The following is a 57,671-nucleotide window of genomic DNA, read 5'->3' as shown; positions in this document are numbered from 1 at the left end:
AAGAAATGAATATGAATGCAGAAGAAATTTAGTTTACTCTGCTCTTTCAAATATGGAAGGAGTTATATGTGAAAAACCAACAGGTGCTTTTTATGTTATAGCTAAGCTTCCTATTAATGATTCAGAAGACTTTATCAAATGGCTTCTTACAGACTACTCTATTAATGGAGAAACAGTAATGCTAGCTCCTGCTGCAGGATTTTATGCAACTGATGGTCTTGGAAAAGATGAAGTTAGAATATCTTATTGCATAAACTGTGAAAATTTAAAAAAAGCTATGACTATACTGGAAAATGGATTAAAAGAATATATAAAAATAAAGCTTTAAAGTATAATACTTTAAAGCTTTATTTTTACAGTATTTTTTATTTCTATAAACCCTTGGGACCTATATAAGTTAATAGCTGGATAATTATGATTGTCCACTGTAAGCTCCAGATTTTCTATTCCTTTTTTATACCCCATAAGCATTATATATGTTAAAAAGTTTCTCGCATATCCCTTTTTACGGGCACTAGGTATAATTCCAAAATTAACAAGATAATATACATCATTTAAGTTTATTATTTGACCATATCCTATAGGCTCACCTTTTTCCTCTAATATAAAGCATAAGTCATCTATAAACTTTGGGCTATATTCCTCCATAATGACATCTTTAAGAGTTAATTCTGTTCTTCCCTTTACATTGCTGAATATTTGATTTTGCAGTCCTACACGAATCTCCTCATCCTTTTTGACAGTATATTTTCTGATAGATAACCCCTTATTGTCTATAGTTTTATCCTTAAGTTCTATTGCAAATTCTTTAAGATTGCAAAACATAAACTTTATACTACTTATAGTGTCATACTCATCTTCAGATTCTTTAAGGTACTCAATATTCTTGCAATTAAAGCTAAATGTATATCCACTAAGTTCAAACCTTTCATCTAAAGAATTAATGAATTCTAAAAAACCTATAGCCTCTGACACTGGATACACTGGATAAAAGTAAAATTCTCTTAGATTGCTATCTATTATAAGGACTCCAACCTCCCTATCATCCTTTGTAGCAATATAAACCCCCTTAATTATTGTAAAGTAAGTTATACTTTTTTTATTTTGACTGTAAAAAGGACTTAAACATGCCTTTTTATCAAACATTATATTTTTTACTGATTGAATGTCTTTAAACTTTAATGTACTAAATTCTAACATTTCTACCCCTAGTTTTTTATTATTATATATTTATATTATACTTTACATATCCTTTAAGTTGAAGCACTTATTACTTTTTTCCAAATATCCTTGAAAAAAAACCTTGTTTCTTATTAGATTCATATTTTAACTTCTCTTTAAGTTGAATTATTTCATAAGCTTTTTGCTTATTCTCCATCTTAAGCTTCATATTTTCACTTATAATTAAGTCTCTTTCCTTAGAACTTACATTTTCACTTAATTCGCAAAGGGACTTATTTATTTCTTGAAGTTTTTCCTCAAGTCCCTTTACGAAATCAACTTCAAGTGAACCTGTAGTAGCTGCAATCTCTTCCCTAACCTCTTCATTTTCCATCAATTTTTTTATTTGAGTATTAGAATATCCCTTTTCCTGAAGGTCTTTTATGAAAAAAAGTGTATCCAATTCCTTTTTAGTAAAAACCCTTCTTGAGTTATTATCCCTTGGAATATTAAGATAAAACTCCTTTTCATAATATCTTATAGCTGACGCTTTATACCCTGTTTTATTACAAGCTTCCTTAAAAGAGTAAATATTTTTTTCCATAATATATCACCTCATGATATACTATTCTATACCCTTTAATCATTTCCCTTGATAAAAATTGTCGTTTAATTTAAGTTTAATTCGTGAGTAAAATCACTTTTTCGAATTTTTCAACCTTTTTTACAGCTTATATTCCTCAAAGATACTAGGCTTAACAATATCTGCAGATGTCACTTGTTTAATTTCACGTGAAAGATTATCTATTGCATCAACATCTCCATGTGTTAGAAATATTTTTCCTCTTACGCCATCTTTTATACTTTTAATCCAATGTATTAAACCATCCATATCAGCGTGTCCTGAAAGCCCAGGGAACTCATGAATCTTTGCCTTAACATTAAGACTTTCACCAAATATTTTAACCCTTTTTTCTCCATCTAAAATTCTTCTTCCAAGTGTTCCACTAGCTTGATATCCTACAAAAACAATGCTACTATTTTCATCCTCAATGTTACTCTTTAAGTGATGCTTAATTCTACCAGCATCACACATCCCACTTGAAGATATAATAACCACACCCTTTTTATAAGCTAGTCTTATAGAAGCTTCCTTAGAAGATGTAAAGGTTAAGTTATTAAAATCAAGAGGGAAATTATCTATGTCTAATTTTTTAAGAGTTTCTTCATCAAAACACTCCATATGTTCTCTAAATATCTCTGTTGCAGCTGTGGCTAAAGGACTATCTACATATATATCTACATCCTGAAGTCTACTTCTTTTCTCAATATCTATATAATTATTAAGTATATATAATAGTTCCTGTGTTCTACCAACAGCAAAAGATGGAATTATTACATTTCCTCCTCTTTGTATTGTATCTACAATTATGTTATATAAAGAGTTACTTTCTTCAATTGGTTTGTGTAGTCTATTTCCATAGGTAGATTCTACAATCAAATAGTCTGCTTCATTTATATATTCATGATCCTTTATTATAGGTATGTTAAGATTACCAAGATCCCCAGTAAATACTACCTTCTTGTTTACTTTTCTATCATGTACAAAAAGTTCAACTATGCTAGAACCTAAAAGATGTCCTGCATCCTTAAGATTAATATGTATATTACTATCAATTTTAAAAATATAATTATATGGAATTGTATGAACATTCTCTAGTGCTAATTCAACATCATCAAAATCATAAAGCGGCTCAACTAAGTCTAGCTTCTTTTGTTGCCTTTTTTTATTTTCCCATTCTGTTTCTGAAATCTGAATATGTGCACTATCCCTAAGCATTATCTTAATTAAATCACCTGTAGCTTGAGTACAGTATATTGTCCCTTTAAAGCCTCTTTTATAAAGAAGCGGAATTCTTCCTGAATGATCAATATGTGCATGGGTTAATATTACAAAGTCAAGCTCATTTGGGTTAAAAGGAAATCTTTCTTTATTTTTTTCTTCTTCTTCACCATGAAAGAGACCACAGTCTATAAGAAACTTTCTTCCCATAGCCTCTATATAATAGCATGATCCTGTAACCATTTTAGATGCTCCACAAAACTTTAATTTCATTAAGTTAAACCACCTTTAAAAAATATTTATATTTGTTGTTGACATATTTCGATTTTTTTGGTAAACTAATATTCGTAGCAAGGGCATGGCCCCTTGGTCAAGCGGTTAAGACACCACCCTTTCACGGTGGTAACAGGGGTTCGATTCCCCTAGGGGTCACCATATAAGGCCAAATAGCTCAGTCGGTAGAGCAGGGGACTGAAAATCCCCGTGTCGCTGGTTCGATTCCGGCTTTGGCCACCAAGAAGAGTAATAGTTTACTCTTCTTTTTTCTTTTTTGACCATTTATTATATATATTAGCTTACAAGTAACATAATTCTATTTAAATAAGTAAAAACCCTTCAAAGTTGTTATTTTGTGTAACTTCAATATTTATTATTCAACATTATAGATTAAAAACTCTATGAAGTGTTTACTGAAAAGTAAAATTCTATACTAAATATATTAAATATTAGTATAGAATTTTAAATAAAAACTACCCTTTAATTACATATTAACTTTTAGAAGCTCTACTGCACACATAGCTTGTACAGCTGCACCATAAATTAAACACTCCTCATCAATGTCAAAATAACTTCCATGTGCAGGATGTATAATACCCTTATCTTCACTTCTACACCCTAACCTATAATATAGTGATGGAACCTTTTGAGAGTAATATGCAAAATCCTCAACACCCATGCTAGGCTTATTAAGTTCTACATATTTTACTTCATCACTATTATTTAAGCTAGATGATAAAAAGTAGAATAAATTATCATCATTATCATAGGATGGATAACCTTCTTCTATTAGAACTTCTACAGTAGCTCCATACATTTTAGCGGTAAATTCAGCAACTTCTTTAACTCTTCTTACTGTTTTTTGTCTTAAATCATTTCCAAGAGTTCTAATAATACCTTCAATCTCAACTTTACTTGCAACAGCATTAGGTGCTGTTCCACCTTTAATCTTTCCAACAGTTATAACCGCACTATCTGTTGCAGATGTTTCCCTTGAAACTAATACTTGAAGATTTTCTACTACCTTACACGCTATAACTATAGCATCTATTCCATTTGCAGGACTAGCCCCATGGGATCCTTTACCATTTACTATTATTTTAAATGGGTTAGAAGCTGCTGCTACTACCCCCTTTTTAATTCCAATATTTCCAGTATTCATTGCCTCACATACATGAAGACCTATTACAGCATTAACATCCTCAAGAGCCCCATATTCAATCATATCCTTAGCTCCACCATCTGTTTCTTCAGCAGGCTGAAATATTAATCTAACAGACCCTTTAAGGTCTTCTTGAAGTTCTTTTAAAATAGCAGCTGCACCTAATTGAATAGCTGTGTGAGCATCATGTCCACATGCGTGCATTATTCCATTTTTCTGAGATTTATAATCAACATTCTTAAGATCTACGACCTCTAGAGCATCCATGTCAGCTCTTAAGGCTATAATATTATCATTTCTTGATCCTATCTGTCCAATTATACCTGAGTTTTCAAATGTTTTGTAATTGATGTCTAAACTGTTTAGTTCATCTTTAACAAGTGAACAAGTATATGGTAAATCCCTATCTATTTCAGGATTACTATGAAGACATCTTCTTATTTTCTTCATCTTTTCAAAGTGTTTTCTAGATAAATCTAAATACTCCTTCATTACTTAACTCCCCCTTCAGTCAATATAAGCTTAGAGCCTATAATTTTACAGCTAGCACCTAAAGGAATAGTAATTTTACTTTCATCATGTCCTATGTTAAGCCCCTTATAGCAAGGTATAGAATACTTCTTAAAAAAGCCCTCAAGTACATATTCTAAAGAATAACTTCTCTCCTTATCATAGGAATTACATGATGTAAACTGCCCTAAAATTACCCCTTTTACTTTTTCAAAAGCCCCAGATAAATATAATTGATAAAGCATTCTATCTACCTTATAGGGTTCTTCATTAATTTCTTCCAAAAATAGTACTATGTCCTTATAGTTTACTTGATATTTAGAACCTAGTAAAGACGTTAAGATAGTAAGATTCCCACCAAAGATTTTACCACTTACATCACCTTCTACGACTGCTTCAAGATCATACTTCGGAGTATATTTTATGTCCATAACATTGTGCAAAAAAGAAGATAAGGTTTCTTTATCCATTCTATAAAAGTCTGAATATATCATAGGACCATGGAAGGTTACTAAATTAGAATACTTATTTATTGCACTATGAATTGCAGTTATATCACTATAGCCAACAAATATTTTAGGATTCTTCCTAATGGATTTGTAATCTATCTTGTCAAGTATTCTCATAGCTCCATATCCACCTCTTAGAGCTACTATAGCTTTAATATTTGATGAGTCAAAAAATATATTTATATCCTTCGCTCTTACATCATCTCCACCAGCTAAAAACCCATCTTTTGCATAACAACTTCGACCTAAAATTGGTTTAAAACCTATCTTTTTAATTTTATCTATACTTTTTTCAAGTTGATCTGAATTAAAAAAAGGACCCGATGGAGCTATAATTCCTATTTCATCATTAAAACTTAAAGCTTTAGGCTTTATCATATTTCACCACTTAATAATTGATTATACTATAATAGTATATGAAATATATATATTTTATTACTTTATATATCCATTAGAGAAAAGGTTCTTCTCTATTTCTATAAGCTTATTAAGTTTTTCCTTATCATCCTTTAAAGACGCCTGACCATACCTTATTGTTCTATAAGCTTCTTTGCTACTATTATCTTTAAGATATAAATTACAAAGGTTTGTATATGCATTAAAGAACTTAGGGTCTTTTTTTATAGTCTCTATTAATTCTTTCTTAGCTAAATCATTTTTATTAAGTTTAACATAGCAAATAGATATATTATATGAAAGAAGATGACTTTTTATATCATTTTTTCTAGCAGTTCTTAGACATACTAAAGCTGACATATAATCTTCCTTCTTTAAATTAATTAAACCTAAATAATAATAAAATAATCCCGGATTATCCTTAAAATATTTTATAACCATTTTCTGAGCTTCGAATACCTTATTTTCTTTAATATATGATAAAATTTTTTCTACTTTTTGCATAATAACCTCCAAATTTTCCTTTATTATAATTCTTGACAAGTAGAAAACTTTTATTCAGTTTTAATAGTTTATTTTTATTATCAATTATGATAAAGTTATTTATGATAATAATCTAAAATAAAAAGTACATATGTTGATTTTTTGTTTTAAAATCAACATATGTACTTACACATACTATATTAAAATTTATGTAAATATTAAAAGTATATTCTAACTTTTAACTATTATTTGCTTTTTAAGTTATTAATAAGTTGCCACATTTCATCTGCAGCCTTTATACTTCTAGAATTAAATTCATATGATCTTTGTGTAGTGATCATATTTGTAAGTTCTTCTACCATATCAACGTTTGATCCTTCAACATAACCTTGAATCATTTTTCCTTCTGGTGCCTTTGGTCTCTCCCCTGAAGTAAATGTATTATCACCTTGAGATAACATATCATTTTTATATGAAAAGTCATACAAATTAATTTTACCTACCTGAAGTCCATCAGATGTAATATTACCATCTGGGGAAATTGAAACAGGCTGCTTTAGATTTTCTTTTTTATAGTTTTGAATTTCAAGCTTCATACCTGAAGCACTATGTACAAAGTTGCCTAATACATCTATGGAAAAACTTCCATCTCTAGTATAATAGGCATTCCCGCTATTATCTAGAACCTTAAAATACCCTTGTCCACTTATAGCTATATCAGTATCTCTTCCTGTATCAATAAATGTACCTTCTTTAGAATTTCTAAATGGTTTAGATACCTTAGTTCCTGTCCCTTGCGCCATATTATCACTATTCGTAAAGGGAACACCATTTCTTTGACGAATGTTTTCCTTTAGGGTTTCACTAAATGAAACATCTATTTTTTTGTATCCTATTGTGTTTGAATTTGCAACATTATTAGAAACTGTATCCATTTTAGCCTGTTGAGAAATAAGTCCACTTCTTCCTGTCCAAATACTTGATAACATATTTATCCCACCTTAATTATACTTATAAAATACTATCGAACTACACCAACTTCATTAACTACTTTACCTAAAATCTCATCCATTTGTTGAAAAACTCTTTGACTAGACTCATAGTTTCTTGAAACAGTTATAAGATCCGTCATTACCTCTGCAACATCTATATTTGCATTTTCAATGTATCCTTGCTTTACTAACTTTAAATCTCCACCTTGTCTGATAGTAGCACCATTATCTGTATTTATTTCAGTTAACATAAACCCTACTCTTCCTACTGAATTGTCTATAATTCCATTTTCATCTAAAGTAGGATGATTATTTGTAAGCATTATCGGACTTCCATTACTACCTATTACTTTACGTCCCTGGGAATCTACAAGAAATCCTTCTCCTGAAACCTGAAATCTTCCATCCCTTGTTAAAGTAGTTTCTCCACTATTGTTAACTACGCTAAACATATACTTATTATCATTAATTGCAAAATCTAACTTCCTATCAGTGTTAGTAATTATACCTTGAGAATAGTCGGTTTTTATACCGTCAACTCCTACTCCAGAGTTCATACTACCAATTACCTTACTAGTATTAATCCTATCTGCATATGATTCTCTACGATTAATTAACACATCATCAAATGTTTTTAATAGTACATTTGTTTTCTTATATCCTGGAGTATTTAAATTAGAAATATTATTACTTAGGTTCTCTTGCTGTACTTGTCTAGTTATTAAGGAAGTAGCTGCATTATAAAGTCCTCTAATCACTTTTCTTCTCTCCTTTTATGCTTTCATCATTTTTAAAAAATGCCTTTATTTCATCTGGATACTTCATACCCATATCCCTTGCTCTTTTTTCTACTTTTACATCAGAAATTGTTGATTTAGGAAATAGTGATATAATCATAGTAGCAACAACAAGTCCAACTCCAAGACCTAATATAAATTTCTTATCAAGTATATTAACCAATACTATTTTTCTCTCTTTTGTAATCCAATTCTTAATAAAACCTCACCCTTTCCTATTCTTAAAGTAGAAGCAATTTCTTCTATACTTCTTCCTTCATTATATAGTAAAAGTATTTCTTTATTCTTTATAGTATTCTGAGCATCCACTTGACTTTCATTTTTATGCACACTTACTTCATCATCACTACCTAATACACTATATTCTTCACTATTAATAGTCATATTAATATCTTTTTGACTTTCTACAACACCTAACTCTTCAACAAATTTTAGTTCATTTAGGTTATAAAGTTTTGTCCCTTTTTTAAAGTTTTCGTAGATAATCTCATATTCTTTATCTTTAATGTGAATTTCTTCCTCCAAAGACTCTATCCTTTGTTCAAGTTTTATAACTTTATCTTCAATCTCAATATATGCTTTTAAAATTTCCTTTTCATAAAAGTTACTTGAATTATTATCTACTAGACTATCAAAGGTGTCACCTGATGTAATATTGCCAATTTTCATACTATTAATCGAAAAACAAATCAATGCTAGCCCAATTATTAAAATAACGTATATCATGAATTTTTACCTTTTTATATATATTTTAGTTTCTTCATATTTTCTCTAACTCTGATTATTGCTCTGCTGTGTAGCTGAGACACTCTTGACTCTGATATTTCTAGTATCTTACCTATCTCTTTTAAGGTTAGCTTTTCATAGTAATATAAGTTTAATACAAGCTTATCCTTATCATTAAGCATATTAATAGCCTCTTTCAAAATATCAATTTGTTCATTTTCCTCAAGTATCTTTTGAGGTTGAGGACTTTTCTCGTCCTCAAGCATATTTTTAAACTGTATATCGTCGTCATCAAGCTTAAAAATAACCTCGTCTAATGAAACAGTAGAAACATAATTTACATAGGTTTGAATATTTCGAACTTCCTCCACTGTGATACTCATAAATTCTGCAATTTCCTTATCATTAGGCTCTCTATTAAGTTGATTTTCAAGATTTTCCCTTGCCTGATTTAATTGTGATAGCTTGGAAAATGCACTTTTAGATATCCAGCTAATTTTTCTAAGTTCATCTATAATAGCCCCTCTTATTCTAAGAGTTGCGTATGTTTCAAACTTTAACCCTTTTGAAACATCAAACTTTTCTATAGCATCTATTAAACCTATTATACCAAAGCTCACTAAATCCTCCTGTTCTACCCCAGGTGGCTTCCCACAAATAAGCCTTGAAGCAATATATTTAACATAAGGAATATACTTTACAATCATGTCTTCTCTTTCATTAACATTTGTATAACACTTCACCATACTACCTCCTAAATCACCTTTTCATTAACTCTCTAGATTTTTCAAATATAAACCTTACTATCTTTTCTTTATCTAATTTATCTAAATTCTCAAATCTACAACCCATTTTGTAAATTTTCATATCCAAATCTTTTTCGACCCTTATAACCTTACACACTGTAGAGATATCTTCAATAAAGTTAGATTTTATTCTAGTTATTATGTATGTTCCTGCTTCAATTTCCTCAGTTGTAATCAATTTTATACCGCCTGCACTTATATCTATACTTTTAGCAGATTTAAATTTATCCTCTAGAAGTTCTATTATCTTTTTGGATATCCCCTTTTCAACTACTTCCTTTTTAACTGGAAGATATGAAACATCTAAAGATATAGGTATTCTATAATCTTCTCTTCTTTGAATTTTCCCCTTATATTCTAGTTCATCTATAATTAAAAGTCTTAAGTTTCCATCAATAATTCTATTAACTATTTTACCCTTGTAGTTATGATATTCATTTTTTAAAAATACAAAGAATTCAACACTTGCCCTTATATGTGGAAGATGACTTTTCGCTCCATTTACTGGAACACTTATAGCTATAGAATTTTCAGATATAATGTCCTGTATTGTACTTTTATATATTTCATCCTCTACAACAAATTCTACTCTTTCGTTAATTCTTAACTTGTTTTTATTTTTCATGTCTATCCCCTCATCAAACTAAATAATCTTGATACATAGCTTTTTACAGAAGAGTTTTTATAACTTCCTGAGTCACCTAATATTCTACTACTTATTACATCTATACATTTAGTCGCCTTTGACCTTGGAAATAATTTGACAAATGATTCTTGCTTTCTAACTGCCATGCTAACATTATGATCCTCTAATATATATCCAAGGTAATTAAGATTAATCTTTAAGAATTTTTTAGATGTAGTACTAAGTTTATTGTAGGTATCATTTGCCTCCTTTGAGTCAGATGTCCTATTCACTATTATGCTTAACTTATCCTCAAATGTGCTACTTGATGCAACCTTTATTAGACCATATGCATCTGTTATAGAAGTAGGTTCGCTATTAGTAATAATTATAACATCATCTGCCATTTTTATAAAGTTAATAACATTTCTACCAACACCTGCACCAGTATCTATAATAAGGATATCAATATCACTTAATTTCTCAAATTCCTTAACAATTTTACTCTCTTCATCTGGTGATAAATTAGCTAGTTTACTTATACCTGATCCACCTGGAATTACTTTAATTCCCTCGGATGTTTCAACTATAATGTCTAACATACTTTTTTCATTTTCCAAAATATCATAAATATTATATGGAGAATTTATTCCAAGTAAAATATCTATATTAGCCATTCCAAAATCTGCATCAAGGATAGCAACCCTTTTACCCTTTTCAGCTAATAACACAGCTAAATTTACAACAAAATTACTTTTACCAACACCGCCTTTTCCACTTGATACTGTAATAACTCTAAAGGATTCATTTCTTTCTGCTTTTGTTTCTACTAATTCTCTAAGTTTAGCGGCTTGGTCCATTTTCCATATCTCCTAATACTATATTGTATATTTTATCTTTACTTGGAACTTCTATATCATCTGGCACATCCTGTCCATTACATATATACGCAATTGGCATTTTACTATAATAAAGCGAATTCAATATACCTCCATACTCATCTGTCTCATCTACTTTTGTTAAAATAATACTTTGGTAATTAAGTGTACTATAATTTTCTATAATAGATTTCATATCTTTATCCTTTGTTGTCACACTAAGAACAAGGTGAATGCTGTCAGGATTAAACTCCTTAACAAGATTTCTTATTTCTGATATCTGCATGAAATTTTTACTACTTCTTCCGGTTGTATCAACAAGAACGATATCACAATTACTCATTCTATCTAGGGCCTGTTCTACATCTTTGCTTGATATAACAACTTCAAATGGTATATTTAATATTTCTGCATATGTTTTTAGCTGTTCTACTGCCCCTATTCTATAAGTATCTAAGGTAATTAATCCTACCTTTTTTCTCTTATATAAGGTGTACATACTAGCAAGCTTTGCAATGGTTGTTGTTTTTCCAACTCCTGTAGGTCCGATAAGGACCTTAATCCTCTCCTCTTCTTCATCTCTTATGTCTATTAAATTCACTATGCTATCTAGCGCTCTTTTTTCAATATCATTATCTCTAACAACTTCATCAGAGCTTTCTATTAGAAGCTTAATACTGCTTTCAATTTCTCCTAGGAGCTCATTATCTACACCTTTACTACTAAGATATTGTATTGTTTTAGACTTAGTATTATGTGTTAAGGTAGCTGCAACTTCTAGATAAGAACTAGCTGTTTTACTTCCTAGGTTTTCTATCATTTTTTTAAGTTCATTAATCTCTTTCTCGACTTTGCTTTCCTTAAAAGACTCTACAGATTCAGAAGGTTTTTTATCTACTACCACTGGTTTTTGATGTACTTTATCTACTGCTGCAGTCACCTCTATCATTTTTTTCTTAAAAAGACCAAGCGCTCCAGAAACTCTAACTCTTTTGCTACTAACAATGGTAGCTTCACTTCCAAGATCATTTTTTATTTTAATCATAGCTTCATTCATATTTTTTACAATGTACTTCCTAATGATCACGTAATTGACACCATCCCTATTGTTTCTATTTGTACATCTGTTGGTATTTCATTCATAGAAAGTATCGTTATGTTTGGAAATACTATCTCAGTTAACTTTCTAAACGCCGGTCTTATTCTAGGAGAACAAAGTAAAACTGGCTGTCCATTAAAATATTCAACAGTGTTAAGATTATTTGTAATAGATTCAAATATTCTCTGAGTTGATTCTGGATCTAGAGCAGGATATGATCCTTGGAATGACTTTTGTATACTATCTCCTATTATTTGCTCTAAATTCATATCAACAGCTGAAACTCTTATTATATTATTTTCATCAACAAGACTTCTACATATGGTTCTTGCAAGTGAAAATCTTGCGTATTCTGTTAATAACTCTATATCTTTAGTTGTTATTGCATTATCAGCTAAAGATTCAAGAATAGTTACAAGATCTCTTACTGGAACTCTTTCCTTTAAAAGATTTTGAAGAACCTTTTGTACATCACCTATAGTCAAGAGATTAGGTATAAGTTCTTCTACAACTGCACTATAACTTTCCTGAATATTGTCAATTAACATCTTAACTTCCTGACGTCCTAAAAGTTCGTGTGCATGCTTTTTAATTACCTCAGCTAAATGTGTAACAAGTACTGTCGTTGGATCGACTACTGTTATTCCCATAATTTCTGCCTCTTCCTTTTTAGTATCTGGAATCCATACTGCTGGAAGGCCAAATGTAGGTTCTACTGTTGTTATTCCATCTATCGGTATGCCATCTCCAAAGGAATCTATTGCAAGGTAGTGGTTACAAAGTATTTCACCCTTTGCAATTACCGTACTTTTTACTTTAATAGAATATTCGTTAGTCGCAAGCTGAAGATTATCCCTTATTCTTATTGGCTGAACTATAATCCCCATTTCAACCGCACACTGCCTTCTGACCCCTGTAATTCTATCAAGTAAGTCTCCACCTGAACTTTGGTCTGCAAGTGGAATAAGTCCATATCCTATTTCAATTTCAAGTGGCTCTACATTAAGTAATGTAAGCACATTCTCTGGTTCCCTTGATGCAGCAACTTCTTCTCCTTGTCCTCCATCAACAGCTGCATATTCTGCACTATATAATGGGTCTTTGGATTTCTTACTCTTATATATTGCAAATGCTGATAATATGCATATAGCTGAAACACTTAAAAACACTCCTCCTGGAAGTGCTGGAATAAGTCCTAAAACTCCCATGATTGATCCTGCCATCATCAATACCTTAGGATATGATGTCATTTGTTCTGAAAGTTCTTTCCCAAGTGTTCTGTCATTTGCAGATCTTGTAACTAAGATACCTGATGAAGTTGATATTAAAAGAGCTGGTATCTGGGAAACCAATCCATCTCCAATAGTAAGCAGTGCGAACTTTTGAAGTGACTCCATTGCTGGAAGGTTCATGAAAATCATTCCAATAATAACTCCACCTATAAGATTTATAGCTACTATTGCTATACCTGCTATAGCATCTCCCTTAACAAACTTACTAGCCCCATCCATAGAACCATAAAAGTCTGCTTCAAGCTGCATTTTAAGTCTTCTATCCTTTGCTTCCTCTTCACTTATAATTCCTGCACTAAGGTCTGCGTCAATACTCATTTGTTTTCCTGGCATAGCATCAAGTGTGAATCTTGCAGAAACCTCTGATACTCTACCAGCACCATTTGTAATAACAACAAACTGTACAATTATAATTATTATGAATAATATAAATCCAACTACGTAGTTACCACCAACAACGAAATTTCCAAAGGCCTCTATGACCTCCCCAGCTTCACCCTGTCCAAGAATTAATCTTGTTGATGATATGTTAAGACCTATTCTAAACAATGTAGTTACTAGTAATAGGGTTGGAAATACTGAAAACTCAAGTATTTCTTTTGTAAACATAGTAGTTAATAATACTATTAATGATATAAGTAAATTAAAAGCTAGCAGTATATCAAGCATCCATGCTGGAAGAGGTATTATTATCATTAAAACTATCGCTATAATACCTAGTGTTACAAATATATCTACATTTTTTGAAAGCTTTTTAGATAACGTATTTGCCATTGTAATTTAACCTCACCTTTTCTTAATGCTGTATACATAAGCTATTACTTCAGCTACAGCACCATATAATTCTGAGGGTATTTCCTTGTTTATATCAACCTCAGCGTAAATTTTTCTTGCAAGAATTCTATTCTCAACTATAGGGATATTGTGTTTCTTAGCTATATCTCTAATTCTAAAAGCTACACTATCTACTCCCTTTGCAAGAACCTTAGGTGCTCCTTCTCCCTTACTATATTTTAGAGCAATAGAGTAATGAGTCGGGTTTGTTACTACAACCGTAGCTTTAGGTACCTCATGCATCATTCTACTCATAGCCATTTCTCTTTGCTTTTGCTTTATTTTAGATTTAAGTTGTGGATCACCTTCCATTTGTTTGTATTCATCTTTTATTTCTTGCTTTGTCATTCTTAAATCCTTTTTGTGCTGCCTTTTTTGAAATATGTAGTCGGCAATACCAATTGTTAAAAGAACTATTACAATTCTAATAAGCTGTGAATCTGCAAGATCTTTTACAAATGGATATATTCCATTAGGATGTAAGTCTGATACCTTCATAATGTCGAATATCTTACTTTTTACAAAACTATAACCAACAAATCCAACTAGGCCTATCTTAAGAATAGATTTAACAAATTCCATAATGGTTCTAATTGAAAAAAACTTTTTTATACCACTTATAGGATTAAGCTTTTTAAAGTCAGGTTTTAATCCTTCACCACTATTTAAAAAACCAACTTGCATAACATTTGAAATAACACCAAGTATCATTGCAGTTACAGCAATTGGAACTGCTACAAAGAATGTCTTTTGTAATGACTTTAAAAATATTGTTTGAGCATCAACAAAATTTATTTCTTTCACATAAAGGTTTGAAAGTTCTTGAACCATGCCTTGTAATCCATATGTATAAATTTTATCTCCAAGAAACAAGAAAAACAGGGTTACTCCAAGTAAAATAATACCTGAATTTAAGTCATTACTTTTCGCAACTTGACCTTTTTTTCTAGCATCTTGAAGCTTTTTAGAAGTAGGTTCCTCGGTCTTATCATCTGTTCCTAGAAAAAATAGTATTGGTACAGAGGATAAAACTTTTAAAATTTCAGGCGATATCTTATCTAGGGACTTTATAAATACCTGCATAAGTCCAGGAATTATAGCAGATAGTGCTAAAAGTCCAAGCAAAACCTTTATAGGCATACCTAAAACAAACACCTGGATCTGAGGAACAGTTCTTGCTATAAGTCCTAGAGTAAAGTCTGTGATAAACATAATAATCATTATAGGTGCTGCTATTTGCACTGCTATAATGAAGGATTTAGAAAAGGAACTCATAATTGCAGAAAATATATTTTCACTAATTATAAAGTGCCCAAGAGGTACTACCTCAAAGCTTCTAGTAATTGCTGAAATAAGTATATGATGAAAATTAAATACCAAAAATAGTACCGTTGCAATCCAGTTAAAGAATCTTTCCAAAACAGTAGCACTAGATGCTGATGTAGGATCATAGTATTGAGACATTGAAAACCCAATACCAAAATCCATAAGATGTGCAGCCATTCTAAATGAGTTAAAAATAAAAGTTGCAACAGTGCCTATAGATACCCCAATTAAAACTTCTTTAAAAACAAACAACGCTAGTTCAAAGTTATTTGCTGGGAAGGTAAATCCCCTGCCAGTAATAGATGAAGATACTAAAAGGCCAACAATTAAAGAAAAACCAATTTTAAATGGGCTTGGAATTTGTTTTTGTGAAAAAATAGGTGCTGTAAGTAGCATTGAAATAATTCTTATAGAAGCTAGGAAGAAAATTAAAAAATCATTAACATTAATTTCTGTCATTTTCCCTACCCTACTATACTAGGTATAGTGTTGATCATGTTTTCTATAAACTGTACTAATGTTTTTGTCATCCATGGTCCTAAAAGAATCATCACAAAAATAATTGCTACCATTTTAGGAACAAAAGTTAAAGTTTGTTCCTGGATTTGAGTTACGGCTTGGAATATACTTATTGCAAGTCCAACTATCATTGCTACTAATAGTATAGGAGCCGAAACCAAAGTTGTTGTTGTTATTGCTTTTTTTGCTATAGAATATATTAATACTTCACTCATATCTTTACCTCTACCTCACGAAACTTTCTAGCAAGGATTTAACTACTAAATGCCAACCATCTGCTAAAATAAATAATAGTATTTTAAAGGGAAGTGAAACCGTCACAGGTGGTAGCATAAACATACCCATTGACATAAGTATACTTGCAACAATCATATCTATTACTATAAATGGTACAAATATTAAAAATCCCATTTGAAATGCAGTTTTTATTTCACTTATTGCAAAGGCTGGAATTAATACTGTAAATGGTACATCATATCTATCCTTTGGCTTTTCATACTCTGCTACTTTATAAAAAAGTGCCAGATCCTTTTCCCTTGTTTGATTTAACATGAAGTTTTTTACAGGCTTACTTCCTATTTCTATAGCCTGAGAATAACTTAGTTTCCCTTCTACATAAGGCTGAATAGCATTTGAGTTAACCTCTTTGTAAACAGGAGTCATTATAAACAGTGACATAAATAGTGCCAATGCAATAATAACCTGATTTGGAGGAGACTGCTGCGTAGATAGGGCCGTTCTTGTAAAGCCAAACACTATAACAATTCTCGTGAAAGATGTAGTAAGTAGGACTATTGCTGGGATAAATGTTAAAAAAGTTAATAGTAATAATAGCTTTATATTACCTACATATTCACTTGGAGCTTGCTGACCACCTACTGATAAATTAAGATCTACTCCTATAGGCTCTGCATGTCCCACTGTATGATATGAGACAAACATAAATAGCATAAGAAGAAATATCTTTTTAACTGCTCTCTTTTTCATCTTTCACCTTTCCTTTAAACCCTTTTAAGTATTCCTCTCTCTTTTTAAAAACAAAGGGAATCTTAATATCTTCCATATTTACTACTTTATAAACATTTTCATCAATTTCATCTAAGGATAATTCCTTTAGAATAACAACACCCTTAGTGCTAGATGACATAAGGTATAACCTTTCTCCTACCTTAACTATATTAAGTGTTGTATTTTGAGAGAGACTAGCTCTTTCAAGAATTTTAATATTTTTATTTCCAGATAATTTATTTTGATACTTAGCAAGTCCTCTAAGAGTAATAAGCATTAGAACTAGTACAAAAACAAAGACAAATAATGTTTTTATAGTATCAAATACAAAAGAAAGATCCCCCATTTTTATCACCTTTTTACCTTTGAATAACTATTTTTTTCACGTATATATTTGTAAGTCTTCCTGAAATTAAGTTTTCATTTATTTTATCTAAGATTTCCTTCTTAACAGATGCTAATCCATTTCCATTAAAATCATCTGCTTTCTTTTGTCTTAAAGTTGAATTAATTATGTCTAGTACTTTGTCTAGCTTTGAAGTCACTTCTTTTTCTAAATCTTTATTTGCTTCAGGGTAAGCTAAAGTTAATTTAGTTTGAATGAAGCTTTTTCCACCTTCATCAGCAAGGTTTACAGTAAACTCTTCTAATTCCATAGGCTTTTCAACTAGTTCTTTTTCAACATACTTAATCTCTTCTTTTTGTCCTGTTGGCTTCTTAATAAACATTGTGTAAGCAAAATAGCCACCTACAGATGCCACTGCTAATATTAAAATTATTAGTATAATCATTATAGGATTTTTCTTCTTACCCTCACTCATTCTAATTCTCCTTTACTTATTAGTTATGTCTATATAGGTACCTTTAGCCTTTAAAGGCACCTATAATTAATTAAAATCTTTGTAAAATCTCTTTTTTGTAATCTTTGATTTTCTTGATAACTTCCTCTGGAGTATCCTCAACTACATATTTATTACCATTTGTCATAGTAATTACAGTATCAGGATTAGCTTCTATTTTCTCGAACAATTCACAGTTAAGATAAAATTCCTTGTGTGTTAGTGTTGAAATCTTTATCACTTGCTATCCCCTCTTTCACTATCTCTTAAGATTTAGTAGTTCTTGTAGCATTTCATCAGATGTAGTTATTGTTTTTGAATTTGCTTGGTATGATCTTGAAGTTACAATCATATCAGTAAATTCATTTGCAAGGTCTACATTAGACATTTCAAGGAACCCTTGCTCACTTGTTCCAAATCCTATATCACCTGGAAATCCCTTAGTTGCTTGTCCTGAGTTTGCTGTTTCACGGTAAAGGTTACTTCCTTTTGCCTCAAGACCTGAATCATTTACAAACTTTGCAATCTCAAGCCTTGCAACTTCAAATACATCTTCTCCATAAACAGCTCTAATTGTTCCATCCTTCCCCATACTAAAGCTACCTATTTGCATTTTTTCAGTATAAAAACCAGTAGTAGCAGCTGTATTTATTGTCCCATCTGTATTTCTAGGTCTAGATTCTGGCATAACTCCTAAACCTGTCGCATTTTTAGCCTCTGCATAATCACCTGTTACTCCTATACCATATATACCTTTATCAATAATATTTTCCTTTATATCTTTTTTAGCTACAGTTGCAGCATCTGTAGCTTTCAACTGTTCTTCGGACATTTCCCCAATATTTTTAAGTTGTGTTGTTATAGCTCTTTCAAGTTCTGTTAGACTACTATATCCCTTAATATTTATAGTTATACTCTTATCTGCAGTTTTAAAAACTACTGGGTTTGCCCCTCCATCTACTGTATTATCAATATTTATCTTTTCAATACCTGCACCATCAAATCCATAAAGTTTAATTTGGAGTAATTCCTTAGTAGAAGCACCTACAGTTCCTTGTATCTTTATAGCTGGTACTGTATCATGTTCTAATGGGAGGTTTATAGGGCCTCTAGTCCCAGCTTTATCCTGTCCCATAACACGAAGACCCTCACTAGTTACTAAATCTCCAAATTTATCTAGTGTAAATGAACCATCTCTTGTATAAAATACTTCAGGTCCATTTTGAACCATAAAATATCCACTTCCTTGAATAGCAATATCTGTTGATCTTCCTGTTGGCTGAAGTGTACCCTGTGCCATATTCTTATCTACTGATGATACAGCCATTCCAAGCCCAACTTGTCTAGGGTTTGCCCCCCCTACAGCAAATGTAGGTGCTGATGCTGATTGCATTGTTTGTGTTAAAGCATCCTTAAATGTAACTCTTGAACCTTTAAATGATGTTGTACTAAGGTTCGCTATATTGTTACCTATAGTATCCATTTTTACTTGTTGGTTTTTCATACCACTAATTCCAGAATACATCGATCTTATCATCGTTTTTCCTCCTTAATCTTTATGCTACATCTATCGTTCAGTAGCAACTAGGCCCCCCTTAGGTCCAGCCTAAAGTATTACCGCCGCATCTATATTTGTAAAAACCTTTTCTTCTAAGCTATTCTTATCCATAGCTGTTATTATTGTTCTATTTTTTACACTTGCAATTAATGCAAGGTCGTTATAAAGGATTAAAGCTTCTTTAGAACCTTTTCCCTCTACCTTATCAATTGCATTATTAATATTTTTCATATCAGATTCAGATAGGCTTATATTTCTACTGTTTAATCTATCTATTGCATGTGCCGATATTTTAAGATTTTTATTTAATGCATTGTTAACACATTTATCAAAGTCGAATCTATGACTAGTTCTAACATCTAAAGATTTGTTTTTTGAAACCTCTTTAATTGAATATGAGGATACTTGGCCTACACTATTTATTTCAGGCATTTCTATCTCCTCCTAATTAGAAGCTTCTCCTTCTACATTATCTGCTGTATCTAATTTACTATCTTCTTTGGCTTCTGTATTCTCAGAAGGAGTTACTTCCTTAAATCCAATTGAATCTCCAAGTAAGTATTTTTTGTCGTCTTTAGTATATAAATACACTTGTCCTCCATCAATCTTTACAGAAGTTACAACTCCCTTTTCTGTTTTGTATGTACCGTCATTACCTCTTACTCCAAATTCAACTTCTTTACCAATCATCATTCCTGCTTCTGTTACACTTTGAGACATTAATAATTTATTTATAGAACTATATAATTGCTGTGTCTGTTCAAGTGTTGTAAATTGTGCAAGCTGTGATACATACTCTGTACCATCCTTCCCCTTCATTGGATCCTGGTTAGAAAGCTCCGCTGAAAGTATCTGAAAAAATACATCCTTACTTGATAAATCACTACTACTAGTTGATTTTGTGTTCTGATATGCTAAATTTTGAATAGTACTTATTCCATTTACTGGCATACTTTTCCCTCCTTAATATTAAAGAATAGTAGAAGACTCTTTATTTGCAGTTTCTTCAAAAACATCTTCAAACTCTTCATCTTGGGATTTCTCTTTTTCCCCTTTATATCCACGTCTGGCTTCCTCACCACTTTGATCTTGACTTAAATTAACAGCTACATGATGAAGCTCTGTTCCAGAATCCTTTAACTGCTGCAAAAGATTATTTATATTACTTTGAAGTAGGGCGAATGTATCTTTTCTATCCGATGATATAACTGCACTAACTTGTCCTTTTTCTAAAACTAGCTTTATTGTGATTTCCCCAAGTTCCTGAGGATTTAACTTTATTCTCATTTCGCATCGTCCTGGAAGTCTTAATGTTTTGAAATTTTCAACTACAACATCTACTATATCTCTAGTATTGAATATATTAACTTCCTTTACCGGGACACTTTCTTGAATTTGCGATGTACCTCCTTGGTTTAAATTCATACTATTCATAAAGGATGAAGCATCCTGTCCTTTACCTCCAGCCTCAATAGCTTTCAGTAGTTTTGATGTATCAAGACTACCATCTGAATTAGTAAACTGCTGTAGAAACTTTAAGGCATTTAAAACTTCTTTATTCTCTACATTTCCACTTAAGTTAGTAATCATACCTTGAATAGTAGAGGCTAAACTACTATTTTGTGCTTGAAAATTTAAAGATTCCATTGCTCTTAACTTTAGAAAACCATTATCTTGATTTATGCCATTAATATATTGGCTCAAACTTTCTTCAGCAATGTTTTTTGATAAATTTTTCAGATTATCTAATATATCTTCCATATCTCCTTGACCTATAATAAAATTATCTTTTTTAAGTGGAGTGCTTTCACCATTAATTCTTAAATTTAAAGTATTCATTATAGATCCTAATGTAGTACTTGTATCTTGAGGTGTAACTTCTTTAGAGTTAAGTAATGATATTAGGGCATTTTCACCCTCAGCTCCTGAAGTTAGTAAACTGGTTAAAAGGTTTAAAAAGTCGGTTCCATTTGATAGTTCTCTAGCTGAAGAATTATTCATAGATGCTATGTTCATAGCTTCACTTGTAATTGTTATTGGTACATTCACTTACTTTTCACCTCCCTTCAGTGAATTTGTATATCTACTTAGGGCAATATCGTCTAACTTCTTTTGTTCTAATTGATTTTCATCATTTAAATACTCTTCAAAGGCTGAATCCTTAAGAATTTCCATTATCCTCTTATCTTTTGTAGATTTAATAAGTTCAAGTCTTGATTTTTCAAGTTTCCTTTCGGCCTCTTTAACTTGAATCTTTTTATCTTCTATACTCCTATCCAAATAATCTACATACCTTTGATAAATAATTAAATCATTTGTTGTTTTTAATTTCGAAGTATAATCAACACTTTTTATAAGTTCTTTTTTATTAACTAAAGTATTTAATTCTTCCTTCTCATTATTGAATATTGAAAGTTTATATGCAAAATCCTCTTTACTTTTTTTTTCTAGATTTTCTCTATAATCTAATACCTTTTGAAGCTTAAAATTGAACATTTATTTCCACCTCAAATTTATATACTCATCATCTTAGTAAATGTATCATCTAGTGATGAATATTCATCGACTTTTTGCTTTAGAAAATCATTTATCGAATCTATAGCGTCTATTGCCTTATCTACTTTATGATTTGCTCCCTTTTGATATGCACCTATGTTTATAAGGTCTTCTGATTCTTTATGAGTAGCAAGTAAATCTCTTATTTCTCCTGCTTTAGCCTTAACATCACTTTCAGCTATTTGACTCATAAGTCTTGAAACACTGGAGTTAATATCTATTGCAGGATAATGGTTCTTTGCTGCAATTTTTCTTGAAAAAACGATATGTCCATCAAGTATACCACGAGTAGCGTCTGCTATAGGCTCATTCATATCATCACCATCAACTAGTACTGTATAAAAAGCTGTAATTGATCCTACCTCAGATCTACCTGTTCTTTCCATAAGCCTTGGAAGCATTGCAAAAACTGACGGAGTATATCCTTTTGTAGCTGGTGGCTCCCCAATAGTAAGTCCTATTTCTCTTTGCGCCATAGCAAATCTGGTTACAGAATCCATCATCATCATTACATTAAGACCCTTATCCCTGAAGTACTCTGCTATAGAAGTTGCTGCATAAGCTCCTTTTAGTCTCATGATTGGAGACTGATCCGATGTTGCTACCACTACAACAGATTTTTTAAGTCCCTCTGGTCCTAAATCTTTCTCTATGAATTCCTTAACTTCTCTTCCTCTTTCTCCTATAAGTGCTATAACATTAACATCAGCATCTGCATACTTTGCTATCATTCCAAGTAGTGTACTTTTTCCAACACCACTTCCTGCAAAGATACCTATTCTTTGCCCAATTCCACAAGTCAAAAGTCCATCTATAGCTCTAACCCCTGTTGTCATTATGCTATCTATTCTTTTTCTTAAAAGTGGATTTGGTGGGTCTCGGTCTAGCTTATACTCCTCAGCACCTTTAAAGTCATATCCATTCATATCTCTACCAAGGCCATCTAAAACCCTTCCTAGAAGACTGTCAGAAACTTTTACAGTTAAAGCTTTTCCAGTAGAAATAACCTCCGAACCTGGAGCAATTCCAAAAGTATTTTCAAATGGCATTAAAATAGCAATACCATCCCTAAACCCAACTACTTCAGCTTGTATCTGTCTATCATTGATTGTTATTATAGTGCAAACTTCACCAACAAAGGCTTTAATACCTTCTACTTCAACAGTTAATCCTACAACCTTCGTAACCTTTCCAGTAACCTTCAAAGTCTTTGTCTTCTTAATTAAAGAAATCATGTTATCAAAATCTACTTTATACATTGCAAACTATCTCCTAACAAGCTTTGTACTATAGCCTCTAACTGTACTTCTACACTTGCATCTACAAAACCAGATGTAGTTTCAATTTTAAATGAGTTATCTTCCAATTCATTATCTGCCAAAATTAGTATATTGCACTTTTCATCTACTAAGGATGAAATCCTATTTTTCTCGAGTTTTACAACACTTGAATTTTTAGGGCTTAACTTAAGTATTACTTGTTTTTTATCAACACATTTCAGAATTGCTGATTCTAATATACTTAAAATAGCCTCATTATTTTGTGAAAGTTCAGTATTTATTACTTTTCGTGAAACTTCTATTATAATATCTATAAATTCATTCTCAACACTACTGATGTAATGTCTCGATTCACGGTAGCATTCTTCTATGTACTTCTTAGCATTACACCTTATCTCCGATGCTTCACTAATTAAATTCTCATATTCATTTTTTGCTTCATCTTTTCCAAAGGTATACCCTTCTTGATATCCCTTCTTATATCCTTCTTGAAATCCCTCTTCCATGGAAGTCTCTTTTATAGATCTTGCTTCCTTCTCAGATTCTTCAATAATCTTTTTAGCTTTTTCCCTATAGGATTCTAAGATTTCTTCCCCTTTTTCAATTGCCTCTTTCTCTATAGTTTTGTATATATCATCTATATTAACTTCAACTTTTTGTGTTAAGTTTTCAACTTCATCAATTTCTTTTTTATATATTTTTTCTATGATAGGAGGTGAGATTAGCTTTTTTTCACTAACCTCTTTCCCTCTTATGATATTGCTATACAATGATGGCATCTTCTCCACCTCTTGAAAGTACTATTTCGCCTGTATCATCTAATCTTCTTACAATAGATACAATAGATTGCTGTGCCTTTTCTACATCCACTAGCCTTACAGGACCAAGGAATTCTATGTCTTCCTTTAGAGTCTGAGCAGCTCTTTTAGACATATTTTTATATATTATATTTGCCACGTCCTCAGAGGAACCTTTTAATGCAAGTGCAAGCTCCCTTACGTCAACTTCTCTTAATATTCTTTGAATTGACGTATTACCAAGAGTAATAATATCTTCAAACACAAACATTGATTCTCTAATCTTTTCTGCAAGTTCTGGTTCATCACGATCAAGCTCTTCAATAATAGATTTTTCCGTTCCTCTATCAACTCCGTTAAGAATATCAACAAGTGACTGGATTCCACCGATAACAGTTGCTTCTGATCTGATAACACCAGATAGTTTCTTTTCAAGTACTCTTTCTACTTCTTCAATAACTATTGGTGATGTATTACTCATAGTTGCAACTCTTTTTGCAACCTCTGATTGAAGTTCATCGGATAACCCTGACAAGATCTGTGCTGATTTTTCAGCTTGAAGATGACATAGTATTAAAGCAATTGTTTGTGGGTGCTCACTTTGAATTACATTTAAAAGTTGAGCTGCATCTGCTTTCCTAGCAATAGCAAAAGGTCTGTACTGCTGAGTTACCTCAGAAACCTTTTCTATAATCTCGCTTGCCCTTTGTGAACCTAAAGCCTTACTTAATAGATTCTTAGCATACTCAAACCCGCCTTCAATTATAAAGTCCTTTGCCTTATTTAAATCTACAAATTCCTTTAGAACTTCTTGTCTAAGTTCCCTTTTTATTTTCGGCATATTTGCAATTTCAAAAGTTATCTTTTGAATTTCAGGTTCTGGTAGGTTTTTAATTATTGGTGCAGATGCATCTGGTCCTAATGTTACAAACAGTATGGCTGCTTTTTGAACCCCAGTTAACTTAGTATTAGCCAATTTTTATCACCTCTCATCCTCAGATAACCATGTTTTAATAATTTCAACAACTTGTTCAGGTTTTTTAGATGCATAACTTCTAATTTCACTTTCAAGATTCATTCCATAATCTTCCTCATTTTCATCAAGAAGAGGAGAATATTCTGAAGGACCCATAGGTGATGTAGAATCTGCAATGTTAAGATTCGTTCCAGTTCCCTCCATTGCTTCTTGAATAAGTTCCTCTTCTTCCCTCTTTCTCTTTCTCCATATAAGAAGTGCTACTATGCTTCCAACTAAAAGTACTACTCCAACAGCTATCAGCACTATTGTCTTAACTAAAGCCTGCTGTGCCTCTTGCTTAGCTATTTTTTCAGCTTCAAGTTTTTCTGCCTTTTTAGAAGCTTCATCAAATATCATTGAATCTACATTAATAACATCTCGTCTATTAACAGAATCAAATCCTATTGCTGCTGCTACCATATTTCTTACAGAGGCTTTTTCAGCCTCGGTTAAGTTTCCATCAATCATAACTGAAGAAGTCAATCTTCTAACTTCACCAGGCGCTGAAATAAGTTTTTCCTCAGTTTGTCCAATTTCATTGTTAGTTGTCACATCGGACTTTTCAGAATTTGATTCACCTTGTGTAGAATTTCCCTGTGGATAATTAACTCCTGCATTTGTATCCACTCCTGGTGTTCCTACAGTATTTCCTGATGAGTCCGTTGTACTTTCCTTTACATCCTTTACACTTCTTGGAATTACATCATCCTTATCATATACAATAGTTGTTCTTTGTTTTGAATCAAAATCAAGATCTGCATTAACGTTAACTCTAACCTTGTTTTTACCAAACATAGCTTCCAAACTTCTTGTAACTTCACTTTGAAGCTTTTTTTCAAAACTTATCTCAGCATCATGTTGCTTTAACGAAGAAACTGTTCCCTCAGTACCACTATCATATAGATTTTCAGTTAAAAGGTTCATCTTACTATCCATTACTTCGACATTTTCCTTTGGAACATTCTTAACACTACCTGTTATTAAAGCAACTATAGCTTTAACCTTTTCAGGCTGAAGTGTATCTACTCCTTTTAAAGCTAAAGTAACAGAAGCTCTTCCTTTTTCTGTTTCCTTAGAAAAAACCGTTTCCTCCGGTAGTACTAAAAGAACTCTTGCCTTTTCAACTTCTTCAAATCCACTTATTGTTTTTTCAAGCTCTCCCTGCAGGGCTCTTTGGTACTTTACCGTTGCTTCTTTATCCGTCATACCAAAAGCAGTTTGATCAAAAAGTTCAAATCCTTTCCCTGATGAAACAGTTCCATCTGATAAAGTTGACATTCTAAGTTCATCTACATTTTCCTTTGGAACTAATATAGAATTACCCTCTATTTTATAAGGTATTTTGTCAGCTTTTAACTTTTCTACCACTTTATTCGAATCAGCTAACTCTAAGTTAGAAAAAAGTGTCGCATACTCTGTTTTCGCTCCATAAACAATTCCAATTACTATAGTTGATATTAGCAAAGCTACTAGTGAAATTGAAATTATTTTCTTTATTTTAGACCATGCTTTCCACTTCTCAAACTTATCTTTAAAAAATTCGAGAAATTTACTCATATTTTGCACTCCTTTAGCTGCTTATAATTATTTACAACTGCATTCTATTTATTTCTTGATACGCTTCAACAATTTTATTTCTTACTTGAACCGTTAATTCCAGTGAAAGCTTTGCTTCCTCTGCAGCAACTAATACATCATGTACATTGCTAACTTCTCCAATTATAGCCTTTTGAGTTATTTCGTTAGAATTTATTTGTTTATCATTTACCTTATCTAATGATTCCTTAAGAAAATCTCCAAAACTTTTTGTTTCGCTACTTCTCTTTGTCTTATCTATTATCGAATTATCTAAACCTAAAGTATTTAAAGTGCTTATAGCATCTATTTTCATTAATCTTTACCTACCTTCCTATTTCTAGTGCCTTCATAAACATTTGCTTACTTGTATTTAATGCTGTAACATTAGCTTCATATCCTCTTGAAGCTGTAATAAGATCAACCATCTCATTTAATGGATTAACATTTGGCATTAGTACATACCCTTCTCCATCAGCATCAGGGTGATTAGGATTGTATATTTTCTTAATTGGTGTTGAATTATCATCTTGAATACTAGATACTTTAACTCCCCCAAATCTCTTTTCCTTTGATGAATCAAATTCATTTAGTGTTTTATTCAAATTTTCCTCGAATGTTACAACCTTTCTAACATATGGTCCTCCATTTTTTGTTCTAGTTGTTTCCATATTAGCTATATTATTAGATATCGTATCCATCCTCATTCTCTCAGCAGTAAGTCCTGTAGAACTTATTGTAAGTGCACTAAACAAACTCATATACTATTTTCTCCCCTCGCTAATTATGTATCTTTTAGTTGAAATATTTCCATTTATTCTAGATATCAGAAAGTTATAATACATATTATTTGATGATAGCTCAACCATTTCTTTCTCAATATCTACATTATTTCCATCTGGCCTCATGCTTGTAGATTTATCTGTTTCGACAGTATATCCACTATTAAAATCTTTTCTATCACTTATATGTCTTTTATTTGTAGTTTTTAAAGAAATTGAATTATTTTTTACAGCTTGCTGTAGATTTTCCTCAAATTTCACAGTCGATTCTTTAAAACCAGGGGTGTTAACATTTGCAATATTATTAGATATTACCTTACCTCTTGCCGCACTTGCATCAATAGCCCCCTTTAATAAGTTATACGTTATAGAATCTACACTTTGAACCATAACCTCTCCTCTTTCATCTTATATATATAATATTTAATTTACCCTCCAATGTTAATAATTAGAAATTATTGGTTATTATTCCTTCTTTTTAATAAAATTACTTTTTTAATTTTTTTTAAAATTAAATTAATTTTCTCATTAAAGTAATTTTATACTATTTAAATGGAAAAATAAACCCCATTTTTACTTTTTATAGATTATTTTTGCTATATATAACTATTCTCCTACTTTTTTAATAATATCATATTAATTACCTATGGTACTATTATTTAAATATTATATATTAATTTTACTTATATTACTTTTAGTTTTTTAAAATGCATATTATTCAAAAAGTGAAAAAAACCTTCATATTTTCATAAAAATAAACCCCTTATGAAAATCTGAAGGTTGAAACTTTATATTATTTAATTATTTTTTCATTTTCTTATACGCTTCACTAAAGGTATCTCTAATCTCTATACAAAACCCTAATACTTCATTAGCAACTTCTTTATCTTTTTTAATATTTGCGTCAATTAATCTTCTATATAAATAATCATATAAAAGATTCAAAGAAGATGCTATTTCTCCCCCTCTAGCTAAGTCTAGAGTAGATTGAAGTTCTAGTATTATACTTTGAGCTTTTTGAAAATTGGAATTTGATACTTTTATACTTTTTTCTTCTAAACCTACTATACCTTGTCTCATGAACTTTACAAGCCCATCAAGTAGCATAATAAGAAGCTTTTCTCTAGAAGCAGTGTTTACACTATTACTTTGATATGCATTTAAAGCATTAGAATTAATCATTTACTTCACCTCTAAACTTTTAAGTCAATAATTTTTCCTTTTTCATTTTTAATAGATATTAAAAGATCTTCGAGATCTTCTAAACTATCCTCTAAAATGAGTTCTTTATATTTATCGTATACCTTTATGTTAATTTTATGGTTTCCTATAATATATTCGAAAACTAAATCCATCTTATCAAATACTAGAGTTAATTCCTTAGCAAATTCATCTTGTTTTTCGCTATGAAAACTTCTTTTTTTAGGATTTTTCTTATTATTTGTTTCTTTAGTCATTGTACTCTTTTTAACAGTTTGTATAGTTTCAACCTGAAGGTTTTTTATGACATTAGCATCTGAATAATCAAGTGTAAAAGGATGAATAGCCAAGACTTCTCCCTCCTAAATCTTTTTATCTATAAAAAGCCCTGCCATTTCACATATTTCAGCAATCATGTCTACAAGCTTTTCTGGCGGAAGTTCCTTTATAACTTCTCCTGTTTCAGATTGAATTATCTTTATCATAATTTCATTGGTCTTTCCATGTATCTCAAATTTTAAATAAGTTGATTCCTGTGACAATATTTTATTAGCTTTACTGACTTTTTCCTCGATATTCTTTCTATCATTAGTATCAACTTCTCCGATTTCTTCTTTTATTTTGATTAGTCTTTGATCAAAAGAAGAGCTTTTTGATACTTGACCTAGTTCCACTTTATTCACCTCCAAATGTTTTAAATTAAATGCTTGCTTTATATTTTATTAAATAGAGCAAGGAGAAGTCCTTGCTCTATTCATTAAAACTTTTTACTTAAAAATACTGGATCAATTGGATTCATGTTTACATACTTCTTATTTAATAGTCTTTGATTTTTCATTTTAGTAATATCTTTTTTCACTTGAAGAACTTCATCCTTTAGTGTCTTTCTTTTCTCTTCAAGAATGGAATTTAACCTTTCCTCTTGAAAGCTTAAATTTAATTCAGAAGCAATTAATTTAAATTCATCCTGTACGGTCTCTAAAGTGTCTATTTTGTCTATAATACTTTGCCTTTCCCTAAAAAGAGAATCCAAATTATCTAATATATATTCATCATCTTTTTCAAGAACACTGATTATTTCTAGTGTTTTATCTTTAAATTTATTTAGATGATTTATTAATTCTAAGTTATTCACCTTTTACATTCCACCTAATTGTTGTGTTAACCAGCTACTTTGTGAATTATATTTGTTCATTACACTTTCAAGGGTAGCAAATTTATTATATAGCATCGCTTCTTTATCTGACATCTTTCTAATAAGATCCGATAAAAGTGTGTCCTTTTCTTTTATAGTGTCACTAATAGTATTTTGTGTTACTGTAATATCTCCTGTTATACCAGCTTTCTTAAGAAGGAATCCCTTACCTCCAATTGTTCCAATATTATCCTCAACAATATCACTTAGTCTTACAAATATACCTACATTATCCCTTCTATTAGGATTTCCGCCATACCCTGTTTTCTTATCATATGGATAATCTGAACTTTCTTGAGTAAATAATTTTGCAACATCATCAGGTCTTTCTTTTAAAGCTGTTCTAAGTTTTTCTTCATCTATTTCTAATTTACCTCTTTGAGTAAAATCTGCTGAAGTACCTATTCCTATATCTTTTAAATTAATACTAACTCCCTTTACAGTTTTTCCATCAATAGAAGTAGAGAAAGCTTGTCTCATATCTAATAGCATTTTTTCAAGTGTAGAATCTCCCTTAATAATACCTTCTTTACACTTGCTTTCCCAACTTTTAATTTCGTCTTCTTTCATTTCTTTTTTCTGTTCATCTGTTAAAGGAGAATATTTATATTGCTTTCTTTCATATATCTTAGAAGCTATTCCATCTATCATTTCATTATAAGTTTTAACAAATTCTTTAATGTTATCTACTGCCTTATCAACATTAGGGCTGACTTCAAAGGTAGTAGAAGTAGGAGTAGTTCCAATATCTTTAATATTAAATGCAATACCATCAACAGTAAATTTATTTGTAGTATAGGTACTTGCCCCTCCATTAACTGTAACTTTAATATTACCATTTACGCCTAGAGCCTTTTGACCTTCTATAGGATTTTGAACATTACTATCGAGGAACTTAATGTTATTATTAGAAAAAGAATCTGTAACAGTAAGCTCCTGAGCATTACCTGTATTTACGGTTTCAATACTTAATTTTCCTGTTATTTCACTATATGAAGCATTTATATTCCCTTTTAAATTAGTATCATTGTTAATAAGGCTTACTAAATCACTAATGGTTTTAGTAGAGTCCTTAACTTCAATTACTGTATCACTTATTCCTGTTCCCTTTATAGTAATTTTTTCACCTGTGTTAATACCTACACCCGATAATGAATCAGTCAATTTGGCATTAAGTGTTGCTTCTACCTTTGCACCTTTTGCTACAGTAGTTACATCAACTTTATATGTTCCAGAGTTCGCAGTGTTTGATGGTGTAATGCTTACAGCTCCACTATCTGATCCCACAACAGTTGACGTTTTACTGGAGAAAAAGCTATTACTCAAGGCATAAGTAGCTTTGTTTAACTGATCAAAATATTTATTTTTAAATTTTTGAATTTGACCTATAAAATCTCTATATGTCTCTTGTTGCCACTGAAGGATTTGCTTTTGTCCCTTAACCTTGTCAACTCTAGCCTGTTCCCTTGAAAGCATTTGCTTTACAACAGTATCTGTATCCATACCAGAGGCCAGTCCTCCAATTCTCATTACCATAATTATCACTCCTTCGATTTAATGATAAAATCTAGATTTTTTATGGATTCTAAGTTTTCCTCTTCTATTTCTATTAATAACTCTTTCCTAACTATTTTCATACTTCTTGGAGCATTAATAGATAGTTTTACATAACTACTTGAAATTTCATTGATAGTAAGTTCTATATCATCACCTATAACTATAGATTCCCCTTCTTTTCTCTTTAAAACAAGCATTCTATACCCTCTCTAACACTATAATTACTATTACATAAAACTATCTGCCTAGCCTTATTGTTAAGTATATTTATAACTATAGGTGCTATTAGATTAGCCGTAACATTATTTTCTCTAACTGTTACTATATTAAATACCAAAGCTTGGTTACTTTCTATAATTCCAAGTTCATTTACCTCACTATCAGATATATTGAATTCATAACTTTCAAAGTAGTCCCATGGTGATATGATAATAAGGCATACATCCTTTTCATCAATACTTTGAAGACACTTAAATTTTCTGTCCTCTACATCTATAATTGCATATTGCTTGTATTCTTCAAATCCTGGAATACCACTTTCAAAACTTAAAATCGAGTTTTTGTCTATCTCTATTTCTCCGAAAAACTTAGTGCTTATATTCATTCTTATCATCCTATCTTAAAAAATCTAATATACTAGGTTGAAGCACTCTTGCCCCAACATTTAACGATGCTTGATATACTGACTCAAGAACTTTAGCCTCCGTATAAGTCTCAGCAAGGTCTATATCATATGTCTTAGCTAATAAAGTTGTCATATTATATGTTTCTGAATCATTTTTATTATTCATATCCTCTAGTCTATTTTGTCTTGCCCCACACTCACTACGTATAGTTGATATATTTTCCATATTTTTATCCAGTGCACCAAGTAATGATGTTGTTGTTTGTGTTGGGGCAGAACCTAACGAGTCTATTATATTATCAATAGTTGCAAATATCCCCTTATTGTCTGTAGAAGTAGTAGTACTAGAATTGGACGTATATTCTTCCTTAAAAAAATCTTGTCCATTTACTCCTATATCAAGACTTACCCCAGGTGAAAGTTCTTTAACTAAACCCTCATTTGATCCCATATATAATACACCGCCCTTAGGAACTGCATTACCTTTTTCATCTTTTAAATTTCCATCAGATATTATGAATGGCTTTTCTGTTGTTCTTTGCCCCGAAAATATATATCTACCATCATATGATGTATTAGCTATTTCTACTAACTGCTCCTTTAGCTGCTTTAGTTGAGAAGATATAGCCTGCTTGTCTGACTCAGCATTTGTACCTGTAGCCCCTTGAACTGTTAGTTCTCTAACCTTTTGGAGAACGTCGTTTATCTGACCTAGTGCCATTTCCTGAGTATCAGTCCACCCAATACCTTCTTCGATATTTTGCTTATATCTTTCATTAGCTGCAATTGAGGCCTTAAGCTCCATTGTTCTTGTTACTATAAATGGGTTATCCGATGGTTTTGAAACCTTATGACCTGTTGCAAGTTGTTGCTGTATACTACCCATTGCCTTGTAATTTTTATTTAAATTATGAAGATAATTACTAACCATCGCTCTTTGAGTTACTCTCATTTAATCACCTACCTACCTCTTTAATCCATTAACCACAACATCTAATAGCTCATCTACAACATTTATCATTTTTGCATTTGCTTGATAAGCTCTTTGAAACTGAAGCATATCTATCATTTCCTCATCTACTGAAACTCCAGATACAGCTTGTCTTTGTATGTCTAGCTGTTGTATAAGATTTTCTTGATTTTCAACTACTCTTTTAGCTTCCTGGGCTGAAACCCCAAGTTCTGCTACCATACCTTTATAGTAAGTATCTACTGTATCACCAGAACTACTTTGTATGATTGGATCTTTTGCTAAATTTCCAGTAAAAGTAGGGCTACTTACATCGTATGCCTGTTTTATAAAGTCATTTGAATTTTTAATATTAGCAACATCAAGTCTTATATTTCTAAGTTCAGCTATTCGCTTAGCTCTATAGTTATCACCAGAATCAGGTTTTTGAGTTTCTCCTGTCACAGTATTAATAATAATATCCTTATCCTGTATTACTGAACCTGCATTGATTTTACTTACATCCTTTACTATAACTTCATTTACCTTTAAAGACGCTGCTGGATGATTACTTCCTACAATATCCTCAAAGAAATTGATGTAATTATTTTTATCCTTATCATAATTTTTTGTATTATCATTTGAATGAATTGTATTTACCGCTATAACTATTGTTCTTGCCATGTCATTTATTTGATTTTTATAGTCTGAAATTTCCACTTTTTGCTTTTCTAGTCCCTTTATAGCACCATTTGCAAAATCAAAGGATTCAGCATTTTGTATAGCTTGGCTAATATCCTTTGTTCCTTTATTATAAAGAAGATTTGCATCTTTTATAGAATCTATACGAATGTTATCACTATCAATATATTCTACATTAAAATACTTTTTAATATTATCTTCAGTTAAATCTACCGTTTTTATTGACGGTTTGTTTATATCTCCGTCAATATACACTTTAAATGTTATCTTTGGTGAAGAAATTGGAATATCTGTAGTTTTGTTAATATTTAAAGGAAAACTTGACTTATCAATATCCTTAGCACCTATTTTAAAACTTACGTCATCAATAGCTGCAACTCCATTAATAACCTTTGAGTCTGCTACTAAGTATCTTTCATTACCATTTGGGTCTTTAGTTACAACTCGTATGCTATTAAAGTCACCTTTTTCTACCTTAAAGTTAATATGTTCCGATAGATTATCAAGAAGAGCATCTCTTCTATCCATTAGGTCGTTTGGCATTTGACCATTTATTGTTATTTGCTTTATTTGTTCGTTTAACTCTGATACCTGATTCAATATTGAGTTAACACTAAATATATGATCTCTTTGAAGCTGAGAAAGATCCTTTTCAAGCTCCTCAAGCTGTGTGTATGTTTGTCTAAAGCTATCACCTAGTGCAGTTGCATTACTAACAACCAACTTTCTTGATGTAGCATTTTCAGGATTCGTTGAAAGACCTTGCCACGCATCCCAAAACTTAGTTAATGAGTTTGAAAGGCCTGTATCTCCTGGTTCATTAATTATTGATTCTATTGAATTAAGAAACTGATCTCTAGATGAATAAGTTAGAAGATTAGAAGTTTCTCGTCTTATAGAGTTATCTATAAACTCATCCCTAGCTCTTGTGATTTCTGAAACCTCAACCCCAGTTCCAAGTTGCCCAGGTCCTACTGGGTTATTTAAAGCTGGCATAGGAAAAGGATCTGTAGTTTTATGGGTTGCCCTTTGCTTTGAATATCCTATAGTATTAGAATTAGAAACATTATGTGATGTAACATGTAGTGATGTTTGTTGTGCTGCCATTCCTCTTTTGGCTATACTAAATGTATAAAATAATCCACTCATTTAAATTGTCACCGCCTATAATTTTGTAGAAAAAATAGAATCAGCTGCTTTTTCTCCAATAATTCCCTGATTCCCATAAGTCGTTACTCTATTTTGATTTGGTGTTAAAGCAAACTTAATTGCCTTTATAAAATGAAGCGATTGATTTGTAAGCATTTTATTTGTCTCATTTTTATATTCTATGCTTTTAGCTAGATTCTTCAAACTATTAATATCTTCCTCAGTAACAAATCCAGCTAATACTAAATCACTTATAGTCATTTCCTTTGTAAGTGAGATTCTTTTTTCTTCTAGTAAAGATATCTTCCTAACTAGTACCTTCTTTTCCTCTACTACTTTTAAAAGCTCTCCACCTTTATTTTCCATTAAAACTTCCTTTTCTTTATCTAATAAAGAATCAAGCTCTCTAAAAGTTTCAAGAAGGTAATTATATATTTCATTAAGTGTTATATTCATCTATACACCTCTTTTAATTTCATCAAGCATAGATTTAGCTAAATCCTCAGCATTTACTTTATATTTACCTTCATTAATCTTTGCCCTAATTTGTTCTACTTTATCACTGGTTAGTTCTGTGTTTCTATATTCTTCTATAAATTTTGAAATTTCTTTTCCTGTATTTGATAATTCAATCCTATCTGAAGTTTTTGTTTTGCCCTTAATGTTATTTAATGTATTTATATTTTGCTTATAGAGGTTAACTACTACATTGCTATTCCCCTGTATTTTCATTTTAAGCACTCCTTTTATTAAACCTTTTAACCTAATACTTATATCGATTAATTATTGTATAAATTAACCCTTATTAATATTAATTATTAAATATTACCATTTCAATTTTAAAAAGTCTACAGGATTAACCCTGTAGACTTTTCACTCTATCTATACTATTTATTATACTTGTTATTCTAACGCCAAAGTTCTCGTCTATTACTACAACTTCACCTAAAGCTACTTTTTTACCATTTACTAATATTTCAACTGGTTCTTCAGTAAGTTTATCTAGCTCAATTAAAGAGCCCGTCCCAAGATCTAGTATATCTTGAATCGTCTTTTTAGTTCTTCCAAGAACTACAGATATTTCTAAAGGAACATCTAATATAAGATCAATATTTTTTGTTTCATGAGTTTCAACAGCACTTAATGGTGCAAACTCTGCCCTTTGAACGTTTTGATCTCTATTAATTGATGGTGATAATTTTGCTTCTTCGCTTACTTGATATGTAACATTATTAGTAGCTACAGCAGCCTCTTGCTTTAATTCCTGCTGAGGAACTTTTTCTACTGCATCAGGTGTAGCGGCTTCATCGCCTCCACCTATCATTTTATTGATGATTGCTCTAGCTGTATCATGTCTCAGTATAAGCATTATCTCACTGTCAACATGTTCTTCAATTGTTAGACTAAATGCTATTTTTACTATTTCTTCATTTTCATCAACATGATCTGCTAACTTATCAGTTTTATCTCTCCAAACCCTAGAATTTGGGGGTGATATATTTACTGGAAAACCTAACATTGTTGATAGAGATGTTGCAGATGATCCTACCATTTGGTTCATAGCCTCTGAAACTGCACTTAGTTCAAGTTCACCAAGTTCACTTATTTCAGGGTCTATGCTTCCATCTCCACCCATCATTAAGCTAGAGATAACTGCTGCATCAGCTATCTTCATAACAAGTAAATTAGCTCCGGTTAACCCTTCTGTATATAAAACTTCCAGCGCAACCATCGGAACAATCATATTTCCTTTTATATCTTTTATTGATGTTAGTGATACTTTTGGAGTTGTTATGTTAACCTTCTTATTTAATATAGTCGATAGGGCTGTGGACGCTGACCCCATAGATATATTTCCTATTTCTCCAAGTAAGTCTTTATCACTTTCTGTTATAATCTCACCTAAAGTTTTCTCTTCTACATCTGTACTTGGTACATCTGCTTTAGAATCTCCTCCTAATAGAGCATCAATCTCTTCTTGTGAAAGTAGTCCATCATTCATTGTCTTCCACATCCTTATCTAAAATTTCTACTATTTGTACACCTGTTTTCCTACCTATATTTCCAGGGTATACTTTAAAGTGCTTTCTTTTTTCTACATACATATCTAATGGCTCACTAGTTTTTCTATTTAAAGTAATACAATCACCAATTCTCAGATGCAGAAAATCATTTACGCTTACGATGCTTTTACCAAGTTCTACGTGAGAATCTAGTATAACACCTTGTATTTTTCTTTCCATCTGCTTTTTATGTTCATCATCACGACTAGCTGATGTTGCCGCTTTATATTGGAATACTAGTTTTTCTATAAACTTTTCTATAGAAATATAAGGAATACACATGTTTATAAAACTTTTATTATTAGATAACTCTACTGACATAGTAATAATACTAACTGGTTCATTAGGAGCCATTGATTGATTAAGCACTGGGTTCGTTTCAAGTCCATCTATCCTTACGTCAATATCCATAATGTCTTCCCAAGCTAGTTTTAAATTTTCTAAGAGTTTTTCATTTATTCTCTTAATTACATTTTTTTCTATATCAGTAAACTCTCTTGTCTTTAAAACACTTTTCCCCTGCCCACCAAATAATATATCTATAACCTGAAATACAAACTGTGGACCTGTTTCAAATAAAAATGGTCCAGAGAATGGATCCAGGTAATATGTCATTAGTATAGTAGGATTAGGTATAGAATGAATAAACTCTTCAAAAGTTATTTGTTCTGAACTTATAACATGTATTTGAACAGAGGTTCTTAAATGAGCTGCTAAATAATTAGATGCTATTCTAGCAAAATTATCATGTACTCTTTCAAGAGTTTTTGTATGATCCTTTGAAAACTTGTTAGGTCTTTTAAAGTCATATTTTTTAACTCTTTGTTTCTCTTCTTGAGTATCCTCTTCTATCCCAATTTCTCCTGTGGATAAAGCTGCCAGGAGGGCATCTATTTCACTTTGTGACAGTACTTCGCTCACTTTTTTCCCTCCTTATCCTATTGCTCTAGAAGCATTTCCCCCTCTAAAAGTGTTACTACGCTATCTTGAAAGTTAATTACACCCTTTATATAAGATGAAGCGTCATTTACCCTTTCTATCATGTCATGGGAAATATCTACAACCTCGTGTACATTATCTACCATAATACCAACTTTCTCTTCTCCAAGTTCAATTATGATAATATTATCTTCTTCATTAATGTTATCCATATTTAAATATGACTTAAGATTTATTACTGATATTATACTACCTCTAAGATTTGCAAGTCCCTTAATATAATAAGGAGCCGTTGGAACCCTAGTTATTGTCATCATTTTTTCTATTCCGTGTACTATTCTCGTTTCTAGTGCAAATTTTTCACTTCCTAAAGTAAATACAACTACTTGCACAATCCTCACTCCTATCCAAGAACTTTTTTGAAGGATTCCATTACTCTTTCTGGTTGGAATGGTTTTACTATAAAGTCCTTTGCTCCTGATTTTATAGCTTCCATAACCATTGCTTGTTGTCCCATTGCTGAACACATAATTACAGTAGCTCCTGGATCTATTGCCTTTATTTCCTTTAAAGCTTGAATCCCATCCATCTCAGGCATTGTAATATCCATTGTAACAACATCTGGTCTTTCTGCTTTATATAATTCAACACCCTTTGCTCCATTAGGTGCTTCTCCAATTACTTCATACCCATTCTTTGTTAAAATATCCTTTAACATCATTCTCATAAATGCTGCATCATCAACAATTAATACCTTTGGCATTTTATACCCTCCTTAAATCTACACTCGTCTAGTCTTTTTCGAACTCTAATTTAGTCCAAGTTTTGTAAGAATTTTATCTAAAGATCCTGGCTTTGGTACATAAAATATACTGCCACCCGATTCTTTATTATACTCATCAATAAAATTTGTGTCTATAGATAATACGTAATCACTATATTGTTCTGCATCTAAAAATGTTGTTGTAAGAACTGCTATAACCATATCTGTTGCTACTGCTGGTACTGATGATATAAGATTTAGACCAGTTATTTGAGAGATGGCGCCTATATATGAATTTCCAAGTATATTTCCTATTTCTTGAAATACTGATATATGCATTTCCTCTGGTACATCTTCAAATCCCGCTAGCATTACAGATGAAAATTCTTGTGACTTCTTTTCATCCATTACAAATAAAATGTTTCCAGGAGCATCTCCAAAAACCTTTAGTAATACCGCCACAACTACTTTTTCTTCATTACCTAGTTTTTCGACGATATTATCAAATGGTACAACGTCAACCTTTGGAACCATCATATCTATTTTTTTATTTAATATTTGTGATAGAGCAGTGGCTGCATTACCTGCGCCTATATTCCCAACTTCTCTTAGAGCATCAAGTTGAAGCTCGTTTAAAGCTTTATCCATTTAAATCACCTTCTTTACACAAGAGCCGCAACATCTAATATTAAAGTAACAAGCCCATCTCCAAGAACAGTAGCACCAACATATTCTTTAAGATTTTGAAGTGTTCCTCCCATAGACTTTATTACTATTTCTTGTTGACCAAATAAATCATCAACTAAAAGTCCAACTGTTTTTTCTCCTACATTTACCATTACAAGGAACTTCTCTTCATTCTCAGACTCATCTAAATTTAATCTTTCTGCTACTCTTATAATAGGAATAACATTTTCTCTATAAACAATAATTTCCTTATTATTTGTTTTCTTAATTTCATTAACATTTATGTTTATAACTCTATCAATAAATCCTAGTGATATAGCGAAGGTCTCTTCATGAACCTTTACTAACAGTGCTTGTATTATGGATAAAGTTAGTGGAAGTCTAATAATTATTGAAGAACCTACTCCTTCTTCACTTACAACTTCTATACTTCCTCCTATGGCTGAAATCTTCGTTCTAACAACGTCCATTCCAACTCCTCGTCCTGATACATCTGTAACCTTTTCACTTGTGCTAAAGCCTTGCATAAATATTAGTGCTCTAATATCGTTGTCGGACATTCCCTCTGTATCTATAGACAATGATTCAGCTTTTCTCTTTACTTTTTCTACGTCAATTCCTTTACCATCATCTTCAACTCTAATAATAGCCTTATTTCCTTCTTGGTAGGCAATCAGCTTAATAGTACCTTCTTCACTTTTACCTGCTTTTTTTCTTTCTTCTATAGATTCAATTCCATGATCTGCTGAATTTCTAATTAGATGCACTAGAGGCTCTCCAATTTCATCTATTACTGTTCTATCAAGCTCAGTCCCTTCACCTTCTACTATCAAATGAATGTTTTTTCCAAGTTCATTTGCAAGATCTCGAACAAGTCTTGGGAATCTATTAAATACTCTTTCAACTGGTACCATTCTAACCTTCATAACTAAATCCTGAAGATCTGAACTAATTCTACCAACCTGCTCTAGTGTTTCATGTAGGTCTGTTAACTTATGATTTGCACTTATTTGCTCAAGTCTTGTTCTATGCATAACAAGTTCCCCAACAAGATTCATTAGCTTGTCTAACCTTTCAAGATCTACCCTAACAGATTGATTTACCTTTTTAGAAGATTTCTCTTCTTCCTTTACAGCTTTCTCGCTATTTTTCTTAACATCAGCTACAATGTTGTTTTCTTTTACCTCTTCAATCTCGTTAACTGCCTCTTCATCTTCTTCTAAAGATTCCATAACAATACTTTCAAGCTCAGAAACACTTTTCATTGCCTCTCTTATAACATCTTCTTCCTTTTCAGTAACTAGTACTACTCCAAATGTTCTATCAAAGTTTTCTTGTTCAAGATCCTCAACAGAGGGAGTGCACTTTACAATATCCCCCATATCCTCTAGGGTCTTATATGCTAAAAATGCTCTAGCTGCTTTTAAAATACAATCTGGGTAGATATTAATAGTTATCTTATATACACTATAGCCTTTTTCTTTAGCTTCTTTTATTATATTTTTATCATATTCATTTAGTGAAAAATCATATTCACTACCTAACGCATCAACTTCAGGTGTAATCTCCTGAGCTCCTGGTATTCCTTCTCCTTTTTCAATAGAAATAAGAGTATTTATTATTTCATCTATTTCTATTTTGTCATCAATACCTTCTTGTACATTATGAATCATTTGTTCTAAGGTATCTAAGCATTTAAAAAGAACTGTAACGACATCAGATGTAACCTTTAATTCATCATGTCTAAATTTATCAAGTACATTTTCCATCTTGTGAGTTAAGTTCGCTATATCTGTAAAACCCATACTCCCTGCCATACCCTTCAGTGTATGAGCAACTCTAAATATAGAATTTATAGTATCTTTATCCTCTGGATTGTTTTCAAGTTCTAATATTCCTTGATTAAGATTTTCTAGATTTTCTAATGACTCTTCTAGGAAAATATCAAGGTACTGGGACATATCCATAATTACTTCCCCCCTGGCTTTTTATATATGAAAGTTGCAGCTTTTTCAAATCCAATTTCTCTATAATTGTATATGCTCTCTGTTGCACCTACAAATAAAAGACCCCCTGAATTTAAAGCTTCGTAGAATTTTTCATATATTTTTCTCTTAGCTTCTTGAGTAAAATATATGACAACGTTTCTGCATACTATTAGATCAAACCCTTTTTCATATCTGTCTAATATTAAGTCATGTTTTTTAAACGTTACTCTTCTTTTGATTTCTTCGCTTATGTAATAATTTTCGTCTCTTATTTCAAAATATTTATCCAAAAGATTGCCATCTACATTTTTTACATCACTTTTTAAGTATCTTCCTTCTTTAGCTCTTTGAAGTATAGTTAAATCTATATCAGTAGCTATTATATTATGCTTTTTACCCTTTGTTAGCCTGTCCATTATAATTGCAAGTGTATATGGCTCTGCTCCATATGAGCATGCTGCACTCCATATTTTTAGTACATTCTTCTCTGGAGACAATCTATCCTTTATTTCCTTTTCTAATTGTAAAAACATTTCTTTATTTCTAAAGAATTCTGAAACATTAATTGTTAAATGATCTTGAAACTTTTTTGAAATTTTTTCATCTTTTTTTAATATACTTATAAATTCAACTTCAGATTTTGCACCAACTCTTAACATAAAATTTTCTATTCTTCTAACTAGTTGCTTTGATTTGTATGATGCAAGATCTATACCATATGCTGCTTTAACATGTTCTTCTATTCTTTGAAATTCCACTTAATCACTTCCTTCTAACTAGCCTAATTAGTTCCTCTGAAATTTTCCCATATGGAAGCGTGCTATCTACACACCCAGTTTCATATGCTGCCTTTGGCATACCATATACAACAGAAGTTGCCTCATCTTGAGAAATAGTATATCCACCTAACAACTTAATACTTTTGATTCCTATTGCCCCATCTTTCCCCATACCTGTACAAATACATCCAACAAGAGTATCTTTATATACTTTTGCCGCAGATTCAAATAATTTATCAACAGCAGGTCTTACTCCATGAATTGGTGGGTCTAAATCTAGTGCTATTTGATCCTTTGACTTAATAGTCATATGATATCCTCCGGGAGCAATATAGATAGTATTCTTTTCAATTCTATCTCCATCCCTTGCCTCTACAACATTAAGTTCCGAGTTTTTGTTAATTCTATCAGCAAAGGCCTTTGTAAATCCCTTTGGCATATGCTGAACAACAAATATTGGAATGTTAATAGATTTCGGAATTGATGTTAAAATCTCGAATAAAACTTTAGGTCCACCTGTTGATGCGCCGATTACAATAGCTTTAACATCTCCATTAAACATTTTCCCTTTCTGTACACTTGCTCTAACTACATTATTTGTGTTTTGCACTTTAACATTCCCTCTAATAATAGTATTAGAGGCTCTTTTTATATTTCTATTAGCATATCTAATCTTTTCTGCTAGCTCATTAACTAAAATATCTATATCTAAAGAAATGGAACCTGATGGCTTTTGAATAAAATCAAAAGCCCCTTCCTTTAGACAATCCATTGTTGTTTCAGAACCCTCAGCTGTTAAACTACTAAGCATTATAACTTCACTTTTAGTTTTTCGTTTAATTTCTTTTAGTGCTTCAAGTCCATTAAGCTTTGGCATCTCAACATCCAAGGTAATTATATCTGGGGATAATCTTATTGCCTTTTCTATTGCATCAATACCATTTCTAGCCACTTCAATAACTTCCATATCTTTTTGAGAATTTATCATATCTGAAATTGCTTTTCTCATAAAAGCTGAATCGTCCACAACAATAACACTTATTTTTTTAAACATAACTTACAGCTCCTTCATCCCTTTACCAACTGTTCTAATAAAAACCTTTCCATCGGAAGCTTCTATTATCATTGTCCTACCTGAATTTCCCCCTAAATCTTCAGATAAAATAGGGATGCTCATTTGAGATAAAATTTCTTTTACAGATAATCCATTCCGATTTCCTATGTCTGCTATAGAACTTTTGTCTCCAAAGGAAAACATACTGGCCCCGCCGGCAATCTTTGCTTTTAAAAAATTTTTTTTAGCACCTTTTTTTATCATACTTTCTATTAGAGTAGGTATTGCCTTATCTGCAAATTTTAAGGGATTAGATTGATTAGTAAATCCTTTGCTATTTGGTAACATTATATGAGCAAGACCTGCTATTTTATTAATAGAATCGTATAAAGCTATACCTACACAGGATCCAAGACCTAGTGTTATTATTTTATCTGGCGGCAGTGCAACATTTAGATCTCCGATTCCTACTTTAATATCATTTTTTTCCATACTATCTTCTCCATTTTAAAATATATACTTTAAAACTATTGACTTAAAGACACTAATTCTTCACTTTGAACTATTGCATGAGTATCTAAGAATACTATTATACGATTATTTATATTAATAATAGACTTAATATATTTATTAGAATCTCTTTTAGCTATTTCAGGTGCAGATTCAATTTTATTTTCAAATATATCTATAACCTCTAAAACCGCATCTACGCTTAAACCTACACAGGTATTTCCACTTTTAACAACAATAATTTTACTTTCTTCATTATATCCTGTATTTTTTAAATTAAATCTTTCCTTTATATCTATTATCGGAAGTATTGTATCATGATAATCAATAATTCCCTTTATATAATCCGGAGAATCTGGTATCTTTGTAGGCTCACTATAACCTAAAATCCTTTCAACCTCCATAATATCAGCAGCATACTCTTCATTATTAATTTTAAATATAACTACTTTACAACTTTTCATATTATTCCCTCCATCTACAGCAAACTTAAACTTTAAATTTCTCTACAGCCAATTCTCCATTTTTAATATATACTTTTACTTTTCTAATAGGCTCATCTACATAATAGTTAAAATTACCAACTACTAACAAAGTATTATGATAAATAAGTTCAGCCTCTATTTCTCCATAAATTCCTGTTTTTATAATACTTTTTATTCCAGCACTACTTCCTACTTCTTTAATGCAAACCCCTTTTTTACCATATACAGCTCCTGACCTAAATGTTCCTGGATACCCTGAAATAACAATTTTACCCTCTGCTTCAATATCGGTACAATAACAACCTTTACCATTAATGTAGACATCTGCTGAAGAGTATATTTTAGAGTTTTGAGAATAACTTAGGTAAATGTTCCCGCTAGTAGTTGCAACGACATAATTATCTAGAAACTCTATAAGTTCTAAGTTAAAATCAGATATAGTTTTAATTTCTACATTTTTTTCATCCATAACTAGATCGTATATTCTAAAAAACTTATCAAATAAAATAGTAATTTCATTACTCATTTTCAATTTTACATATTCTTCTTTTAAGCTTTTAAAATATGCCTTCTTCGTAATATATTTAGAATCAATTATCTTTTTAAGAATTTGTGCTTGTGATAATACTTGATATTTCTTAGGCATTATCATTCTTATTTCTTCGACAACTTCCGCTATCTCTTTCAAGAAGTTCTTAATATTATTTAGATTTTCTACATACTTTTTCTCATTAAGTTCAACATTTCCCGCCTTAAGTTGTGATGCAATTAAGTTCTCCCTAATTTTAATATCTCCCTTTGAGTGAATACTTGCCTCTAAAACTGATCCACCTATTTGAATATTACCTCCGGAGCTAATTTTCATTCCTTCTTTTACGCTTCCAGAGATTACAATATCTCCAGCAAACTCTAAATTTCCAACTTTCAAATCCGCATCTCCGTCTATTTGAAAAATCGGAACAACACATACCTTTTCCCCATTTAAGCTTGGCTTACCACTTATTAGAGATAGTACTTTCTTCTTATCATCAGATAGAATAGCTCCAGGTCCTACCTTTAACGAAGCTGTCTTTTTTCTACTTACTTCAAGTATTTTACCAAATACATCAACTCCATTTTGACCCTCTATACCTTCTTCTATTTCTGCCAGAACATTCCCCTTTTCTACACACTCTATTTCTTCTATACTGTAATAATCGACTTTACCGTTAACTTCTATAGGACTTCTTTTTTCATAAGCTTGAAAAAAGTATATTATTTTATCATCTATAGACTTAACTGTTTCTTTTCCCTTAGCTATTACTCCAGATCCTGCTTCTATTGCTTTATCGATGGCTTTAAAATCAACACCATATTTTATCCCTTTATTTAGTAATTCCTTCTTTATCTCATCAAGAGATATTTTATCTAGCTCTCCAGTACTTATAACCTGTCCTCTTATAATAATTGTATTTGACATTTCATGCTCACTTACATCACATACAACTTCCGGTGTTGACGTAATTTTTAGGTTTGCTACTAACCCATTTTCGTCTATATCTATAACAAATCCCTTTTTAGATTCCTTTTTCTTTTCTTTAAACTCTACTTCATCATCTTCTCCTACATAGGTATTTTCATTAATTATTTGTCCATTTACAAAAACTGAAACTTCCTCAGTAGGAACCAAAAGTACCTTTCCTTCTCCTTTATAAAAAACAAACTTTTTATTTCTTATTTCTCCTTTAGAAAGTTCACATATACTTTCAACACTTATTTCTACTTCCTTTTTAAAAAGCCCTATTTTTTTTTCGGTAACACTAAAGGAAAATTTATCTCTAGATATTCCCAAGTTTTTTTCTGCTAACCCTATAGCCTCTTCAATGGTTTTACCTTTATAAATCATAAATATCCCCCCTATATATTTCAAAAGTTACCCCTAAATTAAATAAAGATAATAAAACTGCATTTATCCTAAGACCTTTTAAAAAATAATGATTTTTTCCAACAAGTAAATAAATTTATATACTTACCCTATTAAATAAATTATATCAAATTTTTCATATTATTGTAAAAACAAAATAAAATTTAATTTATTTAGATTTTTACATAAAAAAGAACTATTAAGGTATACCCTAATAGTTCTTTTAATATTTATATATTAATCTAACATAGATAATTTTTTATAATAAGAATACTTTTCTTCCATATCTTTTTCTGCCTTTTGGAAAAGAGTTTCTGCTAAATCAGGTTTAACCTTTATTAGTGAAGAGTATCTTACTTCTCCCATTAAAAAGTCTCGAAGATTAGCTGTTGGTTCCTTTGAATCTAATTGGAATGGATTTTTGCCATTTTCCTTTAGAATTGGATTATATCTATAAAGATGCCAATAACCTGATTCTACTGCTTTTTTAGACTCCTCAAGGGACTTTTCCATACCAGCCTTTATTCCTTGATTAATACACGGTGAGTAAGCAATAACAAGTGATGGTCCGTTATAGCTTTCAGCTTCAGTAATAGCTTTCATCAATTGATTCTTATCAGCGCCTAAAGCTACTTGAGCTACATAAACATAACCATATGACATAGCCATAAGACCTAAGTCTTTTTTCTTAGTCTTTTTACCTGATGCGGCAAATTGAGCAATTGCTGCAGTTGGTGTTGACTTTGAAGATTGTCCCCCAGTATTTGAATAAACTTCTGTATCAAGTACAAGAACATTTATATCATTTCCTGAAGCTAGAACATGATCAAGACCACCATAGCCTATATCATAAGCCCATCCATCTCCACCTATCATCCATTGAGATCTTTTAACTAGATACTTCTTAAATCTTAATATCTCTTCAGCTAATGTTTTTTCTGAAGAATCTTCCCTTTGAATATTTTGCAAAACATCTATAAGTCTATCTGATACTTCTCTAGTAACTTCTTTATTATCAAAATTATCAATATAATTTTTTATAATATCTTTATACTCATCAGAAGTAACCTTAGAGTAAAGTTCTTCTACACTATCTTTTACTCTATCTCTTATAGCTTCAGCTGCAACATGCATTCCAAGTCCATATTCTGCATTATCTTCAAATAATGAATTCGCCCATGCTGGTCCTTGTCCACAACTATTTGTTGTATATGGAGTCGATGGAGCACTAGCACCGTATATTGATGAACATCCAGTTGCATTTGCAATCATCATTCTATCTCCAAATAGCTGAGTTATAAGCTTAACATATGGTGTTTCACCACATCCTGCACAGGCACCTGAGAACTCAAATAAAGGTTTACTAAATTGACTACCCTTTACTGTTCCCTTTGACATAGGGTTCTTCTTATCAGAAAGACTTAATGCATACTCAAAGTTTTCCTGTTCTTGCATTTGAGAATCTATTGGCTTCATAACTAGTGCTTTTTCTTTAGCAGGACAAGCAACAACACAGTTTGTACATCCTGTACAGTCAGCAATACTAATATTAATACTGAAATCAAGTCCTTCTACATTCTTCCCACCCAGTGCCTTTCTATTCTTAAATCCTTCTGGGGAGTTATTAACCTCATTTTCATCAAGTAAAAATGGTCTAATAACAGCATGAGGACATACAAATGAACATTGATTACATTGAATACAGTTTTCTGGTACCCATTCAGGAACATATTTTGCAATATATCTTTTTTCATACGCAGAAGTACCATGTGGGAATGTCCCATCTTCTCTACCACTAAATGCACTAACTGAAAGGTTATCTCCCTTAAGTGCATTCATTGGTTCTAGTATATTTTTAATGAATTCTGGCTTATTTTCATTTACCTCTTCATCTTCAAGGCTTAACCAAGCTTCTTTAACTTCTACTTTATGTATAGAGTTAACACCCATATCTATTGCTTCGTGATTCATGTTAACTATCTTTTCTCCCTTAAGACCATAGTTTTTAACTACAGCTTCCTTAAGATACTTAACAGCATCCTCTATTGGAATTATATTAGCAAGATTAAAAAATGCAGCTTGCATTACCATGTTTATTCTTCTACCTAGTCCAACTTTTTCTGCAATATCCGCAGCATTGATAACGTAGAAGTTAACCTTCTTTCTTGCAAGTTCCCTTTTTATCTTATTATTAAGTTTTCTTTCAAGCTTGTCCAAACTCCAAGGACAGTTAAGAAGGAATGTTCCCCCTTCTTTTATACCTTCTAGTAAATCATACTTATAGATATATGAAGGTTGATGGCAAGCAATAAAGTCAGCATTAACAATTAGATATGGTGCTTTTATTTGTCTACTTCCAAATCTTAAATGTGAAACCGTTATACCACCTGATTTTTTAGAATCATATGAGAAATATCCTTGAGCATAAAGGTCTGTATTGTCACCAATTATCTTAATAGCACTTTTATTTGCACCAACTGTTCCGTCAGAACCAAGTCCAAAGAACTTACATGACTTTATGGAGTCTCCAATAACGTCAATCTCTTCTTCTACAGAAAGTGATGTATTAGTAACATCATCAACAATACCTATTGTAAAACCATTTTTAGGTTTTTCATTTTCTAAATTTTTAAATACTGAAATTATTTGTCCTGGTGTCGTTTCCTTAGAGCCAAGTCCATATCTTCCACCTACAATAATAGGTCTTGAGTCTAGGTCGTATAATGCACTTCTAATATCTTCAAACAATGGTTCTCCAAGTGACCCTGGCTCCTTTGTTCTATCAAGAACAGCTATTTTCTTAGCTGACGTTGGAATAACCTCTAAAAGATGCTTAACTGAAAAAGGTCTGAATAATCTAACTTTAACAAGTCCAACCTTTTCGCCTTTTGAAATTAGATGATCTATCGTTTCTTCTATGGTATCACATACCGATCCCATAGCTACAATTACTCTATCTGCATTTTCGTCACCATAATAGTCGAATAGCCCATACTTTCTACCTGTAACTTTATAAATCTTATCCATATAATCTTCAACAATTGAAGGGATATTATTATAAAATACATTAGAAGCTTCTCTTCCTTGGAAATATATATCCGGATTTTGGGCTGTTCCACGGGTTGCTGGGGAATCCGGAGAAAGTGCTCTATTCCTAAAGTTTTGTAGGGCATCCTTATCAAGTAGACTTTCTAAATCACTATAATCAATACAATTTATTTTTTGAATTTCATGTGATGTTCTAAAACCATCAAAAAAATGTATAAAAGGAAGACTTCCCTTTATTGCTGAAAGATGTGTTACCGCAGCAAGATCCATAGCTTCTTGTGGATTATTTGAACAAAGCATTGAAAATCCTGTTTGTCTAGCAGCCATAACATCTTGGTGATCACCAAAGATAGAAAGTGCATGTGCAGCAATTGCTCTAGCACTTACATGGAATACAGCAGGTAAAAGCTCTCCTGCCATTTTATACATATTAGGAATCATAAGTAAAAGACCCTGTGATGCTGTATATGTAGTAGTTAAGGCTCCACTTTGGAGTGATCCATGAACAGTTGCAGCAGCACCAGCTTCTGATTGCATTTCAACAACTTTTACTTCCTTACCAAATATATTTTTCTTGCCTCGAGAACTCCATTCATCAACATGCTCTGCCATTGTAGATGAAGGAGTTATAGGATATATGGCCGCAGCTTCAGTAAATGCGTATGAAACGTATGCAGCTGCCTCATTACCATCTATTGTTTTCATGATTTTACTCAATTTATTTACCTTCTTTCTTAATAAAAAATTAATAAAAACATATAAAACCTTTTAATTTTTGTTAATTTTAATAATGTGTTAATAATTATTATTAATTATATCATACCCCCTACAAAAATGCTATGTAATTACTCACAGTTTTTTCTAATAATGGGTAGTGTTCTAATTACTTATATAAATGAATGTCATAAAATTAACTATTATATTAGAATATCAAAAAATTAAAAAGAAGCTAATTAACTTAGCTTCTTTATTTGTAGCATCCATCCTAAATTTTCATTTTTTTCAACATTTCTTATTGTCATCATATTTATATTAAAAAGGCATACATGATTATTTACAAGCATTTTTACTTCTTTTGAAAAGCTATCTAAACCAACAGAATCTTCAAGGTCCATACCCATAATATCTACTAAATTTAAACTCTCCCAGGTATCACCTACTCTTATAGATTCTTTAATCACTTGCTTAGTTATAGTATTATATTTTCTTAGTATACCATTTGTATCAAAAATCAAAATACCAAAATCACTATTATCTATAAGATTATCTATTATCATTCTAGTTGATAAAAGTTCTTCTTGATATCTATCTAACGCTTCAGCAATTTCATCCTTTTCACATACAATTTTATCAAATTTCTTTCTAAGTTTTTCATTGTAAAAAGCCACTATAAAAATTACAATCATTGTTATAACAAAAACTACAAATAGTATCCCAAGTGCTATTCGTAAAATACCGCTATCTTCCTCAAACAAACTTCCAAACCACTTATCATATATCTTTTCATATTCTCCACTCTCTTTTAACTCTTCAATTCCTTCATTAATAGTGTCAATAATTTCTTTATCTTCTTGGTTTGCTGCAATAGAGTAATTATTCTTAAGAAGAGGACTTCCTTGAACTTTTACTTTGTTTAAAGAGTTTATTTTCTGAAGATAGTACATTCCAGTAAGCTTATTACCAACAAAGGCATCTACCTTCTTATCCAATAGCAATTGAATAGCATCCCTTTGATTTTCTTTCCCAATACGAATAGCATCAACAGATGATAAAACCTCTTCTGCAAGGTCAGATAATTGATATGAAACTTTTCTTCCCTTTAAATCAATAACAGATTCAATTATATTATTATTTTTTAAGGTAAATATCACATAATCATTTTCAAGGATAGGCTTTGAAAATATAAACTTCTTACTTCGATCTCCACTAGGTATCATACCTTGAATAATGTTAACTTGTCTGTTTTCTAGTGATTTCACAGCCTTTTCCCAAGTCATTGGGATTATTTCAATATGAAACCCTTTAACTTGTGATATTTTTTTCACTATATCTACATTAAAACCAGTATATGAGCCATCTTCTTTTATATATTCATAGGGAGGGTAGTTCATATCTCCTACAACAGCTATGGTTTTTCTATCTGTTTTTTTAGCTTTACTGTTGTAATTATCTCCTTGACCTGTAAAGCTAAAACCAACTGATATAAACAACATGATCATACATATAGTAAACATTAATCTATTCATTCTTTTCAATATTATCACCTTTTCCTGAAATCTTAATTTAATATTTCTTTAGTTATTATAAGATTTATAAATTTACTAAATTCCACCCTTTAAAATTGTTCTACTCTATAAATATGTAAACCCATATAAAAAAATTACTTTAGTTATCTTCTAAAGTAATTTTTTTATATGGGTTTACATATTTAAATACTAGCTTATAACTCCCTTTTTAGCTAGAAGGTCTGCCATATCATTAAATTTATCACCAGAATGGGCTTTAACCTTCCTAAACTGTACTTTTAAGCCTTTACTTAACATGTTATTATAATTTTCTTTATATTTAATTGTACCTTCTTTTCCTGCCTTCCATGAGCCTGTACACCAATTTTCAATTCCTGCATAGTCATAGTAAATAATCAATCTATTATAGCCGTTATCTATACAATAATTCATTGCAAACTCTGCGGCTTTTATTTCACCTGCCACATTTCTCATAGAGACTAACTCTTCCTCGTCTCCCCCAAAACTTTCTTCTTTAATTATAGTTCCTTCCTTCAACAAAAGTACACCTGAACCATACTTTTTTATTGAATCCTCATAACTACCATCAACATATGCTACAACAAAATCTTCATTAGTATCAAAATCTACTTTATGGTTCTGATTTATATATTCTTTTGCCTCCTCTATACTCTTAAAACTTTTATATTCTGCTCCTGAAAACCCCTTTATCTTTTCTTGACATTCATTCCATGTATTAAATATACCTGTTTCTCTACCTTTCCTAACAGCATAAAATTTTCCCATACTATTCTCCTTTTATCTTTTACTATAACTTAATATTTTCTACTGCAATATACATTTTCCTTCAAAATAGTATTTTAGCATGTAAAAAGACTAAGATTAGGAGTATCACTTTCTATTCTTAGCCTTATAAGTATTATACTATTACTTAAGTATTTCACCATATTCTTTTTTTAGAAACCTTGAATTAACAGGGCTATCCTTAGATAAACTATCTATTTTATATCCATTTTTCTTAAGTTCTTGTATTATTTGTGGCAGTGCCTCTACTGTTGTAGTTTTAGCTGGTGCATCATGGAATAGCACTATAGGATATTTTTGTCTTAATGATTCTGATATAGTAGCTGATACTATCCTTTCTACAGATTGTCTTAATTTTGATGCATCTGTAGAATCAACAGTCCAGTCAAAATAAGCATATCCTTCAGTTTCAACTCTATCCCCTAAACCTTCCATAAAACCATTATCTGAACTACCTGAATACTTCCTATTTACATGATTATTAGATCCTCCCGGAAACCTTATAACATCCGTTTTAACTCCTGTAATAGAATATATATATTCATTTAATTTTTCTACATCCTGAATAAATGCCTCTTGAGATTTATATATATTTTTATATGAATGTGAATATGTATGGTTAGCAATAGTGTGTCCTTCATTAACTATTCTTTGGTACATACTTTTAGCAAAATCTGAATCTTGTCCAATTACAAAAAATGTAGCTTTTGCATCTTCTTTTTTAAGTATGTCCAAAATTTTCTCTGTATTTTTACTTGGTCCATCATCAAATGTTAAAAAAGCCACCTTTTGATTTTTATCATATGATTTCTTTACTTGTTTCTCTTCCTTTAACAGAACATCTTTATTAGGTAAATCCTTTGCATTTCCATCGACTGTATTCGATGTAGATACTTCCTTTACACCTGATCCACATGATACAAAGAGTAAGGATAAAAAAACAATCAATATAAGTTCTAACATTATCATTTTTTTGATTTTCATGTAGTACACCCCTCTATAATATGTCTATACCTCCATAATATCACATATGACAGAAGAAAAATTAAAATTGAGTTACATTTTAAAAATTAAGGGTTAATTTGTCACATTTCATAAAAATTTTATGCCCTTTTATATATAACAATAATCCAAATTTATTATCCCAAGTCCATATTCCCTATAACATATGGCAGAATAATAAAAACTATTCCAAGCATAATCCTAAATCAAATGATATTATATTTTTATAAATAAAAAAAGACCTATAAAATAGGTCTTATTCATGCCATATCCACTCATCAAGCTTTACCAAAGCATCATCTACATCTTGAACACTTATTCCCATAAGTTCTGCGGTTTTATTTCTAATATCTTCTTCATTAATTATACCCTCAGAATTTTTCTCAGATTCTTTCTTAAAAAGTTCATTATACATAGAAATTATCTTTTGAGTGTCTTCTGATGGTCTTAGTTTCCAATTTGCTTCCTTTAACTCATTTAAAGACTTCATATTACTATAATCACCAGCATTTATATCCATGGCTTTTGCAAAGTCTCCCTCTGGAGCATATGTATACTTGCCAAGTGAAGGGGGTTCATCTCCTAATGCTGCATACTCTCCATCATACATTAGTATTTGAATTCCATTAAAGGCTCCCTCACTTTTTGCCTTTTCTATAATCTCATTAGCTATTTTTTCAAGCTCACTTTTCTTAGCTTCACTGTTTATAACAACAGTATAAACATATCTTTTAATTTTATCCAAGGAAATATCATCTTTTTTTACAATTGTGTATGGCTCTTTCTTTGATGAAGTTTGTACTTCCTTATCTTGATTTTTTGTACAAGCTGATAAACCCATAATTACTACAACAAATAAAGTAAAAATCAAAACTACTCTAAAGAATTTCTTAATAAATACATTATTTATAAGCTCCATTACCTTCTTCCTTCCTAGCTACTTATTAAATTAAAACCTAATAATAACTATATTATAGTTAAATCAATTATCTTTCAACACAATTAATATTTAAAATATAAAAAACACTAGGAATACCTAGTGTAAAAGTCAATTTAATTGAGTAAGCCTATAAGCCGAGTTCTGTCTTGAATGATCATCTATCTAGGCCAGCTGTTACCAGATGGCTCAAGCGACACTACCCGGGAGCGTGTCGGGCAAACACATAATGCTCCTCTATTCGGTCTTGCTCCAAGTGGGGTTTACATAGCCAATTAGTCGCCTAATTGCTGGTGAGCTCTTACCTCACCTTTCCACCCTTACCTATTAAATAGGCGGTATATCTCTGTTGCACTATCCTTAGAGTCACCTCCACTGGGTATTACCCAGCACCCTGCCCTATGGAGCTCGGACTTTCCTCTCCCTCTTTCGAGGCAGCGATCACTCAGCTTACTCAATATTTAATTACAATTTATTGTTTATATGATACCTTTAAAGTTTAACATATGCTTTTGATTTTGTAAACATAATATTATACTATTTTCAAAGGATTCTTATCCTCTGAACTTAAAACTATATTCAAGTTTGTTTCCTTTTCTAAGAAATCCTTAAAACTTTCTTTGAAAACAATTTCTGAACCATAGTGTGTTAAATCAATAATATTAATTCCCATATTTGAATAATCCAGTGCACTATGGTGTTTAACATCCCCTGTTACTAAACAGTCACAACCGCTTTTTAAAGCTGCAGTTAATAAGTCTGAACCACTTCCTCCAACCACAGCAATCTTCCTGATAGTTTTTTCAAAGTCTCCTGATACTATTATATTATCGAGTTTAAATTTTTCCTTTATAAAATTACAAAACTCAATAAAGTTCATTTTATTCTTTAAGTAACCACTTCTACCTATTCCGTAATCTATCTTATTTTTCAATGGATATATATCATAAGCAACCTCTTCATATGGATGTGCAGATATCATTTGGGATACTAAACAATTTAGTTTGTCCTCAGGTACTATTGTTTCAATCTTTATTTCTTCTACCCTTTCTAAGATACCTGCTTCCCCTATAAATGGATTAGTTCCATCTAATGGCTTAAATGTTCCTATACCTTCTGTATTGAAGGAACAATGACTATATTCCCCTATATGCCCTGCGCCTGAATTCATCATCTTATCTCTCACTTTATCTTCATATCCCTTAGGAACATATACAACGACTTTATAGAGGTTTAAAAATTTATTCTTACATAATAATCCAGTGTCAACTAACCCTAGTTTGTCACATAATATATCATTCATACCCCCACTAGCAGTGTCGAAATTAGTATGCAGTGAATATAATCCTATCTTGTTTTCTATTAATTTCAAAATCATATTTTCTATATATGATGAGTCTGTTATTTTTTTTAAAGGCTTAAAAATAAGAGGATGATGGGTTATAATTAAATCTATTTCATTATCAATTGCTTCATCAATTACTTTTTCAGTTACTTCTAAAGCTACTAAAACTTTTTTAATATCTTTATCTTTTCTCCCAAGAAGCATACCAACGTTATCATAATCCTCTGCGAGGTTTAAAGGGAACTTTTTTTCTATTAAATTACATAGGTCTTTACAGATCATATTCTCTTTTCACCTCTTTAAACTCTTTTATAAGATTTGAAAGATATTCATATCTACTTTTATCTTCACTTTTAGCTGTATACTTTATAATTTTCTCCATACTTTTTATTTTTTCATTAATATATCCTTTGAAATCATTACTCCTAGTATTAAGTTCTCCTCTTCCAGTATAATAATGAACTTCATTTTCATATTGAGTATCATTACCCTTTGTTACTTTCATAGTATGATAATATTTGTCAGAGTCAAAAACTACTTTTTCAGTTATGATTTTAAAACCACTCTCATACAAATACTTTCTTAATACCTCCTGATGCTGTGCTGGTTGGAGAATTATATAGTTAAATTCCTTAGCAATATCTATTGAATCCTCTAAAATACTTGCTATTAGATTCCCCCCCATACCTGCAATAATTGCTACATCAACTTCTCCTTTTGACAAGGTTTTAAGGCCTGGACCTAATCTTGTTTCAACTCCTAATGTTATGTTATGTTCCTTTAAATTTTTAATAGCTATATCGATAGGCCCTTTATTGATATCACTCGCTATAACTTTACTAGCTAATTTATTTTCCATTAAGTAAATTGGTATATACCCGTGATCCGTTCCAATGTCTGCAACCGATGCCTTTTCATCTATTAAATCAACTATTGCTTTAAGCCTTATGGATAAATTCATGTTTTCCTCCTTAGATTTTATTTATAATAGGTAGCGCCTTTACAAACTTATAAAATCCTTTAGCATCTGATATTCTATGAGCACTCGGTTGTTCTCTGGTTCTATTTAATATATTATTAGTTACAAGATATGTTCTTATTCCTATGGTTGATGCAACTAAGTCTTCCTGAACATCATTTCCAACCATTAAACATTCACTAGCTTCTTTACATATAATCTCTAGTATTTGAGAATAGTATTTAGGACTTGGTTTGCAAAATTTCATTTTTTCAATTGATGTTATAAACTTAAAGTCTTTTGGATTAAGTCCAGCCCATTCTACTCTTTTAGCTAAAGCAATATGGGGAAATAACGGGTTAGTTGCAACTACTAAATTATATCCTTTTCTTTTCAATACATCTACAGACTTTATCATGTACTTTGATTTCGAATACATACCTTCGATGGTAGTATATTCAGCAGAATAAAATTCAGTAATATGTTTATATACCTTGTTTATGTCCTTACCTGAAATACTAGCAAATACCTCAATAAAAACCTCTTCGTTAGTTTTACTTTCATCTTCACTAAGTATTGCAGCCATTATAGACTCATTCATATATTTATTAAATTCTTCAGAAGTAAAAGTATCTTTTAATCGTGGATATAGTTTTTTCATATAAGCTTTCATAAATTCATCTGTATTAATATTTAAAAGTGTACCATCTAAATCAAATAAAACTGTATTCATACAATTCTCCCTTAAAAATTTCTTTGAAAAAACCTACACATAACAGTGTAGGTTTTTGTATTAGTCTAAATAATCCTTAAGCTTTTTACTTCTAGTTGGATGCTTAAGTTTTCTAAGAGCCTTGGCTTCTATTTGTCTTATTCTCTCTCTAGTAACTTTAAATTCCTTACCTACTTCTTCAAGAGTTCTTGCTCTACCATCATCAAGACCAAATCTAAGTCTTAGAACCTTTTCTTCCCTTGGAGTTAATGTATCTAAAACTTCCATTAATTGTTCTTTAAGCATTGTATATGCAGCAGCCTCTGCAGGAGCCAGCGCATCTTCATCTGGTATAAAATCTCCAAGATGACTATCTTCTTCTTCTCCGATTGGAGTTTCAAGAGATACAGGCTCTTGAGCTATC

At 31.2% G+C, this 57,671-nt stretch carries 65 protein-coding genes, 2 tRNA genes and 1 other RNA gene (2 of these 68 cut by a window edge); 3 read left to right on the top strand and 65 right to left on the bottom strand.

Translation table 11 applies throughout. From position 1 onward, the window contains the following. Nucleotides 1–328 carry the 3' end of a pyridoxal phosphate-dependent aminotransferase gene (locus CLCY_RS10860; protein WP_048571144.1) on the top strand. The gene continues 872 nt to the left of window position 1, outside the view, so only the last 328 of its 1,200 coding nucleotides appear in the window; its start codon lies beyond the left edge, outside the window; it ends in the stop codon at nt 326–328. Nucleotides 329–339: 11 nt separating this feature from the next. Here CLCY_RS10860 and CLCY_RS10855 read toward each other — a convergent pair whose 3' ends face one another. The 3 genes from CLCY_RS10855 to CLCY_RS10845 form a co-directional block, all read right to left on the bottom strand. Beyond that, complete coding sequence (locus CLCY_RS10855; RefSeq protein WP_048571143.1) at nt 340–1,200, bottom strand: GNAT family N-acetyltransferase; 861 nt, start codon at nt 1,198–1,200, stop codon at nt 340–342. 70 nt (nt 1,201–1,270) lie between these two features. Beyond that, nucleotides 1,271–1,765 (bottom strand): MerR family transcriptional regulator, encoded by a 495-nt coding sequence (locus CLCY_RS10850; RefSeq protein ID WP_048571142.1) that lies wholly within the window; start codon nt 1,763–1,765, stop codon nt 1,271–1,273. Between the two features lie 120 nt (nt 1,766–1,885). Beyond that, entirely contained in the window at nt 1,886–3,277 is a 1,392-nt protein-coding gene (locus tag CLCY_RS10845; RefSeq protein WP_048571141.1) for an MBL fold metallo-hydrolase, read from the bottom strand. 87 nt (nt 3,278–3,364) lie between these two features. Between CLCY_RS10845 and CLCY_RS10840 the strand changes: the two genes are divergently transcribed. After that, nucleotides 3,365–3,439 (top strand) — tRNA-Glu (locus CLCY_RS10840). Nucleotides 3,440–3,444: 5 nt separating this feature from the next. Then, a tRNA-Phe gene (locus CLCY_RS10835) sits at nt 3,445–3,520 on the top strand. Nucleotides 3,521–3,764: 244 nt separating this feature from the next. Here CLCY_RS10835 and CLCY_RS10830 read toward each other — a convergent pair. The 62 genes from CLCY_RS10830 to rpoD all read right to left on the bottom strand — a co-directional run. After that, the gene (locus CLCY_RS10830; protein ID WP_048571140.1) at nt 3,765–4,934 is read right to left on the bottom strand and encodes a M20 metallopeptidase family protein; all 1,170 of its coding nucleotides are present in this window, start codon (nt 4,932–4,934) and stop codon (nt 3,765–3,767) included. Next, nucleotides 4,934–5,839 carry a S66 peptidase family protein gene (locus CLCY_RS10825; protein WP_048571139.1) on the bottom strand — a complete coding sequence of 302 codons (906 nt, stop codon included), beginning with the start codon at nt 5,837–5,839 and terminating at the stop codon, nt 4,934–4,936. The genes CLCY_RS10830 and CLCY_RS10825 overlap by 1 nt, the downstream gene beginning before the upstream one ends. A gap of 57 nt (nt 5,840–5,896) precedes the next feature. Beyond that, the gene (locus CLCY_RS10820) at nt 5,897–6,361 is read right to left on the bottom strand and encodes a tetratricopeptide repeat protein (protein WP_048571138.1); all 465 of its coding nucleotides are present in this window, start codon (nt 6,359–6,361) and stop codon (nt 5,897–5,899) included. A 224-nt stretch (nt 6,362–6,585) separates the two neighbouring features. After that, nucleotides 6,586–7,329 carry a flagellar hook-basal body protein gene (locus tag CLCY_RS10815; protein WP_048571137.1) on the bottom strand — a complete coding sequence of 248 codons (744 nt, stop codon included), beginning with the start codon at nt 7,327–7,329 and terminating at the stop codon, nt 6,586–6,588. A 32-nt stretch (nt 7,330–7,361) separates the two neighbouring features. Beyond that, nucleotides 7,362–8,090 carry a flagellar hook-basal body complex protein gene (locus CLCY_RS10810; protein ID WP_048571136.1) on the bottom strand — a complete coding sequence of 243 codons (729 nt, stop codon included), beginning with the start codon at nt 8,088–8,090 and terminating at the stop codon, nt 7,362–7,364. Beyond that, the gene (locus CLCY_RS13850; protein ID WP_048571135.1) at nt 8,083–8,292 is read right to left on the bottom strand and encodes a hypothetical protein; all 210 of its coding nucleotides are present in this window, start codon (nt 8,290–8,292) and stop codon (nt 8,083–8,085) included. The genes CLCY_RS10810 and CLCY_RS13850 overlap by 8 nt, the downstream gene beginning before the upstream one ends. A 2-nt stretch (nt 8,293–8,294) precedes the next feature. Beyond that, nucleotides 8,295–8,855, bottom strand: a complete 561-nt coding sequence (locus CLCY_RS10800; RefSeq protein WP_048571134.1) for a DUF6115 domain-containing protein — start codon at nt 8,853–8,855, stop codon at nt 8,295–8,297. A 14-nt stretch (nt 8,856–8,869) separates the two neighbouring features. After that, the gene (locus CLCY_RS10795; protein ID WP_048571133.1) at nt 8,870–9,601 is read right to left on the bottom strand and encodes a FliA/WhiG family RNA polymerase sigma factor; all 732 of its coding nucleotides are present in this window, start codon (nt 9,599–9,601) and stop codon (nt 8,870–8,872) included. Between the two features lie 13 nt (nt 9,602–9,614). Continuing rightward, a complete protein-coding gene (locus tag CLCY_RS10790) occupies nt 9,615–10,286 on the bottom strand; it encodes a flagellar brake protein (protein ID WP_048571132.1) in 672 nt (223 codons plus the stop codon). A 2-nt stretch (nt 10,287–10,288) separates the two neighbouring features. After that, on the bottom strand, nt 10,289–11,146 hold the full coding sequence (locus CLCY_RS10785) for a MinD/ParA family protein (RefSeq protein ID WP_048571131.1): 858 nt from the start codon (nt 11,144–11,146) through the stop codon (nt 10,289–10,291). After that, the gene (flhF, locus tag CLCY_RS10780) at nt 11,130–12,251 is read right to left on the bottom strand and encodes a flagellar biosynthesis GTPase FlhF (protein WP_048571130.1); all 1,122 of its coding nucleotides are present in this window, start codon (nt 12,249–12,251) and stop codon (nt 11,130–11,132) included. The genes CLCY_RS10785 and flhF overlap by 17 nt, the downstream gene beginning before the upstream one ends. Next, complete coding sequence (flhA, locus tag CLCY_RS10775; protein ID WP_152668153.1) at nt 12,248–14,329, bottom strand: flagellar biosynthesis protein FlhA; 2,082 nt, start codon at nt 14,327–14,329, stop codon at nt 12,248–12,250. The genes flhF and flhA overlap by 4 nt, the downstream gene beginning before the upstream one ends. 12 nt (nt 14,330–14,341) lie before the next feature. Next, on the bottom strand, nt 14,342–16,174 hold the full coding sequence (gene flhB, locus CLCY_RS10770) for a flagellar biosynthesis protein FlhB (protein WP_048571128.1): 1,833 nt from the start codon (nt 16,172–16,174) through the stop codon (nt 14,342–14,344). Between the two features lie 5 nt (nt 16,175–16,179). Then, nucleotides 16,180–16,449, bottom strand: coding sequence for a flagellar biosynthesis protein FliQ (fliQ, locus tag CLCY_RS10765; protein ID WP_048571127.1), 270 nt, complete (start codon nt 16,447–16,449; stop codon nt 16,180–16,182). A 10-nt stretch (nt 16,450–16,459) separates the two neighbouring features. Then, complete coding sequence (gene fliP / locus CLCY_RS10760; protein WP_048571126.1) at nt 16,460–17,221, bottom strand: flagellar type III secretion system pore protein FliP; 762 nt, start codon at nt 17,219–17,221, stop codon at nt 16,460–16,462. Next, nucleotides 17,202–17,588, bottom strand: coding sequence for a flagellar biosynthetic protein FliO (locus CLCY_RS10755; RefSeq protein WP_048571125.1), 387 nt, complete (start codon nt 17,586–17,588; stop codon nt 17,202–17,204). The genes fliP and CLCY_RS10755 overlap by 20 nt, the downstream gene beginning before the upstream one ends. A 13-nt stretch (nt 17,589–17,601) precedes the next feature. After that, nucleotides 17,602–18,063, bottom strand: coding sequence for a flagellar basal body-associated FliL family protein (locus CLCY_RS10750; protein ID WP_048571124.1), 462 nt, complete (start codon nt 18,061–18,063; stop codon nt 17,602–17,604). Nucleotides 18,064–18,133: 70 nt separating this feature from the next. Beyond that, nucleotides 18,134–18,322 (bottom strand): flagellar FlbD family protein, encoded by a 189-nt coding sequence (locus CLCY_RS10745; protein ID WP_048571123.1) that lies wholly within the window; start codon nt 18,320–18,322, stop codon nt 18,134–18,136. Between the two features lie 18 nt (nt 18,323–18,340). Beyond that, nucleotides 18,341–19,618 carry a flagellar hook protein FlgE gene (locus CLCY_RS10740; RefSeq protein ID WP_048571122.1) on the bottom strand — a complete coding sequence of 426 codons (1,278 nt, stop codon included), beginning with the start codon at nt 19,616–19,618 and terminating at the stop codon, nt 18,341–18,343. A gap of 69 nt (nt 19,619–19,687) precedes the next feature. Further along, nucleotides 19,688–20,071 (bottom strand): TIGR02530 family flagellar biosynthesis protein, encoded by a 384-nt coding sequence (locus CLCY_RS10735; RefSeq protein ID WP_053083315.1) that lies wholly within the window; start codon nt 20,069–20,071, stop codon nt 19,688–19,690. Between the two features lie 12 nt (nt 20,072–20,083). After that, nucleotides 20,084–20,590, bottom strand: coding sequence for a flagellar hook capping FlgD N-terminal domain-containing protein (locus CLCY_RS10730; protein ID WP_048571121.1), 507 nt, complete (start codon nt 20,588–20,590; stop codon nt 20,084–20,086). Nucleotides 20,591–20,608: 18 nt separating this feature from the next. Then, a complete protein-coding gene (locus CLCY_RS10725; RefSeq protein WP_048571120.1) occupies nt 20,609–21,688 on the bottom strand; it encodes a flagellar hook-length control protein FliK in 1,080 nt (359 codons plus the stop codon). Further along, nucleotides 21,689–22,135, bottom strand: a complete 447-nt coding sequence (fliJ, locus tag CLCY_RS10720; RefSeq protein WP_048571119.1) for a flagellar export protein FliJ — start codon at nt 22,133–22,135, stop codon at nt 21,689–21,691. It lies immediately after the preceding gene. A 17-nt stretch (nt 22,136–22,152) separates the two neighbouring features. After that, nucleotides 22,153–23,454, bottom strand: coding sequence for a flagellar protein export ATPase FliI (fliI, locus tag CLCY_RS10715; RefSeq protein WP_048571118.1), 1,302 nt, complete (start codon nt 23,452–23,454; stop codon nt 22,153–22,155). Further along, nucleotides 23,442–24,254: a FliH/SctL family protein gene (locus CLCY_RS10710; protein ID WP_048571117.1), complete on the bottom strand. Its 813-nt coding sequence runs from the start codon at nt 24,252–24,254 to the stop codon at nt 23,442–23,444. The genes fliI and CLCY_RS10710 overlap by 13 nt, the downstream gene beginning before the upstream one ends. Then, nucleotides 24,238–25,248, bottom strand: coding sequence for a flagellar motor switch protein FliG (gene fliG, locus CLCY_RS10705; RefSeq protein WP_048571116.1), 1,011 nt, complete (start codon nt 25,246–25,248; stop codon nt 24,238–24,240). The genes CLCY_RS10710 and fliG overlap by 17 nt, the downstream gene beginning before the upstream one ends. Nucleotides 25,249–25,254: 6 nt before the next feature. Further along, a complete protein-coding gene (fliF, locus tag CLCY_RS10700) occupies nt 25,255–26,847 on the bottom strand; it encodes a flagellar basal-body MS-ring/collar protein FliF (protein ID WP_048571115.1) in 1,593 nt (530 codons plus the stop codon). A 31-nt stretch (nt 26,848–26,878) separates the two neighbouring features. Continuing rightward, on the bottom strand, nt 26,879–27,181 hold the full coding sequence (gene fliE / locus CLCY_RS10695; protein WP_048571114.1) for a flagellar hook-basal body complex protein FliE: 303 nt from the start codon (nt 27,179–27,181) through the stop codon (nt 26,879–26,881). Nucleotides 27,182–27,191: 10 nt separating this feature from the next. Further along, a complete protein-coding gene (flgC, locus tag CLCY_RS10690; RefSeq protein WP_048571113.1) occupies nt 27,192–27,626 on the bottom strand; it encodes a flagellar basal body rod protein FlgC in 435 nt (144 codons plus the stop codon). 3 nt (nt 27,627–27,629) lie between these two features. Then, nucleotides 27,630–28,037, bottom strand: coding sequence for a flagellar basal body rod protein FlgB (flgB, locus tag CLCY_RS10685; RefSeq protein WP_048571112.1), 408 nt, complete (start codon nt 28,035–28,037; stop codon nt 27,630–27,632). Between the two features lie 411 nt (nt 28,038–28,448). After that, a complete protein-coding gene (fliS, locus tag CLCY_RS10680; RefSeq protein ID WP_048571111.1) occupies nt 28,449–28,829 on the bottom strand; it encodes a flagellar export chaperone FliS in 381 nt (126 codons plus the stop codon). An 11-nt stretch (nt 28,830–28,840) separates the two neighbouring features. Further along, entirely contained in the window at nt 28,841–29,197 is a 357-nt protein-coding gene (locus CLCY_RS10675) for a hypothetical protein (protein WP_048571110.1), read from the bottom strand. A 12-nt stretch (nt 29,198–29,209) separates the two neighbouring features. After that, complete coding sequence (locus CLCY_RS10670; RefSeq protein WP_048571109.1) at nt 29,210–29,521, bottom strand: flagellar protein FlaG; 312 nt, start codon at nt 29,519–29,521, stop codon at nt 29,210–29,212. Nucleotides 29,522–29,604: 83 nt separating this feature from the next. Beyond that, nucleotides 29,605–29,982: a hypothetical protein gene (locus tag CLCY_RS10665; RefSeq protein WP_048571108.1), complete on the bottom strand. Its 378-nt coding sequence runs from the start codon at nt 29,980–29,982 to the stop codon at nt 29,605–29,607. A gap of 3 nt (nt 29,983–29,985) precedes the next feature. Continuing rightward, complete coding sequence (gene fliD / locus CLCY_RS10660; RefSeq protein ID WP_048571107.1) at nt 29,986–31,578, bottom strand: flagellar filament capping protein FliD; 1,593 nt, start codon at nt 31,576–31,578, stop codon at nt 29,986–29,988. A gap of 5 nt (nt 31,579–31,583) precedes the next feature. After that, nucleotides 31,584–31,796, bottom strand: a complete 213-nt coding sequence (locus CLCY_RS10655) for a carbon storage regulator (RefSeq protein ID WP_048571106.1) — start codon at nt 31,794–31,796, stop codon at nt 31,584–31,586. After that, nucleotides 31,784–32,203, bottom strand: a complete 420-nt coding sequence (gene fliW / locus CLCY_RS10650; RefSeq protein WP_048571105.1) for a flagellar assembly protein FliW — start codon at nt 32,201–32,203, stop codon at nt 31,784–31,786. Before fliW ends, CLCY_RS10655 begins: the two co-directional genes overlap by 13 nt. Before the next feature lie 10 nt (nt 32,204–32,213). Further along, nucleotides 32,214–33,176 carry a flagellar hook-associated protein FlgL gene (gene flgL, locus CLCY_RS10645; protein WP_048571104.1) on the bottom strand — a complete coding sequence of 321 codons (963 nt, stop codon included), beginning with the start codon at nt 33,174–33,176 and terminating at the stop codon, nt 32,214–32,216. 12 nt (nt 33,177–33,188) lie between these two features. Beyond that, entirely contained in the window at nt 33,189–35,024 is a 1,836-nt protein-coding gene (flgK, locus tag CLCY_RS10640) for a flagellar hook-associated protein FlgK (RefSeq protein WP_048571103.1), read from the bottom strand. Between the two features lie 15 nt (nt 35,025–35,039). Continuing rightward, nucleotides 35,040–35,480, bottom strand: coding sequence for a flagellar protein FlgN (locus CLCY_RS10635; protein WP_048571102.1), 441 nt, complete (start codon nt 35,478–35,480; stop codon nt 35,040–35,042). Further along, nucleotides 35,481–35,756, bottom strand: a complete 276-nt coding sequence (gene flgM, locus CLCY_RS10630; RefSeq protein ID WP_048571101.1) for a flagellar biosynthesis anti-sigma factor FlgM — start codon at nt 35,754–35,756, stop codon at nt 35,481–35,483. It abuts the gene before it with no gap. 124 nt (nt 35,757–35,880) lie between these two features. Further along, nucleotides 35,881–37,026 (bottom strand): flagellar motor switch phosphatase FliY, encoded by a 1,146-nt coding sequence (gene fliY / locus CLCY_RS10625; RefSeq protein WP_048571100.1) that lies wholly within the window; start codon nt 37,024–37,026, stop codon nt 35,881–35,883. Continuing rightward, nucleotides 37,019–38,008, bottom strand: a complete 990-nt coding sequence (gene fliM, locus CLCY_RS10620) for a flagellar motor switch protein FliM (protein WP_048571099.1) — start codon at nt 38,006–38,008, stop codon at nt 37,019–37,021. The genes fliY and fliM overlap by 8 nt, the downstream gene beginning before the upstream one ends. A 17-nt stretch (nt 38,009–38,025) precedes the next feature. Next, nucleotides 38,026–38,418: a chemotaxis protein CheW gene (locus CLCY_RS10615; RefSeq protein WP_048571098.1), complete on the bottom strand. Its 393-nt coding sequence runs from the start codon at nt 38,416–38,418 to the stop codon at nt 38,026–38,028. Nucleotides 38,419–38,429: 11 nt separating this feature from the next. Continuing rightward, nucleotides 38,430–38,789: a response regulator gene (locus CLCY_RS10610; RefSeq protein ID WP_048571097.1), complete on the bottom strand. Its 360-nt coding sequence runs from the start codon at nt 38,787–38,789 to the stop codon at nt 38,430–38,432. A 45-nt stretch (nt 38,790–38,834) separates the two neighbouring features. Next, nucleotides 38,835–39,437: a chemotaxis protein CheC gene (locus CLCY_RS10605; RefSeq protein ID WP_048571096.1), complete on the bottom strand. Its 603-nt coding sequence runs from the start codon at nt 39,435–39,437 to the stop codon at nt 38,835–38,837. 14 nt (nt 39,438–39,451) lie between these two features. Continuing rightward, complete coding sequence (locus CLCY_RS10600) at nt 39,452–41,443, bottom strand: chemotaxis protein CheA (protein ID WP_048571095.1); 1,992 nt, start codon at nt 41,441–41,443, stop codon at nt 39,452–39,454. 2 nt (nt 41,444–41,445) lie between these two features. Continuing rightward, complete coding sequence (locus CLCY_RS10595) at nt 41,446–42,222, bottom strand: CheR family methyltransferase (protein WP_048571094.1); 777 nt, start codon at nt 42,220–42,222, stop codon at nt 41,446–41,448. A gap of 4 nt (nt 42,223–42,226) precedes the next feature. Further along, nucleotides 42,227–43,297 (bottom strand): protein-glutamate methylesterase/protein-glutamine glutaminase, encoded by a 1,071-nt coding sequence (locus CLCY_RS10590; protein WP_048571093.1) that lies wholly within the window; start codon nt 43,295–43,297, stop codon nt 42,227–42,229. A gap of 3 nt (nt 43,298–43,300) precedes the next feature. Then, entirely contained in the window at nt 43,301–43,789 is a 489-nt protein-coding gene (locus CLCY_RS10585) for a chemotaxis protein CheD (protein WP_048571092.1), read from the bottom strand. Between the two features lie 35 nt (nt 43,790–43,824). After that, nucleotides 43,825–44,271 carry a chemotaxis protein CheW gene (locus tag CLCY_RS10580; RefSeq protein ID WP_048571091.1) on the bottom strand — a complete coding sequence of 149 codons (447 nt, stop codon included), beginning with the start codon at nt 44,269–44,271 and terminating at the stop codon, nt 43,825–43,827. A 25-nt stretch (nt 44,272–44,296) separates the two neighbouring features. Further along, the gene (locus tag CLCY_RS10575) at nt 44,297–46,177 is read right to left on the bottom strand and encodes a DUF342 domain-containing protein (RefSeq protein ID WP_048571090.1); all 1,881 of its coding nucleotides are present in this window, start codon (nt 46,175–46,177) and stop codon (nt 44,297–44,299) included. 255 nt (nt 46,178–46,432) lie between these two features. Then, a complete protein-coding gene (gene nifJ, locus CLCY_RS10570; RefSeq protein ID WP_200899981.1) occupies nt 46,433–49,948 on the bottom strand; it encodes a pyruvate:ferredoxin (flavodoxin) oxidoreductase in 3,516 nt (1,171 codons plus the stop codon). Nucleotides 49,949–50,196: 248 nt separating this feature from the next. Beyond that, nucleotides 50,197–51,489 carry a transporter substrate-binding domain-containing protein gene (locus tag CLCY_RS10565; RefSeq protein ID WP_242844973.1) on the bottom strand — a complete coding sequence of 431 codons (1,293 nt, stop codon included), beginning with the start codon at nt 51,487–51,489 and terminating at the stop codon, nt 50,197–50,199. A gap of 189 nt (nt 51,490–51,678) precedes the next feature. Further along, a complete protein-coding gene (locus CLCY_RS10560; RefSeq protein ID WP_048571087.1) occupies nt 51,679–52,275 on the bottom strand; it encodes a ribonuclease H1 domain-containing protein in 597 nt (198 codons plus the stop codon). Between the two features lie 141 nt (nt 52,276–52,416). Continuing rightward, the gene (locus CLCY_RS10555; RefSeq protein WP_048571086.1) at nt 52,417–53,277 is read right to left on the bottom strand and encodes a polysaccharide deacetylase family protein; all 861 of its coding nucleotides are present in this window, start codon (nt 53,275–53,277) and stop codon (nt 52,417–52,419) included. A 274-nt stretch (nt 53,278–53,551) separates the two neighbouring features. Then, nucleotides 53,552–54,214 carry a hypothetical protein gene (locus tag CLCY_RS10550; RefSeq protein WP_048571085.1) on the bottom strand — a complete coding sequence of 221 codons (663 nt, stop codon included), beginning with the start codon at nt 54,212–54,214 and terminating at the stop codon, nt 53,552–53,554. 135 nt (nt 54,215–54,349) lie between these two features. Continuing rightward, an RNA gene (gene rnpB / locus CLCY_RS13385) (RNase P RNA component class A) lies at nt 54,350–54,689 on the bottom strand. Between the two features lie 75 nt (nt 54,690–54,764). Next, entirely contained in the window at nt 54,765–55,859 is a 1,095-nt protein-coding gene (locus CLCY_RS10545) for a Nif3-like dinuclear metal center hexameric protein (protein ID WP_048571084.1), read from the bottom strand. After that, entirely contained in the window at nt 55,849–56,538 is a 690-nt protein-coding gene (locus CLCY_RS10540) for a tRNA (adenine(22)-N(1))-methyltransferase (RefSeq protein WP_048571083.1), read from the bottom strand. Before CLCY_RS10540 ends, CLCY_RS10545 begins: the two co-directional genes overlap by 11 nt. 10 nt (nt 56,539–56,548) lie before the next feature. Next, entirely contained in the window at nt 56,549–57,268 is a 720-nt protein-coding gene (locus tag CLCY_RS10535) for an HAD family hydrolase (RefSeq protein WP_048571082.1), read from the bottom strand. A 60-nt stretch (nt 57,269–57,328) separates the two neighbouring features. Further along, nucleotides 57,329–57,671, bottom strand: partial view of an RNA polymerase sigma factor RpoD gene (gene rpoD / locus CLCY_RS10530; RefSeq protein WP_048571081.1) — the end only. Its footprint extends 737 nt past the window's final position; 343 of the gene's 1,080 nt are visible here — the last part of the coding sequence; the start codon falls outside the window, past its right edge; it ends in the stop codon at nt 57,329–57,331.

The sequence above is a fragment of the Clostridium cylindrosporum DSM 605 genome (genome assembly GCF_001047375.1).
GTDB classification, from domain to species: Bacteria; Bacillota; Clostridia; order Clostridiales; family Caloramatoraceae; genus Clostridium_AB; species Clostridium_AB cylindrosporum.
The sequence above is the reverse complement of the archived record's forward strand: the minus strand, read 5'-3'. Positions and strand labels throughout refer to the sequence as shown.

Excerpts from the sequence above, each read along its gene's own strand:
- CLCY_RS10855 (WP_048571143.1), bottom strand. The coding sequence starts at position 1,200 with ATGTTAGAATTTAGTACATTAAAGTTTAAAGACATTCAATCAGTAAAA.
- CLCY_RS10850 (WP_048571142.1), bottom strand. The coding sequence starts at position 1,765 with ATGGAAAAAAATATTTACTCTTTTAAGGAAGCTTGTAATAAAACAGGG.
- CLCY_RS10845 (WP_048571141.1), bottom strand. The coding sequence starts at position 3,277 with ATGAAATTAAAGTTTTGTGGAGCATCTAAAATGGTTACAGGATCATGC.
- CLCY_RS10830 (WP_048571140.1), bottom strand. The coding sequence starts at position 4,934 with ATGAAGGAGTATTTAGATTTATCTAGAAAACACTTTGAAAAGATGAAG.
- CLCY_RS10825 (WP_048571139.1), bottom strand. The coding sequence starts at position 5,839 with ATGATAAAGCCTAAAGCTTTAAGTTTTAATGATGAAATAGGAATTATA.
- CLCY_RS10820 (WP_048571138.1), bottom strand. The coding sequence starts at position 6,361 with ATGCAAAAAGTAGAAAAAATTTTATCATATATTAAAGAAAATAAGGTA.
- CLCY_RS10815 (WP_048571137.1), bottom strand. The coding sequence starts at position 7,329 with ATGTTATCAAGTATTTGGACAGGAAGAAGTGGACTTATTTCTCAACAG.
- CLCY_RS10800 (WP_048571134.1), bottom strand. The coding sequence starts at position 8,855 with ATGATATACGTTATTTTAATAATTGGGCTAGCATTGATTTGTTTTTCG.
- CLCY_RS10795 (WP_048571133.1), bottom strand. The coding sequence starts at position 9,601 with ATGGTGAAGTGTTATACAAATGTTAATGAAAGAGAAGACATGATTGTA.
- CLCY_RS10790 (WP_048571132.1), bottom strand. The coding sequence starts at position 10,286 with ATGAAAAATAAAAACAAGTTAAGAATTAACGAAAGAGTAGAATTTGTT.
- CLCY_RS10785 (WP_048571131.1), bottom strand. The coding sequence starts at position 11,146 with ATGGACCAAGCCGCTAAACTTAGAGAATTAGTAGAAACAAAAGCAGAA.
- flhA (WP_152668153.1), bottom strand. The coding sequence starts at position 14,329 with ATGGCAAATACGTTATCTAAAAAGCTTTCAAAAAATGTAGATATATTT.
- flhB (WP_048571128.1), bottom strand. The coding sequence starts at position 16,174 with ATGACAGAAATTAATGTTAATGATTTTTTAATTTTCTTCCTAGCTTCT.
- fliQ (WP_048571127.1), bottom strand. The coding sequence starts at position 16,449 with ATGAGTGAAGTATTAATATATTCTATAGCAAAAAAAGCAATAACAACA.
- fliP (WP_048571126.1), bottom strand. The coding sequence starts at position 17,221 with ATGAAAAAGAGAGCAGTTAAAAAGATATTTCTTCTTATGCTATTTATG.
- CLCY_RS10755 (WP_048571125.1), bottom strand. The coding sequence starts at position 17,588 with ATGGGGGATCTTTCTTTTGTATTTGATACTATAAAAACATTATTTGTC.
- CLCY_RS10750 (WP_048571124.1), bottom strand. The coding sequence starts at position 18,063 with ATGAGTGAGGGTAAGAAGAAAAATCCTATAATGATTATACTAATAATT.
- CLCY_RS10740 (WP_048571122.1), bottom strand. The coding sequence starts at position 19,618 with ATGATAAGATCGATGTATTCTGGAATTAGTGGTATGAAAAACCAACAA.
- CLCY_RS10735 (WP_053083315.1), bottom strand. The coding sequence starts at position 20,071 with ATGCCTGAAATAAATAGTGTAGGCCAAGTATCCTCATATTCAATTAAA.
- CLCY_RS10730 (WP_048571121.1), bottom strand. The coding sequence starts at position 20,590 with ATGCCAGTAAATGGAATAAGTACTATTCAAAATTTAGCATATCAGAAC.
- fliJ (WP_048571119.1), bottom strand. The coding sequence starts at position 22,135 with ATGTTCAATTTTAAGCTTCAAAAGGTATTAGATTATAGAGAAAATCTA.
- fliI (WP_048571118.1), bottom strand. The coding sequence starts at position 23,454 with ATGTATAAAGTAGATTTTGATAACATGATTTCTTTAATTAAGAAGACA.
- CLCY_RS10710 (WP_048571117.1), bottom strand. The coding sequence starts at position 24,254 with ATGCCATCATTGTATAGCAATATCATAAGAGGGAAAGAGGTTAGTGAA.
- fliF (WP_048571115.1), bottom strand. The coding sequence starts at position 26,847 with ATGAGTAAATTTCTCGAATTTTTTAAAGATAAGTTTGAGAAGTGGAAA.
- fliE (WP_048571114.1), bottom strand. The coding sequence starts at position 27,181 with ATGAAAATAGATGCTATAAGCACTTTAAATACTTTAGGTTTAGATAAT.
- flgC (WP_048571113.1), bottom strand. The coding sequence starts at position 27,626 with ATGAGTTTGTTTAGTGCACTTACAATAAGTTCTACAGGACTTACTGCT.
- flgB (WP_048571112.1), bottom strand. The coding sequence starts at position 28,037 with ATGGTTCAAAGTGTAGATTCTATAACGTATAACTTATTAAAGGGGGCT.
- fliS (WP_048571111.1), bottom strand. The coding sequence starts at position 28,829 with ATGATTAATTCTAATGCTTTAAATGCATATCAAAGTAATAGTGTAAAC.
- fliD (WP_048571107.1), bottom strand. The coding sequence starts at position 31,578 with ATGGTAATGAGAATTGGAGGACTGGCCTCTGGTATGGATACAGATACT.
- CLCY_RS10655 (WP_048571106.1), bottom strand. The coding sequence starts at position 31,796 with ATGCTTGTTTTAAAGAGAAAAGAAGGGGAATCTATAGTTATAGGTGAT.
- fliW (WP_048571105.1), bottom strand. The coding sequence starts at position 32,203 with ATGAATATAAGCACTAAGTTTTTCGGAGAAATAGAGATAGACAAAAAC.
- flgL (WP_048571104.1), bottom strand. The coding sequence starts at position 33,176 with ATGAGAGTAACTCAAAGAGCGATGGTTAGTAATTATCTTCATAATTTA.
- flgK (WP_048571103.1), bottom strand. The coding sequence starts at position 35,024 with ATGAGTGGATTATTTTATACATTTAGTATAGCCAAAAGAGGAATGGCA.
- CLCY_RS10635 (WP_048571102.1), bottom strand. The coding sequence starts at position 35,480 with ATGAATATAACACTTAATGAAATATATAATTACCTTCTTGAAACTTTT.
- flgM (WP_048571101.1), bottom strand. The coding sequence starts at position 35,756 with ATGAAAATACAGGGGAATAGCAATGTAGTAGTTAACCTCTATAAGCAA.
- fliY (WP_048571100.1), bottom strand. The coding sequence starts at position 37,026 with ATGAATGATGGACTACTTTCACAAGAAGAGATTGATGCTCTATTAGGA.
- CLCY_RS10610 (WP_048571097.1), bottom strand. The coding sequence starts at position 38,789 with ATGCCAAAGGTATTAATTGTTGATGATGCAGCATTTATGAGAATGATG.
- CLCY_RS10605 (WP_048571096.1), bottom strand. The coding sequence starts at position 39,437 with ATGGATAAAGCTTTAAACGAGCTTCAACTTGATGCTCTAAGAGAAGTT.
- CLCY_RS10600 (WP_048571095.1), bottom strand. The coding sequence starts at position 41,443 with ATGGATATGTCCCAGTACCTTGATATTTTCCTAGAAGAGTCATTAGAA.
- CLCY_RS10590 (WP_048571093.1), bottom strand. The coding sequence starts at position 43,297 with ATGTTTAAAAAAATAAGTGTTATTGTTGTGGACGATTCAGCTTTTATG.
- CLCY_RS10585 (WP_048571092.1), bottom strand. The coding sequence starts at position 43,789 with ATGGAAAAAAATGATATTAAAGTAGGAATCGGAGATCTAAATGTTGCA.
- CLCY_RS10580 (WP_048571091.1), bottom strand. The coding sequence starts at position 44,271 with ATGAAAAGTTGTAAAGTAGTTATATTTAAAATTAATAATGAAGAGTAT.
- CLCY_RS10575 (WP_048571090.1), bottom strand. The coding sequence starts at position 46,177 with ATGATTTATAAAGGTAAAACCATTGAAGAGGCTATAGGGTTAGCAGAA.
- nifJ (WP_200899981.1), bottom strand. The coding sequence starts at position 49,948 with ATGAAAACAATAGATGGTAATGAGGCAGCTGCATACGTTTCATACGCA.
- CLCY_RS10565 (WP_242844973.1), bottom strand. The coding sequence starts at position 51,489 with ATGAATAGATTAATGTTTACTATATGTATGATCATGTTGTTTATATCA.
- CLCY_RS10560 (WP_048571087.1), bottom strand. The coding sequence starts at position 52,275 with ATGGGAAAATTTTATGCTGTTAGGAAAGGTAGAGAAACAGGTATATTT.
- CLCY_RS10555 (WP_048571086.1), bottom strand. The coding sequence starts at position 53,277 with ATGAAAATCAAAAAAATGATAATGTTAGAACTTATATTGATTGTTTTT.
- CLCY_RS10550 (WP_048571085.1), bottom strand. The coding sequence starts at position 54,214 with ATGGAGCTTATAAATAATGTATTTATTAAGAAATTCTTTAGAGTAGTT.
- CLCY_RS10545 (WP_048571084.1), bottom strand. The coding sequence starts at position 55,859 with ATGATCTGTAAAGACCTATGTAATTTAATAGAAAAAAAGTTCCCTTTA.
- CLCY_RS10540 (WP_048571083.1), bottom strand. The coding sequence starts at position 56,538 with ATGAATTTATCCATAAGGCTTAAAGCAATAGTTGATTTAATAGATGAA.
- CLCY_RS10535 (WP_048571082.1), bottom strand. The coding sequence starts at position 57,268 with ATGAATACAGTTTTATTTGATTTAGATGGTACACTTTTAAATATTAAT.